Raw genomic sequence first — 56,407 nt, 5'->3', positions numbered from 1 at the left:
TAGGCAATATTTCGAGATTCCAGGGGAAACCGGCTTTGCACCTTCATGTAGTATTGGGTGACCGCGACGGAAAGGCTTTCGGCGGCCATCTTTTGGAAGGCACAGAAGTTTTTGCGGCTGAGTTTTACATAAAAGAGCTTTTAGGCGATTCGTTAGAGAGGAAATATGACGAAATCACAGGGTTAAATCTCTGGAGCTGATATTGGAGGATGGATGGAAATGTTCTTGCTCAAAATAAAACAGATGGTAGTAGAATACGGAGAAAAAATTGTAAAAGAAGGTCTTGTTGTGGCAACTTGGGGGAATATAAGTGCCCGAAACTGTAGTAACGATGTATTTGTAATTACGCCTAGCGGCATGAACTATGCCATGCTTGAGCCTGAGGATATTGTGGAAGTGGACCTTGAGGGTAAGCCCTTAAAATCGGGGAGAAAGCCTTCTGTTGAAACTCCGGTACATGCGGCCATTTACAGGGCAAGGCCGGACATACGGGCAATAATACACACCCACAGCACCAACGCCAGCGCCTGTGCTGCTGCCAGGGTTGAGATACCCTGCGTCATGGAGGATATGGCGGCAATGGTCGGGGGGCCGGTCAAGGTGGCCAAATACGCGCCTTCAGGGTCGCAGGAACTGGCAAAAAATGCGGTAGAAGCTTTAGGGGACCGAAATGCTGTGCTGCTTGCAAACCACGGCGTGGTGGCTGTGGGCAGGGACCTGGCCGAAGCTTTTAAAATATGCCTAGTAGTAGAAAAAAGTGCTGAAATTTTTATAAAATCCAAGATAGCGGGCAATCCAGTACCTCTTACTGAGGGCGAAGTGAAGTTCATAAGAGACTTTTACTTAAATTCGTACGGCCAAAGGTAAAAGCGTTGCACAAAAAGACAGGCTATAATATAATTAATAGGGCTTCACTTTGCCTTTTGGGAAGGAGTGCAAAATGCAAAGAAAAACTCAAAAGAAGACTTCTAAGGTGGACTACAGCCTCCTTAAAAAAAGACAGATTCTCTCTTTTCTGGAGGCTTTAAAAAATAAAGACTATACGGTGGGGCAACTGGACAGATCGATGAAAAAGCTTTTCAGCATGGGCGATATGGTGGTGCCGGTTTGCCTTTCAAAGCTCAGGGAAAGCGATGAAGAACTAGCACCTATAGTGTGCTATGCCCTTGAATATGCCAATGACTACCGTCTGGTTGGACCTCTGATGGATATCCTCGTGATGCCGCAGGTATCGGACAAGGTTAAGGCCAGGATTCTTTCTGTCCTGTCTCACTACGGCGTAGATACCGGGGACCTGCCGCTCAACAGTATAATGAAAGATTTCGAAAAAGTGGTGTCCCAGTCGCTGATAGAGATGATAGAAGACATCAATGAAGATTATTTTTTGATTCCATATATCCTGGATGACCTGCAGGATTTTCCTCCAGAAGTAAAACTTGCTTACATCAGGGACATAGGCGGACACCGCCTGGAAAATGCTGTAGTTTTGCTTGAGATTTTAGCGAAGGTTGATGACATCCCGGTGGCAGAAGAAGCCGCAAGAGCTCTGGGGAAAATAAGAAGCGGGAAAGCCCTTTATGCACTGAACAAGGTTTCCCGCGAAGTGGGGAACGAGCGGTTGAAAAAGACCGTGGAAAGGGAAATTTTAAGGCTTAAGTTTAGCGGTGTGGCGGAAGAACCTTACGAAATGCCGGTGAATTTGAAAAAGCCGGTTAAGGTGATATTGTCTTCTATAGATGGGCTAGGGAGCAGGGCTTTGTGGTTTACCTGGAGAAATCCGATTAAAAAAAGAAGGCTTTGCTCCATGAACCTCCTTGTCAACGTTTCAGAGGGAATAAGGGACTGTTGGAGCATTTCCCAGATGACCAGCAGGGAATTTGAAAATTCTGTGAGGGACCTTTCAAGGAGCACGATAATAGTCGAAGCGGATGCCAATTATGCCGTTGCTTTGATAAAGGATGCCTACTATTGGAATTTAAAGGCAGGCAATCCCATACCTTATCAATTTTTTTTCTGGAAAGGCGTAATAGAAGAGAGTATGTCCTGCCGAATTGTGCCTAAACCTTATAGGCCTGACTTTGGCATGTACGACCTTTCGTCCATAAAGGCTAGTGACGATTACTACAAAAGTACTTTTGACCTTTTCAACTACCGCCTTTTTGAAGACTGGTTTGTGGCAGAACCGAGGGTATACGATTACGCCGAGGAGCATAAGTCGAAAAACGGATATTACATTAAAAAGATGACGCTTTCCAAGGCAGAAAGCCTTTTTTCAAAGTTTACATCAGAGCTAATCGAACCTCGATTAGAAACATTAAAGAGAATGTTGGAGCTGTCGGCTGATTTCCTAAACAAGATGGGCGAAAGGGAACTTGTCAAAGTGGTGCTCTCGGCTATGCTCCACCTTGATACAAAGCCTCTCCACTATCACCCGTTTATCCAGAGGATGATAATAGAAAGCCTGAGGGTTGCCCTTATAAACATGAAAAACGGCTTTGACATGAGGGTAAATCCAGAGGCCTTTGACTAGAGAAAAAGGAGGAATGTAAAATGGCGAGGAAATATCTTTTCACTTCTGAATCGGTGACAGAAGGGCATCCGGATAAAATTTGCGACCAGATTTCCGATGCCATATTGGATGCAATCTTAGAAAAGGACCCCATGGCCAGGGTAGCTTGCGAAACAGCGGTCACCACAGGCCTGGTTCTCGTCATGGGCGAGATAACTTGCGACTGTTATGTGGACATACCTTCAATTGCAAGAGAAACCATACGGGAAATCGGGTATACCAGGGCAAAATACGGCTTTGATTGTGACACCTGTGCAGTCATTACCTCAATAGACGAACAGTCCCCTGATATAGCGATAGGCGTTGATGCTGCCTATGAGGTGAGGGAAGAAGGGCAGGGCGATGAACTTGATCGAATAGGCGCAGGCGACCAGGGAATGATGTTCGGCTTTGCGGTGGACGAGACCCCTGAGCTAATGCCGATGCCTATAATGCTTGCCCACAAGCTGGCAAGAAGGCTTGCTGAAGTAAGAAAGACGAAGATTTTGCCGTATCTCAGGCCCGATGGAAAAACCCAAGTCACGGTGGAGTACGAAGACGGAAAGCCTGTAAGGGTGGACAAGGTAGTAGTGTCGGCACAGCACAAGTCAACGGTCGAACTTGCTACTTTGAGAAGCGATATAATAGAAGCTGTAATAAAAAAAGTGATACCTGAAGAGCTTATAGATAAAAACACAAAATTTTACATCAACCCGACGGGAAGGTTCGTAATCGGAGGCCCTCACGGAGATTCGGGGCTTACCGGGAGAAAAATAATAGTCGACACTTACGGCGGCTATGCCCGCCACGGCGGCGGCGCATTTTCCGGCAAGGACCCGACGAAGGTGGACCGCTCGGCCTCTTACGCAGCGAGGTATGTAGCAAAGAATATAGTGGCAGCAGGGCTTGCCAAAAAGTGTGAAGTGCAGGTAGCTTACGCCATAGGAGTAGCCCATCCGGTTTCGATAATGGTGGATACCTTCGGGACCGGGGTGTTGCCCGATGAGAAGATTGAAAAGCTGGTTATTGAAAACTTCGATCTTCGCCCGGGAGCAATAATAAGGGACCTAGATTTGAGGAGGCCGATTTACCGCCAGGTCGCTGCTTATGGGCACTTCGGCAGAACGGATTTGGACGTGCCCTGGGAAAAGACGGACAAGGCTGAGATTTTAAAAAAGCAGGCATGCAGCCTTTAAAAAAGGCTGCTTTTTTTTGGGTATTAGCAGGAATTTTGGGGAATTTTGTCAAAATATATAAAAAGCCGGGAGGGAGAGCTTTGAAAAGGGTCCACCTGGACGCAAAACACCTTGAAAATGTTATAAGAAACACCATTGAAGCCGTAGAAAAAGGACACGAGGAGACCTTTAAGATAGCCGAACACGCCAAAAAAGAGTGCGAAAGGCTGGAAAAGGACCTGGAGCAGATTAAAAAAAATATAGCGGAAACCATAAAGACGGTGGAAAAATTAGAGAAGATGGAGAAAAATTCGAAATACCAGCTCATGGTCGTGAGCAGGGACTTTGAAAATTACAGCGAAGAAGACATTAAGGCGGCGTACGAGCGCTCCCGGGAAATTCAGATAATGCTGACATTGGAAAGGGAAAGAGAAAAACAGCTCCGGGAAAAAAGAGACGAGATGGAGCGAAATCTCAAAAACATGCAGGATATATTGAAAAAGGCGGAGCGGGTCACACTGCAGATGGGGGTAGCACTCAATTTTCTAAAAGGCAATCTGCAGGACCTTTCAGAAAAGCTTACCGATATAAACCAAAAGCAGCTCTTTGCAGGGAAAATAATAAAGGCACAGGAAGAAGAGAGGAAGGCAATTGCCCGGGAAATCCATGACGGCCCTGCTCAGTCGATGGCTAATTTGCTTGTGCATCTTGAAGTTTTAGAAAAAATTTACGAGGATGACCCTGATGCGGTTAAAAGAGAGCTGAAGGATTTGAAAAAGATTGCAAAAAATACTTTGGCAGAGATAAGAAAGATAATATTTAACCTGCGCCCTTCTGCTCTGGATGACCTTGGGATTGAGGCAGTGGCAAGGAGATATTGCTCTGAATTTCAGGAAGAGACAGGGATATCTGTAGACTTTGTAGTGCTGGGAGAAAGGGTTAAGCTCGATTCTAATGTGGAAATTACGCTATTTCGGGTGATACAGGAAGCGCTTAGCAATGTAAAAAAACACGCTATGGCAAGAAATGTAAGAGTAAAGCTCGAATTTTTATCCGAAGCAGTGAACCTTGGCGTAGAGGACGACGGAGTGGGATTTGACATTGAAAAATTGGACGAAAAAGAAGGCGACCATTTCGGCATTACAAATATAAAAGAGAGGGTGGACCTCTTGAGCGGCACGGTGAGGATCAGGTCTGAAGTAGGCTGCGGGACAAATATTTTTATTAGTATACCTCTTAGATGAGAGGGGGATTTTTGATGCCGAAGATATCCGTAGTCTTGGCAGATGACCATGTCCTTGTGAGAAAAGGGCTTAAAAAGCTCCTGGAGATGGAAAGCGATATTGAGGTGGTGGGCGAGGCCTCCAATGGACTGGAGGCAGTGGAAGAAGTAAGGACAAAAGACCCCGATGTGGTGTTGATGGACATCAACATGCCCAAATTGAACGGAGTTGAAGCAACACGGCTTTTAAAAAAGGAAAAATGCAAAGCTAAAATCATCGCCCTTACGATTTACGATGACCGGGAATACCTTCTTGAGCTTTTAAAAATTGGCGTGTCAGGCTACATTTTAAAAGACATAGAGCCCCATGCATTGGTGGAAGCAGTGAGGGCGGTGAGCAGGGGGGAGACTTACATACAGCCCACCCTCACTCGAGCCTTAGTGGCAGAGTACAAGCGCCTCAGCCAGCCGCTTCAAAAAACTGGCCGCCCGCTGACCGCGAGAGAAAAGGAAGTTATGGCCTATATTGCCGAAGGGATGAGCAACATAGAAATATCGGAAAAACTAGGGATAAGCGAAAAGACAGTGAAAAACCACGTTAGCAGCATCCTGCGCAAACTAAATCTGATGGACAGAACCCAGGTGGCGGTCTACGCCCTTAAAAATAACTTAGTATAAGCACGATCTAAGGTCCTCCCGAATAAATATAACACATGAATATGTGATGAGGGGGGACTTGAATGGAGGTCTTTTTTAAAAAATTCGATATAGGCTTTTTTATATTAGCAGTATTTGCTACTGTGGGCATATACAGGATTTTGGAACTTTTTATTGAAAGAATGCTCTCGAGGGCAAAAAAAGAAGGATTTTTGATAAAACCCCAGATGCTCATCTTTGTCAAGGATTTGGAAGACAAGATAGAAGGGATGATGAGGCTTCTTGCAAGCCGCGGAGTTTTTGAAAAGGCAGACAAAGTCTTTATTTGCGACATGGGTTCCAAAGACAAAACCTTAGATATTCTGGAGAGGCTTTCACAAAAATTCGGATTCGATGTCGAAGATGGATTGAAAAAGCTGCCGGAAGGAGATTTTGTATTAGCGTTCAATATGAAAAATATAGCCCCCGAGAAAATTGCCGCGTACTTTGAAAGATTGCGCGATGTAGAAAAAGTCGAATTGGGTCTAAAATCCCATGAAAATTAGGACAGGTGTTCGAATTGAAAAATCTTGTCGAAACATTTATAATTAAAATTGTAAAGCCCTATTCTTCTAATAGTTACCCCTTAGTTCTTAGTGCCCCCCTTTCTTTCTTGGTAGGCCCCGAAAAAAGGGCCTTTTTTTTTAATGCGCAAAAAAGGAAATACACTATTTGTGTAGAATAATATATACCAAAATTATGATGGGGGCACAGCCATGAAGGCAAAAACTTATGCGAGGGCAGTGGCCTTGGCAGGCTTAGGGATTCTTCTAGTAATGGCGAATTTATATGGGTTTCCTTCTGGATGGTTTGACATTAAATATATCACATTTTTCTTTTTGATGCTAATTTCTGAATTATTTGTTGTTCAACTTGACAATGCGCGCTTTAGCATGGAGTTCGGAACCGTCTATGCGGCCGGATTTATATTCGGATTAATTCCTGCAGCGTTAATGAAAGCACTTAGCGCCTTTTTCAGCCAGCTTTATATGAAATGGGCAGAGGAAAGCCTTCCGAAGGAAGTGGATAAGGTATTTTTCAATGTAGGCCAATACATGCTAAGTTTTTTTGGCGGCACTATTTTTTTCATGGGATTGAAAAAAATAGGATACCCGGAAATTATTTCCCTGTTGTCCGGGATATTTGCTTACTTTTTCATAAACAATATTTTAATAGAAACCTATATTTTCCTCGAAAACGGGCGCCTCGCATTGAGAAAATCGTTCGAAACTATAATGGTCGACTTTGGAACGTACATAATCTCCGTGCCTTCCGGGATCCTGACCGTCTGGCTTTATTCAATACACGGCTTTAATTATTCTATTATGGGATTTATCCCGTATTTTTTGTTAATGTACGTTTTTAAAATGTACATGAGCCTCATTGCTACTAACCGGGAGCTTACTGCGCTCTACGATGTCGCCGCGATTTTGAATTCAGCCTTAAATATTGAAGAAGTGATAAAAAGGGTGTTCGATTCGGCAAAGAGCATTGCGCCGTGGGATACAATCTGCCTTTTCCTTTACAGGAAGGGATGCCTTGAACCCGTAATGTACGAAGGTTTTACCAGCGACCTGATAAGAGATTTCAGGATTAAGCCGGGGGAAGGCATCACCGGCAGGGCTCTGGTTAACAAAAGAGGAGAGATAGTAAGTTACAAGAAAGATTCTAGGTGCCTCAAAGTGCCTGGCTTGCCGGCAGAGACGAAGTCGGTGATGTCGGTTCCGCTAGTCGGCAATAAGGGGATAGTAGGTGCGTTGACGCTAACATCAAATCGAAAAAACGCTTATAGCGCCAAAAATTTAAAGATAATGAGCATACTGGCCAACCAGGCGGCCGTGGCCATTTCCAACGCCCGGTTATTTGATAAAACCAGCCATCTTGCCGCAACCGACGGCCTTACAGGCCTTTATAATCACAGGTATATATATCATCAGTTAGATCAGATGGCCAGCCGTGTAAGAACCTGCGGCGGCACTTTCAGCCTCATACTGATAGATATCGATCATTTCAAGTCCTACAACGACAGTTACGGCCACCTCATGGGCGACAAAGTTTTAAGGAAGCTTGCGCAAATTATAAAGCAAAACGTTCGAAACGGCGATATCGTCGGCCGTTACGGAGGGGAGGAATTTGCGATAATCCTTCCCGATACTCCGGGCTCGGAGGCTTGTGCAATAGCAGAAAGGATAAGAAAGGCTGTCGAAAACACCGAATTTGCGGTGACAGAAGAGGGTAAAAAGATATTTGTGACCGTGAGCGCGGGAGTTGCCTCATGTCCCGACGATGCCCTGACCGTAAAAGAACTGGTGAATAAGGCGGACCAGGCCCTGCTTTTCGGCGCCAAAAAGAAAGGCAGGAACAGGGTGGTGGAATTCAAACGATTGTGATAAATAGCCCCTTTAAGGGGATTTTTTTGTTGCAGAGGACGGGCAAAAATGATATAAACAATTTAAGAAAGCTGCCGAGAGGTGCTCTTATGGTCGAACTTGAAGGAGTGGTGGAAAGGATTACCTTTCGCAATGAGGAAAACTTTTTCACCGTAGCTAAAATAAAGATGAAGGATTCCGATGAAATGGTGACGGCAGTGGGCTTTTTTCCTTCGGTGAGCGAGGGCGAACTTGTGAGGTTGAAAGGCCGCTGGGTAATCCACGAAAAGCACGGTTACCAGCTTAAAATTGAGTCGTATGAGACTCTTGCCCCTGCTACCGTGAGGGAAATTGAAAATTATCTGGCATCAGGTATTATAAAAGGTATAGGCCCTGCTACGGCTAGGAGGATAGTAGAAAAATTTCAAGAAAAGGCCCTTGAAGTTCTCGCCTCAAATCCGGAGATGTTGCTAGAGATACCTGGCATCGGCAGGAAACGCCTTGATATGATAACCGGCTCCTTTAACGAGCAAAAGGAGACAAGGGAAATAATGCTATTTTTGCAGCAGTACGGCATAGGGGCAGGTTTGGCGGTAAAGGTGTACAAAGTATACAGGGAAAAGGCTATAGAAGTGATAAGACAAAATCCTTACAGGCTTGCCGATGAGGTGTACGGCATTGGCTTTAAGACTGCAGATAAAATAGCCCGGCATTTAGGAATGGAAATTGACGCACCGGAGCGAGTGGCAGCAGGAGTGAAATACGTTCTTCAGCAAGCTGCAGACGAAGGCCATGTCTTTTTGCCGAAAAGCGAGCTATTGAAAAAGGCGTCATTGCTGCTGGAAGTCGAACAAAGCCTTGTAGATGAAGTCTTGCCAGCCCTTAAGGAAAAGGGAGATATCGTGATCGATGGGGAAGAAAAAGATAAAAAAATATATCTTTCGGCCTTTTACGTCTCGGAAAAGTCTGTGGCGAGGAAGCTATACCTTCTTGCAGGTTTCGGACAAGTAAAGCCTCTTGAGATAACTGTGGAAGAAATAAACGAAATAGAAAAGCGCAGCAATATAAAGCTTGCTCCAAAGCAAAGGGAAGCCATAGAAAAAGCGGCTTCTTCCGGGGTTTTGGTCATCACCGGCGGGCCCGGCACGGGCAAGACAACCCTCATAAAATGTCTCATCGAATTTTTTAAAAGACACAGACTGAAAGTTGCTCTGGCAGCCCCTACCGGCAGGGCTGCAAAGCGCATGGCAGAGGCAACGGGGATGGAAGCTAAGACCATCCACCGCCTCCTGGAATATAAGGTTTCCGGGGAAGGCGGCATGGTGTTCGGAAAGAACCGGGAAAATCCCATCGATGAAGACGTGGTGATAATCGACGAGACTTCCATGGTGGATATAATTTTGATGCACCACTTGCTTTCGGCCTTGAAGCCTTTTGCAAAATTGATTCTGGTCGGAGACAAGGACCAGCTCCCTTCAGTTGGGCCGGGCAGCGTCTTGAAGGAGATAATAAAAAGCAGCCGCATCCCGGTGGTGATGCTGGACGAAATTTTCCGTCAGGCCAGGGAGAGCATGATAGTGGTAAACGCCCACAGGGTAAACAAAGGACTTTTTCCGTACCTGAACGTAAAGGGCAGGGACTTTTATTTTGAGCAGGCGGCAGAGCCGGAGGAAACCCTGGATAAGGTGGTGGAACTGGTGTGCTCGCGACTGCCGGGTTACGGCGGCTTTAATCCCATGGAAGATATTCAGGTGATAACGCCCATGAAGAAGACCGCCGTCGGTGTCCTTACGCTAAACCTCAGGCTCCAGGAAAGATTAAACCCACCTTCGCCCGAAAAAAGGGAGATTTCTTTTCGCTCCCTTACCTTTCGGGTTGGGGACCGGGTGATGCAGATTAAGAACAATTACGAAAAGGAAGTCTTCAATGGCGACCTTGGGCGGATTATCAAGATAGATGACGACGAAAAGGTGCTGGTTTCCTTCCCCGATGCTCAAGGGGAACGGATAGTGGTTTATGCAGGGGATGAACTGGAAGAGCTTGCGCTTTCCTATGCCCTTTCCGTCCACAAGAGCCAGGGCAGTGAATTCCCCGTCGTGGTCATGCCCCTCGTTATCCAACATTTCGTCATGCTCCAGCGAAATTTGCTTTACACGGCCATTACCAGGGCCAAAAAGCTAATGGTGCTGGTGGGTTCAAAGCAAGCCCTCGCTTTAGCAGTGAGGAACAGCAGGGCTTTGATGAGATATAGCTATCTTTCGGAGAGGATATGCGAGGAATTTGAAAAAAGTCAAATCTTTGACGTGGGGGGTTAAGCGTTGAAAGAAATGGAAAAACTTGAAAAATTAAAAGACATGATAAAAAATCTCGGCAGGGTAATAGTTGCTTTTTCGGGAGGGGTAGACAGCACCTTCCTTTTGAAAGTATGTTTGGACGTGCTCGGAAAAGAGAACGTGCTGGCGGTGACCGCCCGCTCGAGCACCTATCCCGCAAGGGAATTGGAAGAAGCAAAGGAACTCGCAAAAAGTTTCGGGGCAAACCACGAGATTATAGTCTCGGAAGAACTCGAGGTGCCCGGCTTTTCGGAAAATCCGCCGGAGCGGTGCTATTACTGCAAAAAGGAACTTTTCGGTCAGCTCGTCAAAATAGCCAGCGAGAGGGGGTTTAACTTCGTCCTGGACGGCTCTAACGCCGACGATGCCGGAGACTTCAGGCCTGGAATGAAGGCCAAAGACGAACTAGGGGTAAAAAGCCCGCTGAAGGAAGCGGGGCTTACGAAAGCTGAAATCAGAACACTATCCCAAAAAATGGGACTTCCCACGTGGAACAAACCCTCGTTTGCGTGCCTGGCATCCCGCTTTCCATACGGAGAAAGGATAACCGAGGAAAAATTGAACCGGGTTGGGAGGGCAGAAGACCTGCTGAGCGAGCTAGGGTTCGTTCAATACAGGGTGAGGAGCCATGGGGACCTAGCAAGAATTGAAGTCTCCTCGGAAGAGATAGAAAGGTTCTTTGAAAAAAGCTTGAGGGAAAAGGTAGTGGCCGAATTCAAAAAGCTTGGCTTTGTCTACGTTTCCCTGGACCTTACCGGATACAGGACAGGAAGCATGAACGAAGGGCTTAAAGAGGAGGAGAAAGCGCTTTGGAAAAGCTAAAAGAGATTCTTTTAAAACTCCAAAAAGGCGAGCTTTCCGTTGACGAGGTCATGAACCTTTTAAAATATTTACCTTACGAAGACCTGGGATTTGCAAAAGTGGACCACCACAGGGCTTTAAGAAAGGGAGTGCCCGAAGTCATCTTCTGCCAGGGCAAGACCCCGAAGCAGGTGGTGAGAATTGCGGAGCGGATGATGCAAAAGGGCACGAATATAATGGGCACAAGGGCGAGCTTAGAAATTTTTGAAGAAGTGAAAAAAGCGATTCCCGAAGCGGTGTATTACCCCGATGCCCGGATATTTGCGGTGATAAAAGAGCCAGGGCCGAAAAACAAAGGCCTCATCGCCGTGGTATCCGCCGGGACTTCTGACATCCCCGTGGCGGAAGAAGCGGCGGTGACTGCAGAGCTTCTGGGGAACAGAGTGGAAAGGCTCTACGACGTGGGCGTAGCCGGGATACACCGGCTTTTCATGAACATGGAAGTTTTGGAAAAAGCCCGGGTGATCGTGGTGGTGGCTGGGATGGAGGGGGCCCTTGCCAGCGTGGTGGGGGGGCTTGTGGACAAACCCGTTATAGCGGTGCCCACCAGCGTCGGATACGGCGCCAATTTTTCAGGCCTTTCGGCCCTGCTTACAATGCTTAACAGTTGCGCCGGCGGCATCACAGTGGTGAACATCGACAACGGATTTGGTGCGGGTCTTGCCGCCCATCAGATAAACCGGTTAGGGGGAAGGGAAGATGAAACTTCTTTACCTTGATTGCTTTTCCGGGATAAGCGGCGACATGTTTTTAGGGGCCCTTTTGGACCTGGGGATAGATGAAAGGAAGTTTGTTGAAGAATTGAAAAAGCTTCCGCTTTCCGGATACGATATAGAAATTAAAAAAGCATTGAAAAAGGGCATCGCGGGCACCGATGTTTACATAAAGTCCTCCGAACACCACCCGCACAGGGGTTTGAAGGAAATATACGACATTATAGATAAAAGCGCGCTGAAGCCCGAAGTCAAAAAAATGAGCAAGGAGGCCTTCTTTAAACTTGCCCGGGCGGAGGGCAAAATTCACGGCAAAGCTCCGGAGGAAATCCATTTTCACGAAGTCGGCGCTGTTGATTCCATCGTTGACATCGTTGGAAGTTGCATCTTGATGGATATGTTAAAGCCGGACCTGGTGGTTTCATCTCCGGTGAACGTGGGAAGCGGCACTGTCGAGTGCGCCCACGGGGTGCTGCCGGTGCCGGCCCCGGCGACTTTGGAGCTTTTGAAAAGTGTTCCGGTGTACTCCGAAGGCGAAAGGGGAGAGCTCACCACCCCTACCGGTGCCTTGCTTTTGTCCGTTTTTGTGAGCAGGTTCGGGCCTATGCCAGAGGGAATCCCGGAGAAAGTAGGCTACGGCCTCGGGAAAAAAGACCGAAAAAGCCCTAACGTGCTCCGGGCGGTACTCATGGAGGTCGAGGGCGAAAACCTCGAAAAGGACCGGGTGCTGGTAATGGAAGCCAACATAGACGATATGAATCCCGAGCTTTACGATGAGGTCATGGAAAGCCTTTTCAATAAGGGGGCACTCGATGTTTTTATCACTCCGATTATAATGAAAAAAAGCCGGCCGGCGGTGAAACTTTCCTGCATAGTGCCCTTTGACAAAAAGAAACAAATTGCCGACGCACTCCTGATGGAAACCACCACAATAGGCGTAAGGTATTATGAAACTGACAGATACAAACTGGAAAGAACGATTGAGAAAAAAGAAACGCCGTGGGGAGCTGTGAGGGTGAAGGTGCTTAAAAAAGGCGGCAAGCTAGTGCGAATTGCGCCGGAGTTCGAGGATGTGCGTCAAATATCGCGCAATTTCAATATCCCGGTCCTCAAGGTGTATAACGATATGCTTGCATTACTGAACGAAAAAGATGAATAACGCCCGGAAAATATGTTATAATGACTACAAAAAAGGAATTGGGAGTGTTTTAAATGACGAAAAATGTCAGGGTAAGATTTGCGCCTAGTCCTACGGGAAGCCTTCACATAGGAGGCGCAAGGACTGCTCTTTTCAACCTGCTCTTTGCCCGCCACAACGGTGGGACTTTCATCTTGAGGATAGAGGACACCGACACCGAACGCTCCAAGGAAGAGTCGGTGGCCCAGATTATAAGGTCCATGAAGTGGCTGGGCCTCGACTGGGATGAAGGCCCCGACAAGGGCGGAGATTACGGTCCTTATTTTCAGTCCCAGCGCCTTGAGCTTTACAGGAAAGAGGCTGAAAGGCTTCTTGAGGAAGGTAAGGCCTACTACTGTTACTGCACGCCGGAAGAACTTGCATCCCGCAGGGAGGCCATGCTGAAGGCCGGGAAAGCCCCGAGGTACGAGGGGATTTGCAGGGACCTGAGCGAGGAGGAAAGGAAAAAATACGAGGCCGAGGGCAGAAAGCCCGTAATAAGGCTGAAAGTGCCTCAGGAAGGCAAGACCATCGTGGAGGATATCATCCGCGGGACTGTCGTCTTTGAAAATTCGGTGCTGGACGACTTCATCATAATGAAATCCAACGGCATGCCGACATACAATTTCGCCTGCGTAGTGGACGACCATGCCATGGGGATTACCCACGTTATAAGGGCGGAGGAGCACCTTTCCAACACGCCTAAGCAAATACAGGTATATAAAGCGTTAGGATACGACATTCCCGAGTTTGCCCATGTCCCTATGATACTTGCGCCGGACCGGAGCAAGTTGAGCAAGCGCCACGGTGCTACCTCGGTCGAGGAGTTCCGCGACCAGGGTTACCTACCCCAGGCCATCATAAACTACCTCACGCTGCTCGGGTGGTCCCCACCGGACGGCGAAGAAATCCTTAGCGTAGAAAAGGCCATAAAGGAGTTTACCTTGGAGAGGGTAAACAAGACTGCTGCCATATACGACGTAAAAAAGCTAACTTGGCTCAACAGCCACTATTTGCGGGAGCTCGACCTGGATTACATAACCTCCGAGGCGATTCCATTCCTGGTCAAAAAGGGCATTATCTCGGAGGAAGAATCCAGACAGCGTTACGAATACATCAAAAAGGCGGTGGAAATTTCCAGAGACAGGGCGAAAACTTTGGACGAGCTTGCCGACTCCATAGCCTTCTTCCTAAGGGATGTGAATGAATACGAGGAAAAGGGTGTAAGAAAGCATTTTGCAAAAGAAAACGCCGCCGAGCTTCTTTTGAAAGGCGCCGAAGCCCTTGAAGAGCTGGAGCGATTTGACAAACAGCAGGCAGAGATTGCCTTCAGGAGCCTCGCCGATGCGATGGGGGTGAAGGCGGCGGAGCTCATCCACCCGACACGCCTTGCCATAACCGGAAGGACCGTGGGGCCAGGACTATTCGACATAATTGAGCTCCTGGGCCGGGAAGAGACCGCAAGGCGCATGAGAAAGGCGGCAAGGTGGATAAAAGAAAGCAAGAGAGCTTTGCCGCAGGAGTAAACCGGGAGGTCATCGAGGAAGGTGAAAAAATGCTTTACATTTACAACAAAAGCACCAACCCTTATTTTAACCTGGCGGCGGAGGAATATCTTTTGAAAGAGTTTGAGGAAGAAATTTTCATGCTCTGGCGAAACGGGCCTTCGGTCATCATCGGGAAAAATCAAAACGCCCTTGCTGAAATAGACTTGGATTACGTGAAAAAGAACAACATACCGGTAGTGCGGAGGCTTTCCGGGGGAGGTGCAGTTTTTCACGACCTGGGGAATTTGAATTTCACCTTTATCGTCAACGAAGATATATCGAACTTCGCCGACTTTAAAAAGTTCACGGAACCCATCATAGAGGTGCTGAAAAATCTCTCGGTTAATGCGGAGTTTTCAGGAAGGAACGATATAACGATAGACGGCAAGAAAATTTCGGGAAATGCCCAGTACTGCTACAAAAACAGGATTTTGCACCACGGGACGCTGCTGTTTTCTGCAAGCATAAAAGACCTTTCGTCAGCCTTGAAGCCGAAAAGTTTGAAATTTGAGGACAAGGCCGTAAAATCGGTGGAAAAAAGGGTGACCAACATAAGCGAGCACTTGAAAAAGCCCCTTTCAATAGAAGAATTTATAGACCTCATCATGGACCACGTAAAAGGCACCAAAGAAGGAAAGGTGTACGAGTTTACCCCGGAAGACATTAAAAAAATAGAAAAGCTGGTCGAAGAAAAATACGGCACATGGGAGTGGAATTTCGGTGAATCGCCCAAGTACAAGTTCAAGAACGAAAGGAGGTTTTCCGCAGGCACCGTTGAAGTTAACATGAATGTGGAAAAAGGCAGAATAGAAGATATAAAATTTTACGGCGACTTTTTCGGCAGACGCGATGTCTCCGAAGTGGAAATGCTTTTATCCGGTGTAAGGCACGAGGAAGGGGAAATAAAAAAGGCCCTTTCAAAAATTAATATAGGCGATTATTTTGCGGGAATTAGTGTGGAGGAATTGGTGAGCTTACTTTTTTAATTTACTTTATTATTGCAATAAAGCTCGGTTGATATTAAAATAGAAATCATAAAAAATTAACAACAAGGGGTTGGTAGTAAAATGGGAATTATGTAAATGGCAAGAAAATATACATCTACGATTCTACTTTGAGAGATGGAGCTCAGGCTGAAGGAGTTTCTTTTTCCGTAAGTGACAAGCTGAAAATTGCAAAAAAATTAGATGAATTCGGTATAGACTACATTGAGGCAGGAAACCCTGGTTCAAATCCCAAGGATGTTGAATTTTTTGAAAAGGTAAAGGATACAAAGTTTAAGAATGCTAAATTGGTCGCATTCGGAAGCACTCGAAGACCTTGCATAAAGCCAGATGAAGACGCAAACTTAACTGCTCTCTTGAGAAGTGAAACCTCCGTGGTTGCCATCTTTGGCAAAAGTTGGGACTTTCATGTCACTGAAGTAATCAGGACTACGCTGGACGAAAATCTGAGAATGATATACGATTCTATTGCTTATATGAAAAAGCATGGCAAAGAAGTGGTATTTGATGCTGAACACTTTTTTGATGGTTATAAAGCCAACAGAGAATATGCATTAAAGGCCCTTGAGACTGCTTGGCAAGCTGGGGCAGACTGGCTCGTATTATGTGATACCAATGGCGGCTCGTTCCCTTCTGAAATCGCTGAGATAGTCAAGGTTGTGGTGGAAAAATTTTCGGTAATTCCTATAGGTATACACTGCCACAACGATGGTGGTATGGCCGTCGCCAATTCCATCGTTGCAGTAGAACAAGGAGTTGTGCAGGTGCAAGGAACATTTAACGGGTACGGCGAACGGTGTGGAAATGCTAATTTATGCACGATCATTCCCAATTTACAACTAAAACGCAATTATTACTGTGTTCCGCAGCAAAGTATAAGTGAATTGACCCGTGTTTCTCGCTATATAAGCGAAGTGGCTAACCTGGCGCCAAATGAGCGCGCCCCTTATGTTGGCAACTGTGCATTTGCTCACAAAGGCGGAATGCACATTGACGCCATTTTAAAGAATCCCGCTACCTTTGAACATATACCGCCGGAGTCGGTAGGCAATCAAAGGCGAATACTTATGTCCGAGGTCGCGGGCAGGAGCACTGTACTCGGTAAAATTCAAAAAGTTGCACCTTGGGTCACAAAGGATTCGCCCGAGGTGCAGCAGTTGATAGATAATTTAAAACGCCTGGAGCATGAAGGCTATCAGTTCGAAGGTGCCGAAAGCTCTTTTGAGCTTATGGTGAGAAAGGCCTTGGGAAAGGACCACAAATTTTTTGAGGTAAAAAGTTTCCGGGTTCTTTGCGAAGAGCCGTGGCAGGCGGATTACAGCGCATTGGCCGTCATCAAGGTAGAAGTAAATAAAGTAGAAGAAGTAACGGCTGCCGAAGGAGATGGCCCGGTAAATGCCCTTGACAAAGCCTTGAGAAAGGCTTTGGAGGTTTTCTATCCTCAACTCAAAAAGATGCGTCTTACTGATTACAAAGTTCGGGTGCTTGACACTTCAAAGGCCACCGCAGCTAAAGTCAGGGTTCACATTGAATCCACCGATGGAGAAAGGGTGTGGGGTACGGTAGGTGTATCTACAAACATAATTGAGGCAAGCTTTAATGCTCTAATAGACTCCATTGAGTATTTTCTTTTTAACGAGATGGGAATGTAGAAAGGAGCTGAAATGCATGGGATGACTTTGACTCAAAAGATACTGGCTGCTCATGCGGGTTTGGATAAAGTTGAGCCAGGACAGCTAATAATGGCAAATGTGGACTTGGTTCTGGGAAATGATGTAACTGCCCCCGTAGCCATACAGGAATTCAGGCGGATGGGAGCAAGCAAGGTTTTTGATAGAAAAAAGATAGCGCTGGTACCCGACCACTTTACTCCTAACAAAGATATCAAATCGGCCGAGCAGTGCAAAATTGTCCGCGAGTTTGCGTACGAGATGGGTATAGAAAACTATTTTGAAGTTGGTCAGATGGGGATAGAGCACGCGCTTATACCCGAGAAAGGTTTGGTGGTACCCGGCGATTTGGTAATCGGCGCTGATTCGCATACCTGTACCTATGGAGCCTTAGGTGCATTTTCTACCGGCGTAGGTAGCACTGATATGGCTGCTGCCATGGCTACCGGGCAGGCATGGTTTAAGGTGCCTGAAGCCATAAAATTTGTGCTAAAAGGCCAATTGAAAAAGTGGGTAAGCGGAAAAGATGTAATACTTCAGATTATCGGAATGATTGGCGTGGATGGTGCCTTGTATAAGTCCATGGAGTTTACCGGGGAAGGCTTAGCCTCCCTTTCAATGGATGATAGATTCACAATCGCCAATATGGCCATAGAGGCTGGCGCCAAAAACGGAATATTCGATGTTGATGAAAAGACGCTGGAATACGTAAAAGTACATTCTAAAAGAGATTTTAAGATATACAAGGCTGATGAGGATGCGGCATATTCGAAAGTGCTCGAAATAGACCTGTCTAACATCCCACTTACCGTGGCTTTCCCCCATCTTCCGTCCAATATCAGGACATTTGATGAAATAAGCGATATACCCATAGACCAGGTCGTAATAGGGTCATGTACCAACGGAAGGCTTAGCGACCTCAGGGTTGCAGCCCAGATCATGAAAGGGCATAAGGTGCATCCCCGTGTGCGCGCGATAGTTATTCCTGCAACCCAGAAGATATACCTTGAAGCTATGAAAGAAGGACTGTTAGAGATATTCATTGAGGCTGGTGCTGTCGTTAGCACTCCTACCTGTGGCCCATGCTTGGGCGGGCATATGGGTATACTGGCGAAAGGCGAAAGAGCGGTGGCTACAACCAACAGGAATTTTGTAGGCAGAATGGGGCACGTAGAGAGCGAGGTTTATATCGCAAGCCCGGCTGTAGCGGCTGCTTCGGCTATTACAGGAAAGATTTCTTCCCCCGAGGAGGTTATGAAATGATAAAAGGGAGAGCTATTAAATACGGCAATAATGTGGATACCGATGTAATTATCCCGGCCCGTTATTTAAATACGACAGACCCTAAAGAGCTGGCTGTGCACTGCATGGAAGATTTGGACCCGGAGTTTAAAAATAAAGTACGGCCCGGAGATATAATAGTTGCAGGCGTCAATTTTGGGTGTGGTTCATCTAGAGAACATGCTCCTATTGCAATCAAGGCTTCGGGTATAAGCTGTGTCATAGCCGAGACTTTTGCGCGCATTTTTTTCCGCAATGCCATCAACATAGGATTGCCCATAGTAGAGTGCCCTGAAGCTGCCAGGGACATAAAAGACGGCGACCAGGTGGCTGTAGACCTGGCGACTGGTGAGATTACAAATTTAACTACAGGAAAGGTTTATAAAGCCTCCCCATTCCCGCCGTTCATGCAGGAGCTCATAAAGCTGGGCGGCCTGGTTGAATACGTAAGGGAAAGGATGGAGGTATAGAATGAAAATTGCCGTAATACCAGGTGATGGCATAGGACCTGAGGTGGTCGGTCAGGCCATAGTGGTGCTCGAGGCAGTGGCACAAAAATTTGGCCACCGGTTTGAATTTCAGGAAGCACTCCTGGGTGGAGCAGCCCTGGATGTAAAGGGAGTGCCGTTACCTGACGAGACTATGGAGATATGTCTGAAAAGCGATGCGGTGCTTTTGGGAGCGGTAGGGGGTCCCAAATGGGACAACCTGCCGGGGCACCTGAGGCCGGAAGCGGGGCTTTTGGGAATACGCAAAGGACTGAACCTGTTTGCAAACTTGAGGCCTGCTAAGGTGTTTCCCCAGCTTAAATCGAACTCCACTTTAAAGGAAGAAGCGCTAGGAGAAGGCATCGATATACTGGTGGTGCGGGAACTTACGGGCGATATCTACTTTGGAGAAAAAGGAAGGGCTAAAATCCCCGGCGGCGAGAAAGCTTGGGATACGGCCGTCTATACCACTTATGAGGTTGAGCGCGTGGCTCATCTGGCATTTAGAATTGCAAGAGGGCGCCGCCGAAAGGTTACATCGGTAGACAAGGCAAACGTTTTGGAAAGCTCCAGGCTATGGCGGGAGGTAGTATCGAAGGTAGGAGAGCAGTATAATGATGTGGAGCTAAATCTTATGTATGTCGACAATGCCGCCATGCAGCTTATAAAAAACCCACATCAGTTCGACGTAATACTTACCACCAATATGTTCGGTGATATCCTGAGCGATGAGGCGGCCATGCTTACGGGGTCTTTGGGAATGCTCCCTTCTGCAAGTCTGGGAGAAGGAAGGCTGGGGCTTTATGAACCCGTCCATGGGTCTGCACCTGACATTGCGGGTCAGGACAAGGCAAACCCCATTGCTACTATATTAAGCGCCGCAATGATGCTACGCTATAGTTTTTACCTGGAAGAGGAAGCCCAGGCAGTAGAAAACGCGGTAAGCAAAGTATTAGACCAAGGATACAGGACTTCCGACATTGCAACACCTGGCGCCAAGATAGTGGGGACGAAAGAAATGGGAAGCCTTATCGCGCAAAATATGTAATAAAGATAGTAACGAAATAACGAAAATGACGGGGAAATCCCCGTCATTTCGCGTATCTGAGCAAGATTCCTTCGAGCATCCTCGCGTGCCTTGCTTCGTCCTTGGCCGATTCATTGAAGTAATCCCTGGCAGAATCAAGCCCCAGTGCAGCAGCTTTGTCGGCTGCTTGCTTTTTTCCTTCGTTGGCGCTTGTTTCCCCTTCGAGCATCTCCCGTATGTTTTCAAAAAGGTCCTCGTGAATCATGCCATTTAGCTCTGCAAATCTTGCCGCGTGTTCGGCTTCTTCCCAGGCGATGGTTTTTAAAACTTCGGCGATTTCGGGATATCCCTGGCGCTGGGCCAGCCGAGCCATTGCAAGGTAAATGCCCGCTTCTTTTGTCTCTCCCATGAAGTTTTGCCTTACCACACCTTCAAGCTCAGTTCCTTTGGTTTCACCTATGAGATTTTCCACCGTTAAATTTCTCCTTACCACCATTAAACGCCTCCTTGTACAATTTATTTTAAATCATTTATTATCGTTTTTCCTCCGGTGATATGCTTCAAAAATCTTATCTGCTATCTTTTCATTTACCTTTTTTATGTCGTTCAGATAGACAAAGACGCTACCCTTGTATTCCTGAGGTTCCCCTAGCAGTATAATCTCTAATGCGCTTCTTATTATATTGATTATGCAATTTTCGTCGTGGTAAAGGTTGCAGTTCCTGCACTGATTGAGCAAATATCCCACGGCACTTGCTGCCTCTATCTCATCGTAAATCTTTGTATCGTAATAAGGCAAATTTTCAATTCCGCCATCTATAAATTCGGTTCTTTCTTTCAAAGAAGTTGTGAGGATTTTTTTGCAATATGCAATTAAGCAATTATCCCAGTCGCATTTTCCGCATTCAGTCTCTCCCAGACAGCATCTTGAAACTTCATTGATCAAGCCTTCAACATCTATTGCCACACTTTACCCCCTTTCAATAAAAAAAAAGTAATAATTACTATTATTAGTATATAAAAATCACCGATTTTAGTCAAGAGTTTTTGGACCGGTAATTTCAAATTTTTCGATTTTGGAAACGGGAAATGATGTCATTACCCATGACCTCGTGCACCTGGGGTATGAACGGGCTACGCTGGCTCTTTCTCACATCTTCGATGAAATGCTGGATGATTTAAGTGTACGTCCCCAGGTGCGCAGGGTCCTATACCGGCATGCGCTGGGTGAAAATGCCTACGAGGAAGGGATTTATCCCGATAAAGTCAAACGGGCCATTGACCTCCTGCTTGGCAGGGCAGTTATAGAAAAAACAGCTCGGGGGAGTTACGTTTTCGTAGAACCGATGTTCCAGCAGTATATTTTAGAACAATTTCGACATTAGAAATACCTCTGAAGCAAGACAAAAAAATTGCATGAACATTGGGTAGAAATGTTGTACAGCTTATGGTATCATACTGAGGGAAATTATATAATGAAATAATGATCTAGGGAAAGAGGATGGGCAATGTCTGTAGCTTTCTCCGATTTTTTAGGTCATGTGCTTTCGAATAAGGCTTTGATGATAACCGTGCTCCTGATGATGGGGGTCATTTTCGTAAACGGATGGACCGATGCGACAAATGCCATCGCAACCTGTATATCGACCCGTTCGATAAGCCCTAGAGCGGCTATAGTCATGGCTGCCGTGTTCAATTTCATCGGCGGGTTCGTCATGACCATCATGAATCCCATGGTCGCCGAGACCATTTACAACATGGTGGATTTCGGGGCAGATGCCCGCAATGCCCTCGTGGCGCTTTGCGCAGCACTTTTTGCCATTGTGCTCTGGGCCACCGCGGCGTGGTGGTTCGGCATACCGACCAGCGAGAGCCATGCCCTCATAGCCGGAGTAAGCGGGGCTGCCATAGCTCTTCAAGGTGGGATAGGAGGCATTAATCCAGCCGAATGGATAAAGGTCATATACGGCCTTGGACTTTCCCTGTTTTTGGGTTTCTTCACAGGGTGGGCAACGGTAAAAACCACCGAGATTGTACTGAGAGGTTTTAACAGGAGAAAATTGTATACGCCTTTAAGGTTTGCGCAGATAATAAGTGCGGCGGGGATGGCATTTATGCACGGCGCCCAGGACGGACAAAAATTCATGGGCGTTTTCATGCTGGGAATATTTCTTGCCCAAGGACAGGCTTCTGTCACTAAATTCGTCATCCCCTTATGGCTCATTGTCTTGTGCTCTTTGGTAATTGCTCTTGGCACGTCGCTCGGCGGCATGCGGATTATTAAATCCATCGGGTTAGACATGGTGAAGCTGGAAACGTACCAGGGTTTTTCCGCAGATTTGGCAGGCGTTATATGTCTTTTCATAGCCTCAGTGTTCGGACTTCCGGTCAGCACGACCCACACCAAGACGACCGCCATAATGGGCGTGGGGGCCGCAAAGCGCATATCCGCCGTAAACTGGGGGATAGTAAAGGAAATGTTCCTCGCCTGGGTTTTGACGTTTCCCGGCTGCGGACTGATAAGCTTTTTGATGGCTCTTGCGTTTATGAAAGTTTTTTAAAAAATATGGAAAGGGAAAGGTCATGAAGCGCAAGAAAAACGTGAACTATTATTACGAGACTTTTGTAGAAATGATAGATTACTCATTAAAAGCTGCTGAATTACTAAACAGCGTCATGAGCAATTTCAAAAGGCAAAATGTGCGGGCTAAAATCAAGGAAATGCACCTTATCGAACACAGCGCGGACGAATTGAGGCATAAAATGATAAAAAAACTCGCCCGCGAATTCATAACCCCTATCGAGCGAGAAGATATCATGGCCCTTGCAAATGCCATAGATACCCTGACGGACATGATAGAGGATGTTCTGATTAGAATCTATATGTACAACATTCAGGAGATAAAAGAATACGCCATAATGATGGTAAAGGTAGTGGTGAGGGCTTGTCATTTGCTGAAAGAGGCTTTCGAAGAATTCCCCAACTTCAGGAAGTCGGAAAAACTTCACCGGCTCATTGTGGAAGTGAATAAGCTGGAAGAGGAAGGAGATGCCCTTTATACGGAAGCCACCAGGAATATATACGTCCACTGCGATAATTGCAAGGAGCTCTTGGGCTGGGACATGACATACCACTATCTGGAAAAATGCTGCGACGCCTGTGAGGATGTGGCGGATATACTTGAGAATATAATAATGAAGAATACATAAGGGTAAATGCCATAAGCACCGGGTGGATAGAAAACGGGATTACGATAAACTCCGGGAAATCGACCACAGCTTCTCTGAAGCCCCAAACACACCTTTAAAAAAGAGCTGTTTTGAATCGTCATTTCCTACCATATAAAAAAAGAGAAGTCCTGAACGGACTTCTCTTGCTCTCTTTTTTCTCTTTTTAAGGAAGTTACTCGTCACGATTCCGCTAAAGACTACCTAAGCAACTCAACGGGGCTTTTTTATTGGAAGTCAAAGTACTGAAAAGAATAGTATATCGCCCTGCCTATCCATTATCACCATAACTCCTTATCAACATCATTGTGCCAAAAACTATACTGCTCTCGCTGGCAGATAATAAATCCTTGAACACTTGATTATCCTGCCGTATTTTCTTTAATTTCACCTCTGGTGGAGGCGAACCGTGCCTGATTATACCTCTTTCCGTCACAATCAAAAAACTATTGATAAATATGAATTAAAAGAGGTATAATATAAGCGAGGTGCCGATGAGGCAAGTGTGGAAAATGTTAGGACGGATTTAATTTGTTAAGTAGCTTTTTAAGCTACTTTTTCTTTATGCGGATTTTGACCTCGATTTCTAACTCTAACCCTAGTAGCGATAGTATAGCGTTTACTACTCGTATCATATGCATCACCCCCTCCCTTGCGGTGTGAGATTCCACACCGCCAAACACCGGCACCCCCAAGCGAGGCCGTCAGGCTTCGAACCCTTCGGCCTCTCGAACAAGGGAGGGGGTATTTGCCACTTGCCTTAACAATTTTAATTATACCAAAGTTTTTCAGAGCCGGACAACACCGGCTTTTTTGTTTTCACCTCCTTTCATTGCCCGGCACTGTCGATCCCCGTCCCTGCCGGGAGCCACCTCACGGCTTGGCTACCAAAGAAGGTCCCGGCCGGGCGGAGGCAAGGGGCGCGGGGAGGGATAATTGGAGGGGACCCGGACCCGCGAGGGACGGGGCGGAGGCCGTTTATGCTCACCGCGGCGAAGCGCAGCGGAGCCTTGCCCCTTGCCGGAGCCTAGCCGGGATGTTATAATGGCAAAGGCCGTGAGGCGAATTAATACCCGGCCGGAGGCCGGGGTTGTTGTTATTTTTTATACCGCTTTTGTAAGAGGGCACTTCCGCCAGGGCGTAAGCCCGAAAGCGGAGGCGCCCAAGATTTCGGCCCTGCATGGAGCCCGAGAGGTACTCGATGCAGGGTCATTTATGTCAGAACCTCGGACCAATGATCTGCGATTACGTCTATTCCGTCTCTTGCCGATTCTTCAGTTAATCCTTTTTCGAGAATATTTCTTGCGATTAATGACATGGATTCTTTTCTTTTAGAAGATAGATTGTTTAGGATATCGTAGGTATTTTCTGAAAGATAAACTGTTAATTTCTTCAAAAATATACCTCCTTTCTGGTAAACCGCTTAATGGCGTTGCGTACGAATAAAATAACATCAATATATAAACCAACCTTGCACCGCTTTTTTGATGTTTAAATATCTAAAAAACTGCGCAAAGTGCAGCGCTTATAATCACAGAAACCAACAGGCTCTGCCTGTTGTGTGTCCGTGTCGTGTGCCGTGCACCTTATCCTGCATTTGAAAGAAAAACTGTAAATTATCCGTGGAATTGAGAAAAACGAAGAAATTAATTACCTTGAGCAAAAAAGAAAAGATCTGTCATCAAAAATAGAGCGTCTTATTGATGCTATAGAGGAAGGCTTTGGCGATAAAGAATTAATATCCATGTGGATGAAAACCTACAAAGAAGAAATGCTCCAATGTGAAAATAGAGTGGCCGAACTAAAGGCAACTGAATATAGCTGACTGGATAGCGAAAAAATAATAAACTATTTAAAGTACTGTAGAGAAGCCTCTTAAGCGAAGACCCTAAAGCCAAAAGAAAAATAATAGAAACTTTTGTTGATAAAATAATAATCTATCCCGACAGGATAGATTTATCCTTGAAAGTGGATATGAAATTCGAAACGGAAAGGGGTAAGGTTGGTGGAGGCGAGGGGAATCGAACCCCTGTCCGAAGGCGCGTCGATAAAAGCCTCTACAGGCTTATCCCTCGTTTTAAATCTCGCCGGCTTCACTCCCGAGGGCAGGATTGAAAACCGGCCAGCTTTGTTTGTTTCTCTCTCGCTGCCAAAGCTAACAGCGAAAGAAGAGCCCGGAGCTATGACACCCTTTTCCGGCAACCGGGCAAGCCGGGAAGGGCGTGCTGCTGTTTAATTAAGCAGCAAGAGCGAGTTCTTCGTTGGCACTTATTTGTGCTTCCGGATTTACGAGTCGGAAAGCTCGGCCTGCAGCTTTTATCTCCGCTGCCCCCGTCGAGACCAAACGCCCCCGTATTCGCTTTTTCCTATTATGTATTATACACCAAAAAACGTGGAATATCAATAAAGGTCAAAGAATAAAAAAAATCACATTTTAAATGCCCGCTTTATATACTACTAATAGAAAAATATCATTAAATAAATCAAAAGGAGTGAAACAAATGACCGTTGATGAATATATAAGTAAACTCGAGGAATTGGGGGATAAGGTCGAAATTGATGAAGGATTATCTATGTTCGACAAAAAAATTGAACTTGGGGAACTTATCATATTAAAAATGCTTCTAAACAAAAAATTCGGCTTAAAAGAAATAAAGAAAGAGATAAGGGAAATTGAAAAAAAGCTGGATGATCCTGAAGCAGGATTAGAAGAGATAAAAAAAGAGATACGCGAGATAGAGTGTAAGCTAGACAGCCCCAAATTCGGATTGGCCGAGATAAAAGAGGAAATTAAAGATATAGAAGAAAAACTCGACAATCCCGACAGCGGCCTTGCAGAGATAAAAAGAGAAATAAAAGAAATTGAAGAAAAATTGGATAATCCCGATACTGGTTTGGAGGAGATAAAAAAAGAGATTCAGGATATAGAGTGTAAGCTGGACAGCCCGGAATTTGGATTGGCTGAAATAAAAGAAGAAATTAAAGATATAGAAGGAAAACTCGACAGTCCCGAGTTTGGGCTTGAAGAAATAAAAAGAGAGATAAAGGAAATCGAGGAAAAGCTAGACCGTATAATTCCACCTATTACCAATGTATTGACTACTGGCCCGGTAGTTGCCGACAGCGGGGCAAACAGCATAATTGCTAAGGTTTTGAATAATTCAGATGAGACTGTGAATGTAACGGTAAACCTCTACAACATTGGTACGTGTCCTGACCCAAAAGAGCTATTGGAGTCTGTTGAACTTACTATTGAGAGCAAGTGCGCGAAGGCTGTTGTCCTCCAAAAACCGGAGACAGAATGGGAGGTCCAATATGTAGGAATAAAGCCAGAGGTCTTTGTCTTCACCGCAGCCCGAACTAATGGTTCCGAGGCGCCCATTTCTGCCAGCAATTTGCTCCCTGCAAATACCTTCAGACACAGCGAACACGTCCCGACGACCGATCCATAAAGTAACTTTGAACCTATCCGCCGCTGACCCTAACAAGCTTAATGCCCTGTCTATACCAAAAACACTGCTTATCATTTTAATTTAATAATCTTCCTTTATGAAGAAAAATCTATCCCTTAGGGGGATAGATTTTATTATTTTTTATGTGCTTTTAAAGGGAATAAGCGTGAAAATTTTTCGGGAAACTACTTTTTGGAGGTGTTTTGCGTGAGAATAACAGCGAATTAATGGAGCTAAGCGGTGCGGTAAAGATAATAAAAAAATAGCGCTACAGGAAGGTGGAAAGGATGAATTATGAAGCTTTGAAAGAAGTAAATGTATGGCAGGTGGATGTAAGGCCTTTTTTGGCTACCGAAAAAGACCCTGCGAAGTTTTGTTTTGAAAAGGGAATTGTAGCTATAGGCTGGAACGTGCCTGGAAAGCCACTTTCAAAAGAAGAATACTGGGAAATGGGAAAAGGGATTTACGTCAAAGATAACCATTGGGTGCGGGCATCTACCCCGTTCCTTTTTCAGATGAAAGAAGATGACCTGGTGTGGCTAAAGGATTTCGAGGGGTTTTATTACTTGGGAAGGATAGAAGGCGAATGGCACTACCGCGACGAACCTGAATTTTTGCAGGTAGGCTTGCCGAATGCGAGAAAATGCAAATTGTTTAAAGTGGGAAGCGATGCGCCGGGAAGCATCGAGCACGGATTTAGAACGGGAAACATAGTGCAAAAGATAAATGACTTTCCAGCCCACTTATTTTCCCGTATTGCCTACAACAAACTCTCCGGAGAGGAATTTTACGCTGTAGAAGAAGATTTTATGGAGAAAGCGGATGTATTCGGTCTTCTTACTAATTGGGAGCTGGAAGATGTGGTTGCTCTTTTCCTTCAAAAGGAAGGCTATTATATAATCCCCAGCAGCCTAAGCACAGAAGAAAATTATAACTTCCGGGTGGTGCACCGGTCGACGGGTGAAGTGGCTTTCGTCCGAATAAGCCCGAATGGGGTGCTTGATCCAAATATGTTTTCCCGCTTCCCCCATAAGGTATTCCTCTTCAGCCCGGTGGGTTACCGGAGTTTTGAAGTTCCTTTAAGCCATGTGGTCGCTTTGAAAAAAGGAGATATAGAAGAATTTTTTAAGACCCACGAAGATTTGATGCCGTACTCTATCAGGATTTTTTTGGACTGGAAGAAGAGAAAAGAAGCTATGAAAGTCACTTCGTAACTAAGGATGTCAAACAAACGACGATAAAGATAAAATGTAAAAACTAGCCGGTAAAGTCTGAATTTGATATAATAATACCCGAGCGGACTTTGAAAGTGGGAGAGGATGCCGTTGGGAGCAAAGTGCATAATGATTCAGGGGACAGGATCTTCTGTAGGAAAAAGCAGGATAGTCACGGGGCTTTGCCGGATATTGAAACAGGACGGTTTTAAGGTGGCACCGTTTAAAGCCCAGAACATGGCGTTGAATTCTTATATCACAAGAGAAGGTTTGGAGATAGGAAGGGCCCAGGCCACCCAGGCGGAGGCGTGCGGAATCGAACCGTCGGTGCTCATGAACCCGGTGCTTTTAAAGCCCACTTCCGACAAAAACTGCCAGGTGGTCCTGAAAGGCAGGGTATACGGCAATTTGTCGGCGATGGACTATCATGAATTCAAGGCCAAGCTCAAAAAGGTGGTGCGCGAAGCCTACGAGGAATTAAAAAGCCAGTACGAAATAATAGTTATCGAAGGCGCCGGGAGTCCGGCGGAGATAAACTTGCGGGAAAACGACATAGTAAACATGGGCATGGCCGAGATGGCCGACGCTCCCGTCGTAATCGTGGGGGACATCGACAGAGGCGGTGTGTTCGCATCGCTTTACGGAACGGTGATGCTCCTTGACGAAAAGGAAAGGGAAAGGGTAAAGGGTGTCATAATAAATAAATTCCGGGGAGATGTGAAACTGCTAGAGCCGGGGATAAAGCTGCTGGAGGATTTGATTAAAAGGCCCGTGCTCGGAGTCGTGCCCTACGACTATTCATATATCGACGAAGAGGACGACCCGACTTATGAGATGAAGAGGGTAAGATTGAGGAATAATAAGGCGAAAAGCGTGGTAATAAAAATTCTGCTTTTGCCCCACATTTCCAATTTCACCGATTTCGTACCCCTTTCAAATTTTGAAAATACATACATTGAATACGTAAAGCCCGGGAAGAGCATAGGAGATGCTGATGCGGTTATAATACCCGGCACCAAAAACACCATCGGCGACTTTATAAGAGTTAAGGAATGGGGCTGGGATGAGGAGATAAAAAGCCTTGCCCAAAAAGGGGCGGTAATTGTGGGCATCTGCGGAGGCTTCCAGATGCTCGGGAAAATCATCAGGGACCCATACGGGGTCGAAAGCGAGATAAAGGAGGTCGAAGGAATAGGCCTTTTGGACGTGGAAACCGAAATTACGAAAAATAAGGTTACGCGAAAGGCGAAAGGCCGCGTGCTGGGACATAAAAAAGGGCTGGCAGCCCATCTATCAAACTTGGAAGTGGAAGGCTATGAAATACATATGGGATACACGACCGTAAAGGAAGGCTCTGAAACTTTTGCCGCAATCCGGCGAAAAGAAGACGGGGAAGAAGTACTGGATGGTGCCGTTGATAAAACGGGCAACATTTGGGGCACTTACCTGCACGGCATTTTCGACCGGGGCGAGTTTACCAAAAAATTTATAGAATTCCTGTCGGAAAGAAAGGGGCTAAAAACTTCGGAATCAAAACCGGATTTTGTAAACTTCAAGGAAGAACAGTTCGATAGATGGGCAGAGATTTTGCGAAACTCCCTGGACATGGATGCGATTTACAGGATAATGGACCTTGAGCCTAAGCGATGATGCCGGTTAATCCTTGGCGCCGCCGGGAGGTACAGGCCGCGGCATACGAAGCAGCACAAGGGCGTCAAGGCCCGATAAGACAGACATTAGGGCGCCGGTGAAAAATACCGGTGACCATCCGCTGAATTGGGCTATCAGCAAGCTTTTTTTATAAAAAAGACCCCGCCCATGGATGTTTGCGGCCAAGGTGACAAAACTGGATGATGCCGTCGGGCTTTATTTTTTCCACAAGCTCTCTTATCATAGAAACTCTTTTTCAGCCTGTGTCGTGATAAGCAATACCAAAAATAAAAGCCGTGCCCTCTGGGCACGGCTTGTTCTTAGAAGTTGTCGCCTAAAAGGAGCAGTATTAAAATTAGGAACACAAGGAAAGCTTTTCGGTCAAAGAAGTAGCCGCCGCCATAGCCTCCGCCGCTGACTTCTGTCATTTTTCAAACCCTCCTTATTGTGGTGTCTACTACAATATATGCAGGCCGTTTTTTGGTGGTTACATTGGGGGATTCAAATGTTTAACCATTCTCGCGAACAGGGCGCTGGAAATGGCGATGCTCACGAAATTCACAAGGTCGTTGTTGATGAATTTGTTGATTTTGCCCGCGGCAGGCATTATAATATTAATGCAAACATACGTTCGAGAAGGTGGTTTTATGCTCACCATCCTCCACGTGGACATGAATGCCTTTTACGCTTCATGCCACCAGGCGCAAGACCCCTCGCTCAGGGGAAGGCCCGTGATAGTCGCCGGGGACCCCAAAAAGCGAAACGGCATAGTGCTCACCGCCTCCTATGAGGCGAGGAAGTTCGGGGTAAGGACCGCCATGCCCCTCTGGGAGGCAAAGAGGCTGTGCCCTAAAGCGGTTTTTCTAAAGCCCGACTACCGGCTCTACGTAGAATTCAGCCACTGGGCGATGGAAATCCTAAAAAAGTTTACCCCTCTTGTGGAAGTCTTCAGCATAGACGAGGCCTGGCTGGACGTGGAAGGATGCGATGGGCTTTTCGGGGATGCCCTGACTATAGCGGAAAAAATCCAAAAATCAATGATGGAAGAACTTTCACTGCCCTGCTCCGTGGGGGTCTCCTGCAATAAGCTTCTTTCAAAGATGGCCTCGGACATGAAAAAACCTATGGGCATTACAGTCATAACCCCCGACGACGTGCAAAAGATGCTCTGGCCCCTGCCGGTGGAGGAACTATACGGCGTGGGTCCCAGAATGGCGAAACACCTAAAAAAAATGAACATAAACACTATCGGGGACCTGGCGAGGATTCCCGCAGAATTCCTGCAGGCGGCCTTCGGAGTGGTGGGGCTTCGCCTTCACCGGTGGGCCAACGGCATCGACGATTCTCCGGTGGACCCCCATTCCGCAGATGAGGCCAAGTCCATGGGCCATTCGGTGACCTTGCCGCAGGACATCACTACCCGCGAGGAAGCGGAGGCCGTGCTGCTTTCCCTTTCCGAACAGGTGGGAAGGAGGGTGAGGTGTGGCGGATACGTGGGGAAGGTGGTGACCGTTACCCTCCGGGACTCTTCCTTCGTCACCGTGACCCGCTCCGCCACGGTTCCCTACACCAACCTTACCGAAGACATTTATAGGACCGCAAAAAAACTCTTACACTCCAACTGGGACGGGAAAACGCCCCTTAGGCTCTTAGGGGTGAGCCTTTCCGGGCTCATAAAGGAATTCGACCAGATTTCCCTGTTCGCGGAGGACGAAAAGAAAAAGAGGCTCGACCGGGCCGTGGACGAAATAAGGGAAAGATTCGGGGATGATGCCATCTTCCGGGCTTCCCTTTCGTCCCGGGACCTTTTGGGACAAAAGGGAAGCGTGGCTTTAGGACCTTTCTTGAAGCGAAATTGAGACCTCCGCCTCATGGAATTTTATTTAAAAAGATTTATCATAAAAGCAAAATAGAAAGAAATGTAAAAATGTTCGATGAGGGGGTAAAAAGATGGCTCTTATCAAAAACCTGTGGGCGGATGAAAGAGGACAGGCTATGGCCGAATACGGACTCATTCTAGCTCTGGTTGCCGTGGTGGTCATCGGCGCGCTGACGCTACTCGGGAACAATATCAGTGCAAGATTTAACGAAGTAGCTGGTGAGATAGGCCCTAATACTTCGACCCCATAAGCCCAACTATCTTTTTCCAAAAGGCCCTACTTAATTTTCAAGTAGGGCCGATTTGTAACTTTAGTTTTTTTGCAAAGAGGGATGAAGGTGGTTCTTGATGCACTGCTTTTTGCCTTGCTCGGCATAAGCGTTTATACCGACTTAAAGCACAAAAAAATATACAACATCGTTCTTTTGCCTGCGGTGGTGGTCGCGATTTTTTTGAACTTCTACTTTTTAGGGATTAGAGGAGGTCTAGAGAGCCTCAAGGGGATGCTTTTGGGGGCACTGCTTTTGATTTTGCCTTTCGCATTGGGAGGAATGGGAGGCGGAGACGTCAAGCTGATGGCGGTGGTGGGGGCTTTTAAAGGACCCGCTTTCGTGTGGAATGCCTTCATTTTTTCTGCGGTTGCCGGGGGAATTTTGGCCCTGGCGGCGATGGTTGCGGAAGGGAAAGTCCTTTGCCGGTTAAGGGCGGTCTTTTTAACCCTTTTTTCCCTTTTGGGCTTCATCCCCCGGGGGCTCGACTTGCTCGATAGCGGGAAAAAAAGCTCGCCCTCCCTTCCTTATGGTATAGCCATTGCCGCGGGCACCCTGATGGCTTATCTATGGGGGAGGTGAAGCCGGGATGGACGTAATGAAACTTTTTCGTTCCCAGCGCGGCCAAGCGGTGGTGGAATTCGCACTGGTGCTGCCCCTTCTTGTGCTCATCCTTTTCGGTGTCATGGAATTCGGAAGGATTTTTCACACTTATATTGTGATAACCAACGCTGCTCGGGAAGGGGCAAGGCTGGGGGCGGTCGGCAAATCGGATTCCGAAATAAAGGCCGGGATTTACGAGGCAGCAATGCTTCCCGAATCCGACGGGAGGCTTCAGATAACGAAACTTGAGCCGGAAGAGAGTTTACGGGTACCCGGAATCCCATTTGAGGTGGAAGTGACCTACTATCTCACTCCGGTTACGCCTCTTTTTTCCAGTTTTTTACCCAATCCAGTGGTGCTTAAAGCCGCCACTGTAATGAGGGTGGAGTAAAATGAAGAAGATTATCGGTATGATGCTTAAGGATGAAAGGGGAACCGTGGCGCTCCTCGCAGCCGTCATGATGGCGGGCATGCTCGGCATGGCGGCAATGACCGTGGATGTGGGGAAAATAGCCCTCGAAAAGGCAAGGCTCAAGGCCGCCTGTGATGCTGCGGCCCTTGCAGCAGCGCGAGAGCTGCCTTCCGGGGACTCGGCCGTGGCAAAAGCCCGGGAATACCTGGAGTACAACGGCGTTTCGCCCGAAGAGGCATCGATTGCCGTGGACATCGGACAGGGCCGGGTGACAGTGGAAGCAAGAAGGCTCGTGAACTACAGTTTCGCGAAGGTGCTGGGCCTTGAGTCGACGTGGGTCAGCGCCAGGTCTTCCGCCGTGTTCGGCGCCGTTTCTGCCATGAGCGGCATTGTGCCTTTCGGTATTCCCGACCAGGTGCTGGAGTTCGGGCGTGAATACCGGCTGAAATCTGCTCCGGCTGAAGAGTATTCCCCGGGGAATTACGGCGCCCTGGCCCTGGAGTTTAGGGGAGCTTCCAGCTACGAAAATAACTTAAAATACGGCTACAAGGGGTTTATAAGGGTCGGCGACTGGGTGTACACAGAAACGGGCAATATGTCGGGGCCTACTGAAGAAGGCGTCAGTTACCGGTTAAACGCATGTCCCCACTATCCGAAATGCACTGTGGACCATTATGACCCGAACTGCCCCATGATAATGATGGTGCCGGTTTTTGACCCCGAGTCCCTGGCAGGAGGCAGAACCCAGGTTAGGATAGTGGGATTTGCGGCTTTCCTCCTCAAGGGAGTCGAAGGCTCCGGGGGAGAAAACGTGGTTACGGGGTATTTTCTAAGGACAATACCTCAGGATGGACTGAAGTTTAACATAGATCCAAGCCAACCCAATTATGGACTGGCAGCAGCAAGGCTTATCGAATAAATTGGGCGTGGAAACGGAGGATTAAGATGAGGAATAAGTGGATTTTCGTCTTGTCGCTGATTTTTGCACTGGCTGCGGGTTACGGGGTTTACGAGTATCTAGGAGAAATGAAGGCTTCCTATACCTCCACGGAAAATTTAAGACAGGTGGTGGTTGCGAAAAAGAAAATCCCTCCAAGGGTCATAATTACAGAAGATATGGTAGAAGTCAGGGAAGTACCAGCAGCATATTTGATTGAAGGGACAGTCACCGAAAAAAAGAGTGCGGTAGGGAAACTCAGCCGCAGTGAGATATATCCGGGGGAGATGCTGCTTTCTGCTAAACTGCTGGACAGAGCCTCAACTGGAGCAGGGCTCTCTGCCAAAGTGGAGCCGGGGAAAAGGGCGATTTCAATTCCGGTAGACAATGTCGTGGGACTTCACGGGCTTATCAATACCGGGGACCGCGTCGATGTCATAGTCACTTACGCGCTGCCGGAACAAAAAATCACCGTAACGGCAAGCGTGGTTCAGAACGTGCCTGTCCTCGCGGTGAACGCCAGCCTGGATACCCCCGCCCAGCTCAAGGAAGAACCGAAAACCATAACGTTGATGGTAGAACCGAGGGATGCAGAAAAGATTGCGCTCGCCATCCAGCAGGGGAGCATCCAGTTGGTTCTGCGCTCGCCTCAGGATAATAAAATAAACCCGCTTTCCCCAGTCAGCCTTCAAAAAATGCTAGAATAATGGGGTGTTAAAAATGCCCATAAGGGTTTTGATTGCCGACGATATACCTACAACGCGAGAGGATATAAAGCGCCTTTTGTACTTCGAAGAAGATATCGAAGTGGTGGGTGAGGCCATAGATGGGCAGGATGCAGTGAGTATGGCAGTAGAGTTGAAACCTGATGTGGTGTTGATGGACATCAACATGCCGAATTTAGACGGCATCGCGGCTACCGAACAGATTGCGATAGTGGCTCCCCAGACGGCTATAATAATAATTTCGATTCAGGGAGAATACGAATATCTGAGGAAGGCCATGGCAGCAGGGGCCAGAGAATACCTGGTCAAGCCCTTTTCCGCAGAAGAACTTGCCAATGCCATCCGGCGAGTGCATGAGGCTCAAAAAAGGAGAAACGCACTTATCGCAAACTCTTCTGCGGTAAATTTGTCGAATTTTCCTGTTAAGAAAAAGGGGAAGATTATTACCTTCTTTTCAACAAAAGGAGGAGTAGGCAGGACTACTCTTTCGTGCAACCTGGCTGTGATGTTGGCACAAGAGACCAAGAAGGATGTGGCGCTTTTAGATTTTGACCTGGAATCCGGAGATGTCACCATAATGCTTAACATTTCTGCAAAGATGAGCCTGGCTGACCTGGCAAAAGAAGAAGAGAACATCGATATAAAGGCAGTGGAAGGATTTTTAATACCTCATATTTCTGGAGTAAAAGTGCTGCCGGCACCGCTCTCGCCGGAGCAGGCGGAGCTCATCACCCCCACTCATGTGGAGCAGCTTTTAAAGGTCATGAAAGAAAACTTCGATTTTTTGATAATCGATGCCTCGCCGCTTTACAGCGAAATTAACCTCATGGTGCTGGAAAGAAGCGATATTGTGGTGTTGGTTTTGACCCAGGAACTCACGTCCATAAAACATGTGAAAACAGACGCTGAAATATTGAAGAAATTGAACTGCGACTTTAAGATAAGGTTCGTTTTGAACTGCCACGATAACGAAGGAATCAAGGTTAAAGATGTGGAGCGGGCTTTGGGTAAGCCGATTTTGGCTGTTATACCAGCCGATTCGAAGACTGTGAAAAATGCCGTAAACCAAGGTATTCCTTTTGTGATGGCACAACCTAACGCTAGGGTGGCAGAGGGTATAAAAGAGCTCTTTGAAAAGCTTGAACTCAAAAATGAGGAAATTCAGAAAGACAAAAAAAGACCGCTCATCATGCGCATGTTCAGTTTGTGAGGGTGATGAAAGATGTCGCTGTTAAAAAGGCTAGAAGTAGCCAAAAATGTTGTCGAAAAAAAGAATCCCCGTTTGGAATTGGAATTTAAGGCAAAACTCCATAGAAAAATTGTGGATGAGCTTAAAGAGTTTCCAACTGAAGAAAAGCAAGATGGAGCGAAAATGAAGAGAAAGATAGAAGAGCTGGTGGAAAAATATCTGGCTGAAGAAGAAAATAATACATTTTTCAAGGTAGACAAGATTAAAATTTCAAGTGAAATGATCGACGAAATACTAGCTTATGGGCCAATAACCCCTTTTATCAATGACCCTGAAGTAAACGAAATAATGGTTAACGGTCCATACAAAGTATACGTGGAAAAAAACGGAGTTTTGGAGCTCACTGAGGTGACTTTTAGGGATGAAGAACACGTTATGAACATAATTGAGCGGATAGTGGCCCCTATAGGTCGCAGAATAGATGAGAGCATGCCCATGGTGGATGCCAGGCTTCCCGATGGCTCCAGGGTGAATGCCGTGATTCCGCCTATATCTCTGATAGGTCCGGTAATAACGATTCGTAAATTCTCTCAAAGGCCGTTGACTGTAGAGGATTTGATAAGATTCGGAACGTTGACGCCTGAAATGGCTGCTTTTTTAGAAGCTTGTGTAAAGGCAAGGCTCAACATCTTGGTCTCCGGCGGGACGAGCAGTGGGAAGACGACGACTTTGAACGTGCTTTCCTCCTTCATTCCTCCAACCGAGAGAATAGTAACAATAGAGGATGCGGCTGAACTTCGACTGCAGCAGCCCCACGTGATAACCTTGGAGAGCAGGCCACCTAACATTGAGGGGAGGGGCGAGATAACAATAAGGGATCTGGTTAGAAACGCCCTGAGGATGAGACCGGATAGAATTATAGTCGGTGAAGTGAGAGGCGGTGAGGCATTAGATATGCTCCAGGCCATGAATACGGGTCATGATGGGTCGCTTGCTACGGGCCATGCCAACTCGCCCAGGGACATGCTCTCGCGGCTGGAGACCATGGTGCTGATGGCTGGTGTCGACCTGCCGGTGAGGGCTATACGAGAGCAGATTGCGTCGGCAATTGACCTCATAATACACCAGAGCAGGTTGAAGGACGGCTCGAGGCGCATCACCAGCATTGTGGAAGTGCAGGGCATGGAAGGCGACGTTATAGTTCTGCAGGACCTTTTTACCTTCCGCCAGACCGGCGTGGGGGAGGACGGAAAGGTGAAAGGCGTTTTCGAAGCCACCGGGGTCCTTCCGAAGTTCATGGATAGATTTGAGGCATACGGATTAAATCTTCCGAGAGAGGTATTCTTTACCTCGACTGTAGAGGAGGGCTCGGATGTCTGCACAAAAAATAGCAATTTTAACCTTTACCGCCGTATTTCTGGCTTTAATAGGGTTAAGTGAAATAATATTCCCCGACAGGAAACGGATGAACGAACGTTTGCGGCAGATCGGAGAGACTGGAGTAAGGAAAAAGCAAAAGGTTACCGCAAGGCAGGATTTGAGAAGTCTTTGGAGAGATTTTCTGAGATGGGCCGGAAACCTTTCGCCCACGAGGACTTTAGGCAGAGTCCTGGATAGGAAGCTGACCGAGGCCGATATTCCTTTAAAAGGTGGCGAATTTATCGTAATGGTTGCTCTTTTGGCAATGGGCAGCGGAGCTTTTGTCTTTGCCGTTGCCTTTGACCTGAAGCTTTCGCTGGTGGCTGGAGCTTTTTCCGGAGTGATCCCGCTTATTATGGTGAACGGAAAAAGACAGCGTTGGCTCGCACTCTTCAACCATCAGATGTGCGACGCCCTCACGCTCCTTTCAACTTCTCTTAGGTCCGGCTTCAGCCTAATGCAGGGCATGGACCTGGTAGAAAAAGAACTTCAGGGGCCTGTGGGCAAGGAATTTGGGAGGACCTTAAGCGAAATAGGGCTTGGTACGTCTACTGAAGAGGCATTAAAGAACATGGCGGCAAGAGTGAACAGCCGGGATCTGGACCTTGTAGTAACAGCAGTGCTTATCCAAAGGCAGGTGGGTGGGAATCTGGCAGAAGTTTTGGACAATATTGCTTCTGTAATTCGCGAGCGGGTGAATATGAAGCGGGAGATAAGGGCCCTTACCGCGCAGGGACGGATGTCAGGGCTTTTAATTGGTATACTTCCATTGCTCCTTTGCCTTTACATAATGCTTACAAATCCTCCGTATCTGCTGGAGCTGTTCACAGAGCCACTGGGCCGCATTATGCTGGTAATAGCAATAGTCGGTGAAGTGCTCGGATATTTGACGATTAGAAAAATTGTGGACATCGATGTATAAAGAGGTGAGAAAATGGAGCGCATATTTTTGCCAGCCGGTATCTCCGGCTTAGCTTTTATAGCGATGTATATCACGTTGAAATTTATTTTGGAAAGACGGGTTCGGGAGAAAAAGAGATTAGAAGAAATAGTGGGGACTTCTCCGGTTCCGATACGAGAAGTGGAACTTTCTGTCCCCATTTTTCGCCGCGTTTTCAAACCCATATTAAAAAATACTGCAAGATTTGCTGTAAGACTCTTACCCCTTTTTGACGAAGAAGTCCTAACAAAAAAGTTAGTCGAAGCGGGAAGGCCTTATAACCTTTCGCCGAGGGAATTTGTGGCGTTAAAATTCCTCTTAAGTGGGTTCCTGGGAGTTGCTATATACTTGGGACTTGAGATAACCGCCTTTCCCGTTATTCAGCACCTTGCCTTATCGGCACTTGGAGGACTCGGAGGGTGGTTGTTGCCCGACGCATTTCTCAATTCGTTGATTAAAAAAAGGAAGGAGAATGTTGAAAAAGAACTACCGGAAGTGTTAGATCTCATTACCGTCTGCATCGAAGCAGGGCTGGGCTTTGATGGGGCGATGACAAAGGTGGTAGAAAAATACAGCGGAATACTTTCAGAAGAGATGTCTCAGGTTTTGTCTGAGGTCAGGATGGGAAAACCGCGCAGAGAAGCTCTTAGAAAGATGGCTGAAAGACTGGATGTGGACGACCTGTCTTCTTTTGTAAGCTCTGTGATAATGGCTGAGCAGCTTGGCATAAGTATGGGTAATGTCATGCGGGTCCAGTCTCGGGAAGTCAGGAACAAAAGGCGACAGCGCATTCAGGAAGCAGTCATGAAGGCACCTATTAAAATGCTCATCCCCATCGCGGTTTTTATTTTCCCTTCCTTATTCATAATCCTTTTGGGCCCGGCGGTCATCCAGCTCATGCGGGTTTTTGGCCGGTAGGTGATTTTTTTGAAGGCGGTAAATAGGACAAAACAAGTGATTCTGGCCGAAAAGGTTGATTCGGTCACAGGCATAAGAAGATTCATTGGCCTAATAGGCAGGAAACATCTGGCAAGCGGCGATGGACTTCTTCTTATGCCCTGCCAGGGCGTTCATACGTATTTCATGAGATTTTACATCGACGCGGTGTATCTCGATGAAAACGGCAGGGTGGTGAGGGTGGTGAATGATATGCCCCCTTATACTCTGGGGCCTGTGTTAAAGAGGGCAAGGGCGGTGTTGGAATTAGCTGCGGGAACATGCCGCAAAACCGGCACGGAAGAAGGCGACCTGGTGGAATTCTTGCAGGAGGGGGATGAAAAGTGAAGAGGATTGGATTTAGAAAGATAAATTTTTCTTTGGGCTTTCGCCTGAGCATGGGGTTTACCTTAATTTTAACCCTGCTTTTAGGGGTTATGGGGACAACAATTTACCTTCGGGACAGGGAAGCCTTTATAGAAGAATTCAAAAGCCGCGGATGGGGTATAGCGAAGGCTGTAAACGGTTATGCATACCAGACTATAAAGACTCAAGATAGCAAACTCCTTTCCGGAATAGTAAACAGCTTGGTGAATGAAAAATACGTGATGCAAGCGGCTTTGCTCGAAAAGGACGGCAAGGTCCTGGCGTCGGCAGGCTTAAAAGCCCCGATTCCCTCAAATATTAAACTGTCCGCCCAAGGATGGTCGAAAATTATGAAGGATGAAAAGGGGAATGTAAAAGCGGTGGTATTTTTGTCGCCTGTGACCGCGGAGGATGGCACAGTGGGAGGTTACCTATACCTTCTTTGTAATTTTTCTCCCATTGCCGAGTACCTTCAAGAAACGATGCACTATATAATAATCAACTACGCTGCGGTATGCCTTATCGGACTTTTGATGGTAAGACGAGTTATACGCAATTTCGTGGAAAAGCCCGTCAAAGCCTTGATGGTAGCAACAGAGAGGGTTTCTATCGGCGACTTTTCCCAAAAATTGCAAATTATAAACAACGACGAACTAGGGCGGCTCGCTTGTGCTTTTAACGCTATGATGGACCAGCTTGGGCTGCTTTTCGGCAACATAAAAAACATTACGAAAGATATGATCCATAACTCGGATTTAATAAGCCAGCGCTCGGCTTATGTGGAAAGATATGACTCGAGTGACCCTGATGCCGGGAAAAAATCGGAATTGATGAGAGAGATAGCAACGGCCGCAAGGCGCATTGCGCGCATTGGCAACCAATTGGATTCTCTGGTTCAGCAATTTAAGACAACTTCTTGAGTTTTTATAAAGGGAAACGGACATTTTATAGCGAATATAAATTATGAAGCAATATTCTGGTGGCGGTGACGGGTGCGAAATGGTGGACATTACAAAACTTGAAAAAATAGTGAACAAGACGAGAAAGATAGTAGAAAAGAGCAAGGAAGAGCTTTACCAGTTGGGGGAGTCTGCCAGGCGGGAGTACGAACGCACTAAATACGAACTGGATTCTGTAAAAAAGCAAATATCGGAGATTATAAGAGAAGTGGAAAAACTGGAAGAAGAATACATGAAAGCGCGGCTTTACTTGATGGAGGTAAGCAGGGAATTTAAAAAGTACAGCGAAGAAGAGATAAAAAGTGCCTACGAAAAGGCCCACGAAAAGCAACTGGAGCTTCTGAGCAAGAGGGAAAAAGAAAAAATGCTGAGGCTTACGCGGGATCACCTGGAGCGAAATTTAAAAAATTTGGAAGCTACCATAAAGCGGGCGGAAGAGCTGATCGTCAACATAGGCATGGTGCTGAAGATTCTAGGCAACGACCTGGAGTTGATAAGTGTCGAAATAGGTGAAATCCAGCAAAGGCAGGCCCTTGGATTTTCCATAATCATGGCCCAAGAGGAGGAAAGGAAGAGGGTGGCCAGAGAAATTCACGATGGTCCCGCCCAGAGCCTTGCCAACATAGTGATGAGAGCGGAGTACTGTTTGAAGCTCATGGAGTTGGACCCTTGCAGAGTGAGAGAGGAACTTATGGCTTTGATGGAGATGGTGAGAAAAAGCCTTCAGGATGTGCGAAAGATAATTTTTGACTTGAGGCCGATGTCGCTGGATGACCTTGGACTTGTGCCGGCACTTAAAAAATATGTGGAAATATTTCAGAACGATTGCGGGATTTTCGTGGAACTCACTGTTTTAGGGGTAGAGTATCCGCTAGAAAGCGGTCAGGCAGTGGCCATATTCAGGGTTATACACGAGGCCATGACGAATGTAAAAAAATATGCAAGAGCTTCTCAGGTTGTAATTAAAGTAGAATTTCTCAAAAACAAAGTCAATGTGCTCGTAAGGGACAATGGTGTCGGTTTTGATGTGGAAAAGGTTTTTTCAGAAAAGCAGGGGAAAGCTTTCGGTATAATAGGTATGAGAGAAAGGATTCAGCTTTTAAATGGGAGGTTTGAGATAAAGTCCTCTCCTAACCGCGGAACGGAAGTGTTTCTAAGCGTTCCTGTAGCGGCGAGATAAGCAAATTGGGGGCGGAGGGATCTGAAACTATGGAAAAAGAAAAAATAAGGGTTATTGTAGCGGATGACCATGCTCTGGTAAGGGAAGGTATCGTAAAGATCATCTCTCTTGAGCCGGATATTTTAGTCGTGGGTGAAGCGTCCGATGGAGAAGAGGCTGTACAGCTTGCTGTTTCTCAAGAAGTCGATGTGGTTTTGATGGACATTAATATGCCGAAGATAAATGGCATCGAAGCTACAAGAATCATAAAAAGCAAAAAGCCTGAAGTAAATGTGATCGCCCTTACAATACACGAGCAGGAGGATTATCTTTTCGAAATGATAAAAAATGGAGTTTCGGGATATGCGTTAAAAGATATACGGCCAGACGAACTGATAGTTACTATTAGAAATGTCGCGAAAGGGCAGGCCTTTATTCCGCCTTCACTTATTCAAAAGGTATTTGAGGAATTTAAGAGGCTTTCAAGGACTCGCGAAAGTGTGGTTAATGCTTTTGACCTGACGGAGCGGGAAATAGAAATCCTCCAGCACCTGGCCCGAGGTCTTTCCAACAGGGATATAGCAGAAAAGCTCTTCATAAGCGAAAAAACTGTGAAAAACCACCTGACCAATATTTTTCAAAAAATGGGTGTAACGGATAGAACGCAGGCCTTGCTTTTGGCGATAAAACACGATATCGTTAAAATAGAAGTATAATTTTAGGAGGAGTAACTCTTGATACTCGTCGCTACTTCGGGCTATTCTTATCGGGACTGGAAGGGGAAATACTACCCCGAAGACATGAAGGAAAGCGACATGCTTTCCTTTTACAGCAGGGAGTTTCCTTTTACCGAGGTCAACTCCAGTTACTACAGCCTGCCGTCCCCATACATGTTTTACCAGATGATGAAAAAAACCCCGGAAAACTTCATTTTCGTGGTAAAAGCTTACGGTGGCATGACCCACCAGGGAGACCTGAGTGAGGCAACAGTGAGCAGGTTCAAAGATGCCTTAAAGCCGCTTGCCGAAGCAGGAAGGCTTGGGTGCGTGCTGGCCCAGTTTCCTTACAGCTTCCACAACACGGAAAAAAACAGGGACTACCTCAAAAAGCTGAGGGAAAGGCTAGGGGAACTCCCCTTTGCCGTGGAGTTTCGGTCAGACGACTGGCTGAGGCTTGAGGTTTTAAAGCTTCTTCGGGAAAACGGCATGGCCTTCGTTTGTGTGGACGAACCGCCGATAAAAGGCCTTCTACCCCCCGCAGTGATAGCGACCAGCTCCATAGGTTACGTGCGGTTTCACGGCAGGAATGCAGAAAAGTGGTATAACCACCAGAAGTCCTACGAGCGGTACGACTATCTATATACCGAAAAGGAACTGGCCGAGTGGGTACCCAGGATAAGGGAACTTTCCCGCAAGACCGAAGTAATCTTTATAGCCATGAACAACCACTTCAATGCTTCGGCGGTGTTAAACGCAAGGCAGCTCCTCGGGCTCTTAAAGGAGGCAGGATTATGAGCAGCACACCTTACAAAATGATAGCCTTAGATGTGGACGGGACCTTGATTTCCAGCGGATATACCGTATCCAGCCGCACCCGGCAGGCTCTGAGAAAGGCCATAGAGATGGGGCTTATAGTGACCCTCGCAACGGGCCGCTTTTGGGGAAGCGCGGTGCGCATTGCGAAGAGCATCCCCGTAAACGCGCCGGTAGTTTCAAACGACGGTGCTTTGATAAAGGACGTGCATTCGGGGAAGGAGCTTTTTTACCGGCCTCTTTCCCTCGAAGTGGCAAAGCACGTATTAAAGGGGGCGGGGCGGTACCCGAGCTTCGAAGTGCAAATTTTTCTGAAAGAAAGAAAGATCTTTTCGGGCACGGCCTATTGGAAGATGCAGCTTAGACGCTATTTTCGCTCCGCAAAAAGATTTTCGTTTCTGGGTTTTTACAATTACATGAAGGACTTTGTGCTGTTGCCGGTAGAGAATGCCGGGAGCTTGGAAGGGGCCTTAAAGCTTTTAAAAGAAGCGCCTACGAAGATAGTGATTTCTGGAAATCCGGAGGAGATAAGGGAATTTTCCAAAGAACTTACAAAAGACCTGGAGGACGGGATTTACATAACCTCCGCTATAAAAGACAGCATTGACATTTTGGAAGGCAGCGTGTCAAAAGCAAAGGGCCTTGAGGTGCTGTCGGGAATTTTAGGCATAAAAAGGGAAGAAATAATCGCTGTGGGAGATAATTTTAACGACCTTGAGATGCTTAGATTCGCAGGACTCGGGGTGGCAATGGGAAACGCGCCGGAGACGGTAAAGCAAAAGGCGGATTTTGTTACGGCAAAAAACGACGAAGATGGGGTCGCGTTTCTAGTGGAAAGCGTTTTGTTTCCCGATAGGCGTACAAAAATTTACACCGGGGCTACGCCAACCGGCTGAGGGCGAACATAATTTTATTTCAAAGGGTATCCGACAGGATACCCTCTCAATTTAATCCATATCTTTCTAAAGCGCTTTTTACAATGGCTCCGATGAATTCGGCTCTGTTCATGCCAAGGGTTTTCGCCATATAACCCATGTACCCGTGGTGGGTGCCGTCCTTCGACATGGTGAGCCCGGCGAAGGTGTTTATCTCAAGGAAGTACGGCACTCCATCATCGCCGAGGATCATGTCTATTCTCGCGTAATCCCTGGCGTTCAGAACTTTGTAAATCGCAAGGGCGGCTTCTTTTACCCGCTTTTCTTCTTCCTGCGAAAGCCTGGCGGGACAGTGGATTATCTCATTGTCATACATCTTGTGCTCAAAAGTATTGGTTTTTACGGAATTGTACTCGATTTCCACCAGGGGCAGCACCCTAGGATCTTTATAGCCGATGATTCCGACGGTTATCTCCCTTCCTCTGATGAATTCCTCTACGAGTGCCGCCTGGCCAAGTTTTCCCGTTATCTTGGCCACCACCTGCGGTAGGTCTTCGGCTCTTTCCACAATGTTTTCCTCGCTTATTCCGGCACTGCCGCGGCCCCGGACAGGCTTTACAAAGAGGGGAAATTTGAGGTCGTGGTTTGGAATTTTTTCTGGGTCCTCCACCACGATGAATCGGGGAGTGGGGAGGTTGTGAAAAGCCACTATCTTTTTTCTTGCGGCTTTATCAAGCGCTACCAGGTCGATGCCGGATCCGGCGAAGGGGATGCCGAAGGCTTCAAGAAAGGCCACCTCCTGAAGCGACGAGGCGTTGAAAACCAGGTCTACCTTTTCTTCCAGCACTTTTTGCAGAGTTTCCATCGGGTTTTCGCTTTTCCACTCTATTAAGACAGCGTCGTAACCCGCCTCTTTTATCGCCGAGTAGTGCTGGGAGGCCTCTTCGTAGGCGTCGTCGTATATGTTTTCTCCCGAGACTTTCATCTGAAGTTCCACGTTGCGGAATTTGCGCCAGAATACTCCTACCTTCATCACATGAACCCCCTTCTTTTTAAGATGTTAGAAGTTATAGGTTAAACAAAAAAAGCTATGGAGGACCATAGCTTCGAGGCAAAATTTCCCGGCAATCTACCCCCCCTCTTTAACGCTTGCGAGGTTAGCTGACGGGTTCGGGTCAAGAGGATAACCCTACCCCTTCTTGATACAGGAACTTCTCCCATAAAAGAAGGAGATTCACCCCAAAAAAGTGGGTCCCCCGCTTCCTTCCTCTCAAAGGGAAGGAATTCAGCGATTTTAGAAAATTCACTTGTATACATTATTCTACCATGGTATAGGGGACAAGTCAATTATAAAAATTTAATTTTCACTTATCGAATTTGGACAAAATTTGCTATAATTTGATATAATATCCATAAAGCAATACCATCAAATTATCCGGGAGGTCGTAAGATGTTTCAAAAGCCATTGATAACGCTCGCCCTTTTTCTTTCCCTTCCGCCTTCATTGGTGCTTCTTGTCGGGAATTTGCTGACGGGTGCCGCCACTGGGTCCTTGTTAACCGTATTTTTTGTTTTTTTGGCAACATTTTTGGCTGGATATCTGGTGTTAAGGTCTTTGTTTTCCCGGCTTTTTGTGATAGCCGAGGTCATAGAGCAGTTTTCGAAAGGAGAGCTCCCTTCTATAAATCGACTAAAGGGAATGCGGGGGTATTTGTCTTTTCTTGTAAAACCCGTGCTCAATTCTTTTGAGCAGGTCTTTGGGCTCATGGGAAAGCTCCAGAGAGCCTCTGAAGAAATAAATTACTTTTTCGGCCGGTTCAGCGAGAGCATGGGACACATAAATGAAGCCGCAGGGCAGATAGCTACTTCAATCGAAGAAATTGCCCAGGGAGCAGGAGAGCAGGCCGAATCTGCCCAGGAGACATCGAACAACGTGAGCTTCCTTTCTTCGCTGGCGGGGAAGATTGCCCAGCAGACAAAAGAAAGGGAAATGGGGATAAAAACCATAATAGAAAAGATTAGGGCAACCAGGGGAGTGTTAAAAGACCTTCTGGAGCAGCTTGCCCTTTCTTCGAAGACCAGCTCCCTTTCGGCGGCTAAGATGAAGGAACTGGAAGGCCTTACTGCAAGTATCAACAATTTTGTCCAGACTATCACGGAAATAGCTGACCAGACAAATCTCCTTGCGCTCAATGCTGCTATAGAGGCGGCCAGGGCAGGAGAGCAGGGGCGTGGATTTGCGGTGGTTGCCGAGGAAGTGAGAAAACTGGCGGAACAGTCCGGAAAAGCGGCAGAAGAAATTAAAGAACTTGCCGAGAAAATCCAGAAGGAAGCAAAAGACACGGCAGCTCAAGTAGAAAAAAATCAGCAGGTGGTGAATGAAAACATAAAAAAGGGGAATGAATCAATGGCCGCTTTTGACGAGATTGTGGAAGAAATTTCGGGCTTTAAGATTTCCATGGATAAAATAGGCAATTTAGTCAGCGAACAGGAGGAAAAGGTGCAAAAAGTGCTTCAGACGTCGGAAAAAATGGCCGCGGTTTCCCAAGAGACGGCAGCGGGAGTGGAGGAGATAGCCGCTTCCAGCCAGGAACAAAAGAACATGGTGAGGGCTATAACCGATGAGGCATCAAAACTCAGCCGCATGGCGGGCGAATTCATGGAGATTTCCGAAATGTACAGCAGAAATTTCAGGCTTTCGGATGAAGTGATGCAAAAAGTAGAATTTGTGAAGGAAAAATTAATAAAACTCGCTGGAGAAAGCTTTGTAGTTAATGGAGAGGAAAAGGTTTGGCCTGAGAATTTTGAAAAAATAAGACGGGAAAATCCCGCCGTGCTGGAAATCGTGCTCTTGGACGAAGAAGGAAATGTGAAGTTTTCTACCGGCGAACTTCCGATTAAAAACCTGGCTTTCAGGCCCTGGTTCCAAAAGGCGGTTAAGGGTCAGGTGTACATCTCAAAACCGTATATAGACATCGCCTCAAATCGCATGACGGTGACTGTTTCTGCGCCTATTATAGGAGACGGAGGTCGGATAATGGGAGTGCTCGCGATTGACGTGGATATTAGTTGAGCTTTAGGAGATGAGCTGCCTCATTTCCTCCGGAGAAAGTACTTTCTCTATCACCACGGAGAGCTCTCTTTCTAAATCGCATATTTCCCCTGAAGGCAACACCTTGACTTTAGGCCTGAAGGGGAGGGAGTCGTTTTGGGATACCACGCAGGCGACTTTGCCGTTGCTTAGCTTTACCATTGTGCCCACGGGGTAGGGCTTTATGCAGGACAAAAGAGCGTTTACCGCCTCTTTGTCAAATTTTGAATTGCACGAGGCAAGGAGCATCTCGTAAACTTCGTGAGCCGGGAAGGCCTTCCGGTAGACTCTGTCTGTGGTCATGGCGTTATACACATCGGATACTGCGCAGATGGCAGAGAAGAGGTCTATTTCCCCAGCCTTGAGCTTCCTCGGGTAGCCGCTGCCGTCATACCTTTCGTGGTGGTTTAAGATAATTTTTTTTGAGCGGGGGTGAATGGCATCCCCTTCCCTTTCTTCTACAAGCTTCCAGCCCTTCAGAGGATGGGTCATCACGGCCTCGAATTCCTGCTGCGTCAGTTTACCGGGTTTATTTAAAATCTCCGGCTTGATGAGAGTTTTTCCCAGGTCGTGCAAAATGGCCCCTACCCCTAATGCGAGGAGCTTTTCCCTTTTAAAGCCGAGTTTTATGCCTGCAAGAAGCGAGAGCACGCACACATCAACCGAGTGGGCGAAAGTATACATGTCGAGAGAGCATAGGTCCACCAACTGGTCTATGACCTCCCTGCCCGACAGGATTTCTTCAAGAAGTACCTCTACGGACTCTTTTATGCTGATGATGGACATGTCTTTCCTATTTACGAAGGAATAAAGCTGCTGCATTGCACCTGCCCTTATTGCCGCGGAGAGCTCTTCTTTGACTTCCACTTCCTTTAAAGGCACAGGCCCTTCTACCTCGACTACGAGTACGTTGTTCTTCTTTAAAGCTTCTATGTAGCGCTTTGTTAGGACTATGTTGCGGTTTAAAAGAAGTTCGCCACAGCTTCCGTACACCGGCTTTTCCAGTTTCATCCCTGGTTTTAGATATGTCGTGGGAAGCTTCAATTTTACAAGATCCTCCTTTAATTGAGGATGCCCCCTTATCCCCCTTCAGGGGATGGGGGCATCGAGCTTATATTATATAATAAATCTTTCGCTTTCCTTTTTCAGGTCCTCCGCAAGGGCAACTAACCTGCTCGCACTTGAGCTTATCGTCTGGGCTGCCGAGCTCATCTCCTGGGCCGATGCGGCGATTTCTTCGGAAGATGCCGCGTTTTCCTCGGAAATGGCGGCAGCATTGGCCACTTCCTCGCTTATTTTCCTGCTGTTTTCGCCTACTGCTTTGGCCTTTTCTTCTATTTCCTTCAGAAGTTCCGACACCTTCCGTGCTCCGTCGGCAATTTTCCTAAACTGAGACATAGCCTCGCCGCCGATGGAAGCCTGCTCCACTATCAAGCCTACCACTTCCTCTGTTACTTTGTTGGAATTCTCGATGTTTTCCACGACCTTTTTCACTATTCTGTTTATCTCGCCGGCCTGCTGGCTCGACTGCTCAGCCAATTTCCTTATCTCCTCGGCGACTACCGCAAAGCCCCTTCCGGCTTCGCCCGCTCTTGCCGCTTCTATGGCTGCGTTGAGGGCAAGGAGGTTAGTCTGTTCGGCGATTCCGGTTATTATGTCGGTTATGCCGGAGATTTCCTTGGCGTGTCCGAACAAGCCTGCCATTGCGGACTTTATGTCTTCTGCTTTGGATGATACGAGGTCCATCTTGCTTATGAGCTCCTGCATGGTTTTGTCCCCTTCTTCGGTGTTATGCGCAGTTTCGGTGGTGTTCTGGCGTATTAACCCGATATTTTCCACCAAAGTTTCGATTCCTTTTGTCGAATTTTCAACTGCGGCCGAAATGTTTTCCGCATTTTGAGCCATGTCCTGGGCACCTTGAGAAATCTGGTTTATAGTCTCTGCTACCTGCTCGGCTGCCTGGGCGGTGTCCTGAGCCCCCTGGGATATGTCTCTGGCAGCAACCTCGAGATTTTCTATCGATGTCTTCAACGCCTCTATTACACTTTTCGTGTTTTCAACCATTCTCTTCAGCGACACGGCCAGAGCCCCGAATTCGCCAAAAAAGTTAGTGGGCACATCAACTCTCATGTCGCCCATCGCTATGGTGTCTGCCACCTTGCTGAGCCTTGCAAGAGGCGTGGATATCTGTCGGCTGAAGGCAAGGGATGCCAGGATTATTATCGCTGCCGCTGCCGCCATTACTAAAAGAGTGTTGAAAATGAAACCTTCAAGGCCTTTATATATTTCCGAAGTAGGTGCGGTCACGCACACCGACCAGCCAGTAAAAGCGACAGGAGAAATGGCTGCGAGCTTTTCCACATTGTCAAATTCGTAATGCACTGCGGCCTCTTCTCCCCTTATCATGCGCTGACCCACCTTATTCAATGACTCGGACCCGGAATTGGTGATATTTAGGGTCATGACCTTGCTCTGGTCGGGGTGGGCGATGACGAGGCCGGTTTTGTCCGCTATGAAGGCGTAGCCTGTATCGGCGTATTTTACCGAGTTCACAAGCTGGCTTAAAATATCGACGCTTATATCGGCGCCTACTATGCCGCTTATACCGTTAGAACCCTTTACTGGAGAAGCTATGACTACAATTTTGTTGCCAGTGAATTTGTCCACCAAGACCTCAGAGACTACCGTCCTCCCTGTCGCAAGCAGGTCCTTAAAGTACTTTCGGTCGTTTATATCTCCTGCCGGGGAAGTAACGTCCTCGTTCACGTAAGAGTAGACCTTTCCATCAGGCGTGGCGTACCATAATGTCTGGACGTCCGAAACCATGGGCTGAATAGTCTTAAGCAACTCTACCAAGCTCTTTATATCCCCGCTTTTTACCACAGGGTTTTCTGCAATGGCCTCGACCATCTTTATCTTTTCTCCTATCCACCACTCCAAAGTGTCGGCTGTATGGGAGGCTTTACTCAACAGCTCCCGGTCCACCGTCCGCATTAAGGTATTGCGCGAAACGGTAAAGTTAAATATGCTCAAGGCAACAAGGGGTAAAAGAGATATTGTGAGAAAAAGGGTAACGAGCCTTGCCCTTATCGAACCTTTCCTCGTGCCTTCAAAGCCTGCACTCTTTCTTTTAAATAGCTTCATCCTTGCATCCCCTCTTTCGCTAAATTTTCCAGCTCTTGTTTTTCCTTTAGGCTCAATATTTCATCGGCTTTAAGGAGGACTACAATCCTTTCTCCCATCTTTGCAAGGCCTTTTATGAACCGGCCTTCGATTTCGAGCACGGCAGGGGGTGGCTCTATATCCTTATCCTCAACATCTGCTACTTCGTGAACATAGTCCACTACGAGCCCTGCAGTCTGTCCACCTACATCGGTCACCAGTATCCTTTTCTCTTCCGGATTTTCATTTCCATATATTCCCAGCTTCTTTTTCAAGTCGATGACCGGGATTATTTTTCCGCGCAAGTTTATGACCCCTTCTATGAAGGAAGGTGCCTTAGGTATGCGGGTTATTTCAGCCATCCTTATAATCTCTTTCAGCTCAAAAATGTCCATTCCGTACAGTTCTTTCCCCAGACCAAAAATGACCATCTTTTCCAATCCTAAAACCCCCTTTCGAAAGAATAAAAGAGTTGAATTAAAAAATGCAGCCTGTGGTAAAAAGGCTGCTAGCTTTATCGAGCCGGCAGCCTGGCGACCGTAGCCCTTTTAAAGAGCCGTAGGCCCATGGCTTTGCGCCCCTGCCTTTCGACAGGTTTGCCTTTTTCGGCGATATTTTGTCGAATATTGCGTCAAAATGCTAGTACTATTCTATAATTTGCCACCAAGAGCTGTCAAGAAAATTTTGCCACAGGTATATTTATGAAGCTCTAGCATAAACCGGAAGGAAAAGGTGATTTTTTTGGCGAATATTATCGTAAAGGAGGGATATTGATGGCGATAAAGTGGACGGAAGACCTTTCGACGGGAATTGAAACGATAGACGAACAGCACAAGGAACTTTTCAAGCGGGTGAATGACCTTATGGAAGCCTGCACAAAAGGAAAAGGTAAACAGGAGGTTGAGAAGGTCATCGGTTTTCTCGGGGATTACGTGGTAATGCATTTCGGCGAAGAAGAGAAAATAATGAAGGCGGAAAGCTACCCGGGTTATGATGGGCATAAAAACCAGCATGAAATTTTCATAAAGAAATTCGAAGAATTTAAAGGAAAGCTCGAACAAACCGGCCCGACGGTTGACCTCGTCGTGAAGATGAACGGCTTCCTGGTTGATTGGCTCATAAACCATATAAAAAAGACCGACAGGGCTTTGGGGGATTACTTGAAAAAATAACATCGAAATTGACGGACTTTTGAGGTGAAAAGCATGATAAAAGTGCTCGTGGTAGACGACTCCGCCTTGATGAGGCTTATTATAAAGGACGTGCTCGAAAAAGACCCGTATATAAAGGTGGTCGATACGGCAAAAAACGGGAGCGAAGCATTGGAAAAAGCAGAGAAGCTTCGCCCGGATGTCATAACGATGGACGTAAACATGCCGGGGATGGACGGACTCTCGGCCCTGGAAAAGATTAAGGAGAAAAAGCTTGGGAATGTGTTGATGCTCTCTTCCGAGACGAAAAAAGGGGCTGATGTGACTTTGAAGGCCCTGGAACTTGGCGCCTTCGATTTTGTGGCAAAGCCTCAAGGGGTGAGACCAGGATTAAAGGATTTCGAAGAGGAGCTAATCGCCAAGGTAAAAGCGGGGGCAAGGACGATAGGGTCTTTTAATGAAAGTCCGGTGAAGATGCCCGAAGAATACATTTTGTCCGACGGCGATATGAAGGCTGTGGTCATAGGAATATCAACAGGAGGCCCAAAATCCATTATGAAAGTGCTCCCCTATCTGCCCGCACGCCTTAACGCGGCGGTGTTTCTCGTGCAGCACATGCCTCCGGCCTTTACGGGCCCTTTTGCAAAAAGGCTAGACGAGCAATGTGCGATTAAGGTAATCGAGGCAGAAGACGGCATGGAGATAAAGCCCGGCGTATGTTATGTCGGCAAAGGCGGTTACAACCTCCTGGTGACAGAAGAAGGAAAGAAAAAGAAGATAGTGCTCACCGACAGTCCTAAGCACCGTTTCATGCCGTCGGCGGATGTCACCATGGAGTCAGTCCTTTCGATCTTCGACAAAGACACTATAGGAGTCCTTATGACGGGCATGGGCGACGACGGAGCCGATGCCATGGTAAAGATAAGGAAATCCGGCGGCAGGACCATAGCCGAATCGCCCGAAACCGCTGTGATTTTTGGGATGCCAAAAGCGGCCATAGACCGAAAAGGTGCGGAATTCGTGCTCCCGAACTACGAAATAGCATCAAAAATAATTGAGCTTGTCGGTGTGAGGAAAGAATGACGAAAAACATAAGCGGCGGTCAAAACCCGCCGCCTTTTGCTAGAATTTGAAGGAGGAGTTTTACGAGTTCCTCCCTGAGATGCTCTTTTTCTCCGTAAGCCAATTTATCTTCGCTGATGCGATGATTGCCTGTTTTATGCCTTTCTTCATAGAGTCCCGCGATGAGCTTTGCGTCTTTAATGTATTCCATGAAGGTCGCTTTGGCGAGCAATATTTTGAGTTCTTTTCCGCTTGAAAGCGTGACCCGGCTGCTCGCACCTTCTTCCGAGATATCGCGTATCTCGTAGTAAGAAAGGTATCCTACTGTTCCGTCGTTTTCGCTCAAAGGCCTTTCCCGGAACTTTACAGGGATAAGGATTAAAGAGGAAGAAAGGGGAATAGGCACGTAATTTTTCCGGTTTACAGCCTTTCCGTAATTCTTCCGAAGGGCGGAAAGGTCGGCCCCGTAAGTCCTGGCTACCCTTTTTAAGACTGTCTTTACCGTTTTCGGTATGAGGTGTTCTCCTCCGTCGGAAGTAATGAGCTGGGTGACGTTTCCCTGGCCATTTTCGTAAACGGGCACTAAAGCCGCGATGCCCGAATGTAAAAAAGTCTCCATGTTCAATTACAACACCTCCAGATTTTGGCGAAGGCGGAACTTTAAGACAATTATAACCAAACAAACGTTCGCTGTCAAGACCAAAAAGAAAAGGAAAACCTGTCACCTGGACATTCGGTTTTCGCCCCTATGACTTCCGAGTGCTTCTGCACCGACTGCGGGGGTATGAAGTAGACGTCCATCAAAAAGAATATAAGCTCCTTCAAGGCTTTGATTTGGGCTGGCGTAGGTGTGGTATGGCCTTTTTTGCCTTCAGGGTTGTCTTTGGAAGAAAAGTTACCCGTGAGGGCTATGCCTATAGCCCTTGAGTTCATCCCCGCAGCGGCGCAGTGGGCCCCAGGGGCAAAGTCAGGCCTGCCCCTTTCCACGGTGCCGTCGGCCCTTATAAGGTAGTGGTAGCCGATGCTCACTACGGCAGCTTCGCCTTCGCAGGGGAAACCCCGTTTTCGGTATTCTTCTACCAGGGAATGGGGCTCCGATATCTTTATGCCGTAACCCCTTGCGGCGTGCATCCTGTTTATCTCTAAGGCCGAAACGTCATGCCCTGCGGTATGGTGAACCACTATAAAGCGAGGGTATTGCCTTTCCATGTCCTTTATCCTCTTGCCCAAACCGTAACTTGCTGTTTGGGCAGCTGGGCTATTTTTGTCCGCCTTTTTAAAGAGCGCCCTTCCCAGCAGGCGGTATTAGGCGCTCCAAAGCTTATTTTGGGATTTTCAGTCCTTCTATAACCTTTGAAAGCTCGTGGATGCTGACCGTGAGGCTCTCCATCTTGGATTCTATGCGCACGAGGAGATATATAGAAACCACGATGGGAAAGCCCACGTTGGCAACCTGAGCTATCAGTTCTTCCATTGTCGCACCTCCTTCAGGTTAAATTAAAGCCCCGGGCGAAAGCCCGGGGGAGAATTATCCGGCGGATATTATTTCCACGGCGTCTCTTATGATTATCCTGGCCCCGAGGGCTTTTACGATGTCACCGCCGCTCGTTGAGAAGATGTTCTTTGCGACCACCAGGTCCATTACCGGCTGCACTTCCTCGGGAGTCAAGTTTTCCTTCGGGTCGGCGATTTGAATCCTCGAGGTTTTACCAGCCTCGTTTTGGAAGCTGAGCTCTAAGGTCTTTGCCATCCGTTTCACCTCCTTCCTTACGAATTACCGGCTTTCGTTACTCCTCGGTCAGGGCGATTTCCACCACCTTTACGATGGAGTCCACCGGGTGGGACTGAAGGTCGGCGAAGGCCTTTGCCACCGCCATCACGTCGTCGTCCACGGCGGAAGGCTTCAGGTTCCTGAAGGACCTGGTCCTTGTTACGGGCCTTCCGCCTTCGTCGGTCCCGGTCTGGACCACAACCTGCAATGTGGCGTCCACGGGAGTTGCGATAACCGCCATCTGTTTCACCTCCTTTCGCTTGCAATTTCACTTTCATTATATCCGGCAGCGGAAAAAAACAAAAAAACCGGCCGGGAGCGAGAAAGCTCTCCGACCGGCTTCGGGAAGGTGGTATTTTTGCATTTTTAGGCTGTGCGGCAGGGCCTATGGAGCTTAACCGGCTTTATCATGAATTTGCCTGGGGTGAGTCATTTAATTTCTTATCTCTTATTCTTATTCTTATGTCCGGAGGCAGAATCAAACACCAATATCAATGGTTACCGAAGTTTCTTTACGCCCGACTTCTTTGGAAAGTGCATATAGTATTAGTTGATTCAAACTAACACCTTGCTCCTGCGCAATTTCAACCAATTCTTTATGAAGCTTTTTTGGGATTCTTACTGTTAATCTGCCGCTATAATCCTCTTCATCTTTATAAAAAGTAGGTTCAGGGATAGGTCTGCCTTCGGCCTTTGCTGCTTCGATCCATGATTCTATAGCCTCTTTTGCATTTTTTATAGCTTCTTCAAGAGTATCACCGTCAGCCATGCAGCCTGGAAGGTCGGGAACTTCTACAAAAAATCCTCCACCATCTTCTTCAGTCAATACACTTATCTTCAGGCCATATTTGTAATTTTCACTCATTATTCTTTACCTCCTTGAAATGCGGGTTCACTTCATCAAAATATTTCATACATTTTTTAACATAAATAGGTTTTAAAGGCTTACGCCCACCTCTCGTATCTATAACAATTCTTATATCTGGAAAATCTGGATGTGTAAAAATCCAGTGATCGCCTTTCCCGGGTCTATCATTAAAACCTCCAACTTTTGTCATGAGAGTCCGAAGCTCATCGAACATTACATCTTTGGGATTATTTTTAATCTTAAAATAAAGTTTTTCATAATAACTCATATAATACCTCCAGAGGATAAGAGAAATAATGACACTATATATGATATCATATTTAGATAAAAAGTCAACTAAAACAAAAAAGTCGGGCGGGTGCGGGCGAGCTCTCCGACCGGCTTCCGGAAGATGGCATTTATGAATTTTTAGTGTGCATGGTCAGACTTTTTGCATTCTTCATCGCCATTCACTCCAACTATCAATTCTAGAGCCTTTTTATACCTCGGGTATACGTCGGCGTATTTACGGCTGACCTTCTCTATGAGGTCTGAAACCACATCATCGTCTTTTATGAATATCGGTATTCCATGCCGCAGAATTTCGAAAGCAAGGATTACGTTAGCGTGTGCTACTGAAACAAGGTCAAAGGGATGCCCTTCGAAATTCCTCAAGGCAAGGTGCAGCCTTTCCAAAAAAAGTTCGAGTTCCTTTTCAGAGCTTGCTGCCCCGGGAATCGTTATTATCCCTAAATCTATGTCGCTTTCAGGCCTCATTTTGTCGACGGCGGAGCCGAAAAGATATACTCCGGCGATTTCGTCGAAACGGTAAAGTTTTTCTGTCACATAGGCCTTCAGCTTTTCGCGGTCGATTTCGATAAGTTCTCTGGGCATTTTCGATTCCCCCTTTGATATAAAGCCCTTAACAAAATTCTATTCCAGAAAATGAGAAAGTCAAGAAAATTGATGACATTGCCGTATAGGTCGGCTATAATATGGTATAATATATTCGAAAGTCAGCAATTTCCAGCGCCAGAGGTGGCGATTATGAATTTTGCGGATCTAAAAGAAAAAATAGTGCCTTTGCTTAAAAAGAACGATGTTGTGAATGCAGCCGTATTTGGTTCATACGCGCGGGGAGAAGAAAAACCAAGTAGTAGACCCCCATGCCGCAACAAATGCGGCACCAGCAGAAGATGAAAATGCCCTTATGATATAATCAGTACGCGGCTGGTGAAGGCAGGTCGCTACTACCTTGGTGCCTCGAGCCCGACAAGTAGACAGACCACAACGACCAGGTGCACCATAGATTGTTGCTCCCTTTTAGGGAAGCACGCAGGATAGAATAACCCCTTATGGTTGTTGCACCAGCCCTTCAAAACTAAAGCCGCTAAGGAGTTGTTTTTTATGGATGTGGTTTATTCTCACGTTTGTGGCCTGGACGTTCATAAAAAGAGCGTCGTGGCTT

Annotated in this window: 60 protein-coding genes, 1 other RNA gene and 2 riboswitches (1 of these 63 cut by a window edge); of the genes, 44 read left to right on the top strand and 17 right to left on the bottom strand. The window is 46.9% G+C overall.

The features are described from left to right. The 18 genes from BUB66_RS05060 to leuB form a co-directional block, all read left to right on the top strand. Positions 1-200, top strand: the final stretch of a protein-coding gene (locus tag BUB66_RS05060; RefSeq protein WP_073255647.1) for a PPC domain-containing DNA-binding protein. Its footprint begins 226 nt before the window's first position; only the last 200 of its 426 coding nucleotides appear in the window; its start codon lies off the left edge, out of view; the stop codon is at positions 198-200. Between the two features lie 19 nt (positions 201-219). Further along, positions 220-867, top strand: a complete 648-nt coding sequence (locus BUB66_RS05055; RefSeq protein WP_084098803.1) for a class II aldolase/adducin family protein — start codon at positions 220-222, stop codon at positions 865-867. A 73-nt stretch (positions 868-940) separates the two neighbouring features. After that, positions 941-2,530, top strand: a complete 1,590-nt coding sequence (locus BUB66_RS05050) for a HEAT repeat domain-containing protein (RefSeq protein ID WP_073255641.1) — start codon at positions 941-943, stop codon at positions 2,528-2,530. 20 nt (positions 2,531-2,550) lie between these two features. Beyond that, positions 2,551-3,744, top strand: a complete 1,194-nt coding sequence (metK, locus tag BUB66_RS05045; RefSeq protein WP_073255638.1) for a methionine adenosyltransferase — start codon at positions 2,551-2,553, stop codon at positions 3,742-3,744. Positions 3,745-3,824: 80 nt separating this feature from the next. Continuing rightward, positions 3,825-4,967, top strand: a complete 1,143-nt coding sequence (locus tag BUB66_RS05040; protein ID WP_073255956.1) for a sensor histidine kinase — start codon at positions 3,825-3,827, stop codon at positions 4,965-4,967. A gap of 14 nt (positions 4,968-4,981) precedes the next feature. After that, entirely contained in the window at positions 4,982-5,623 is a 642-nt protein-coding gene (locus BUB66_RS05035; protein WP_073255635.1) for a response regulator, read from the top strand. A gap of 62 nt (positions 5,624-5,685) precedes the next feature. Beyond that, positions 5,686-6,147 carry a glycosyltransferase family protein gene (locus tag BUB66_RS05030; RefSeq protein WP_073255632.1) on the top strand — a complete coding sequence of 154 codons (462 nt, stop codon included), beginning with the start codon at positions 5,686-5,688 and terminating at the stop codon, positions 6,145-6,147. Positions 6,148-6,357: 210 nt separating this feature from the next. Beyond that, a complete protein-coding gene (locus tag BUB66_RS05025; protein WP_073255629.1) occupies positions 6,358-8,031 on the top strand; it encodes a sensor domain-containing diguanylate cyclase in 1,674 nt (557 codons plus the stop codon). 26 nt (positions 8,032-8,057) lie between these two features. Beyond that, complete coding sequence (gene recD2, locus BUB66_RS05020; protein ID WP_244269753.1) at positions 8,058-10,325, top strand: SF1B family DNA helicase RecD2; 2,268 nt, start codon at positions 8,058-8,060, stop codon at positions 10,323-10,325. A gap of 3 nt (positions 10,326-10,328) precedes the next feature. Beyond that, entirely contained in the window at positions 10,329-11,165 is an 837-nt protein-coding gene (gene larE, locus BUB66_RS05015; RefSeq protein WP_198409365.1) for an ATP-dependent sacrificial sulfur transferase LarE, read from the top strand. Then, positions 11,153-11,923 carry a nickel pincer cofactor biosynthesis protein LarB gene (gene larB / locus BUB66_RS05010; RefSeq protein ID WP_073255626.1) on the top strand — a complete coding sequence of 257 codons (771 nt, stop codon included), beginning with the start codon at positions 11,153-11,155 and terminating at the stop codon, positions 11,921-11,923. Before larE ends, larB begins: the two co-directional genes overlap by 13 nt. Continuing rightward, on the top strand, positions 11,904-13,076 hold the full coding sequence (larC, locus tag BUB66_RS05005; RefSeq protein ID WP_073255624.1) for a nickel pincer cofactor biosynthesis protein LarC: 1,173 nt from the start codon (positions 11,904-11,906) through the stop codon (positions 13,074-13,076). Before larB ends, larC begins: the two co-directional genes overlap by 20 nt. A 53-nt stretch (positions 13,077-13,129) precedes the next feature. Continuing rightward, positions 13,130-14,620, top strand: coding sequence for a glutamate--tRNA ligase (gene gltX, locus BUB66_RS05000; RefSeq protein WP_073255621.1), 1,491 nt, complete (start codon positions 13,130-13,132; stop codon positions 14,618-14,620). Positions 14,621-14,649: 29 nt separating this feature from the next. Beyond that, the gene (gene lplA, locus BUB66_RS04995; protein ID WP_073255947.1) at positions 14,650-15,627 is read left to right on the top strand and encodes a lipoate--protein ligase; all 978 of its coding nucleotides are present in this window, start codon (positions 14,650-14,652) and stop codon (positions 15,625-15,627) included. A gap of 107 nt (positions 15,628-15,734) precedes the next feature. Then, positions 15,735-17,297: a citramalate synthase gene (gene cimA, locus BUB66_RS04990; protein WP_073255617.1), complete on the top strand. Its 1,563-nt coding sequence runs from the start codon at positions 15,735-15,737 to the stop codon at positions 17,295-17,297. A 12-nt stretch (positions 17,298-17,309) separates the two neighbouring features. Further along, the gene (gene leuC, locus BUB66_RS04985) at positions 17,310-18,578 is read left to right on the top strand and encodes a 3-isopropylmalate dehydratase large subunit (RefSeq protein ID WP_188092874.1); all 1,269 of its coding nucleotides are present in this window, start codon (positions 17,310-17,312) and stop codon (positions 18,576-18,578) included. Then, entirely contained in the window at positions 18,575-19,066 is a 492-nt protein-coding gene (gene leuD, locus BUB66_RS04980; RefSeq protein ID WP_073255614.1) for a 3-isopropylmalate dehydratase small subunit, read from the top strand. The genes leuC and leuD overlap by 4 nt, the downstream gene beginning before the upstream one ends. 1 nt (position 19,067) lies before the next feature. Further along, a complete protein-coding gene (gene leuB, locus BUB66_RS04975) occupies positions 19,068-20,132 on the top strand; it encodes a 3-isopropylmalate dehydrogenase (RefSeq protein ID WP_073255611.1) in 1,065 nt (354 codons plus the stop codon). Between the two features lie 43 nt (positions 20,133-20,175). On the opposite strand, the gene BUB66_RS04970 is transcribed toward leuB, so the two are convergent. Beyond that, entirely contained in the window at positions 20,176-20,607 is a 432-nt protein-coding gene (locus BUB66_RS04970; protein WP_073255609.1) for a ferritin-like domain-containing protein, read from the bottom strand. A gap of 30 nt (positions 20,608-20,637) precedes the next feature. Then, on the bottom strand, positions 20,638-21,078 hold the full coding sequence (locus BUB66_RS04965; RefSeq protein ID WP_073255606.1) for a hypothetical protein: 441 nt from the start codon (positions 21,076-21,078) through the stop codon (positions 20,638-20,640). A 109-nt stretch (positions 21,079-21,187) separates the two neighbouring features. On the opposite strand from BUB66_RS04965, the gene BUB66_RS04960 reads away from it, so the two are divergent. The 3 genes from BUB66_RS04960 to BUB66_RS04950 all read left to right on the top strand — a co-directional run bounded on the left by BUB66_RS04960 (position 21,188) and on the right by BUB66_RS04950 (position 23,321). Next, positions 21,188-21,496, top strand: coding sequence for a hypothetical protein (locus tag BUB66_RS04960; protein WP_188092873.1), 309 nt, complete (start codon positions 21,188-21,190; stop codon positions 21,494-21,496). Positions 21,497-21,619: 123 nt separating this feature from the next. Continuing rightward, entirely contained in the window at positions 21,620-22,672 is a 1,053-nt protein-coding gene (locus tag BUB66_RS04955; RefSeq protein ID WP_073255603.1) for an inorganic phosphate transporter, read from the top strand. Between the two features lie 22 nt (positions 22,673-22,694). After that, on the top strand, positions 22,695-23,321 hold the full coding sequence (locus BUB66_RS04950) for a DUF47 domain-containing protein (RefSeq protein WP_073255600.1): 627 nt from the start codon (positions 22,695-22,697) through the stop codon (positions 23,319-23,321). Positions 23,322-24,552: 1,231 nt separating this feature from the next. Here the strand turns inward: BUB66_RS04950 and BUB66_RS04940 are convergent. Beyond that, positions 24,553-24,735, bottom strand: a complete 183-nt coding sequence (locus BUB66_RS04940; RefSeq protein ID WP_073255594.1) for a hypothetical protein — start codon at positions 24,733-24,735, stop codon at positions 24,553-24,555. Positions 24,736-25,342: 607 nt separating this feature from the next. Continuing rightward, positions 25,343-25,691, bottom strand: a transfer-messenger RNA (tmRNA) gene (gene ssrA / locus BUB66_RS04935). 149 nt (positions 25,692-25,840) lie between these two features. Between ssrA and BUB66_RS04930 the strand changes: the two genes are divergently transcribed. The 3 genes from BUB66_RS04930 to BUB66_RS04920 all read left to right on the top strand — a co-directional run bounded on the left by BUB66_RS04930 (position 25,841) and on the right by BUB66_RS04920 (position 29,655). Beyond that, a complete protein-coding gene (locus BUB66_RS04930; RefSeq protein ID WP_073255591.1) occupies positions 25,841-26,791 on the top strand; it encodes a hypothetical protein in 951 nt (316 codons plus the stop codon). A 287-nt stretch (positions 26,792-27,078) separates the two neighbouring features. After that, on the top strand, positions 27,079-28,005 hold the full coding sequence (locus tag BUB66_RS04925; RefSeq protein ID WP_073255588.1) for a hypothetical protein: 927 nt from the start codon (positions 27,079-27,081) through the stop codon (positions 28,003-28,005). A 129-nt stretch (positions 28,006-28,134) separates the two neighbouring features. After that, positions 28,135-29,655, top strand: a complete 1,521-nt coding sequence (locus tag BUB66_RS04920; RefSeq protein WP_084098817.1) for a cobyric acid synthase — start codon at positions 28,135-28,137, stop codon at positions 29,653-29,655. Between the two features lie 6 nt (positions 29,656-29,661). Here BUB66_RS04920 and BUB66_RS12625 read toward each other — a convergent pair whose 3' ends face one another. Beyond that, entirely contained in the window at positions 29,662-29,796 is a 135-nt protein-coding gene (locus BUB66_RS12625; protein WP_280144539.1) for a hypothetical protein, read from the bottom strand. 476 nt (positions 29,797-30,272) lie between these two features. Between BUB66_RS12625 and BUB66_RS04915 the strand changes: the two genes are divergently transcribed. From BUB66_RS04915 to BUB66_RS04840, 16 genes are all read left to right on the top strand, one after another. Next, positions 30,273-31,514 carry a DNA polymerase IV gene (locus BUB66_RS04915; protein WP_244269752.1) on the top strand — a complete coding sequence of 414 codons (1,242 nt, stop codon included), beginning with the start codon at positions 30,273-30,275 and terminating at the stop codon, positions 31,512-31,514. 91 nt (positions 31,515-31,605) lie between these two features. Beyond that, positions 31,606-31,785: a Flp family type IVb pilin gene (locus BUB66_RS04910; RefSeq protein WP_073255579.1), complete on the top strand. Its 180-nt coding sequence runs from the start codon at positions 31,606-31,608 to the stop codon at positions 31,783-31,785. 81 nt (positions 31,786-31,866) lie between these two features. After that, positions 31,867-32,385: an A24 family peptidase gene (locus tag BUB66_RS04905; RefSeq protein ID WP_073255576.1), complete on the top strand. Its 519-nt coding sequence runs from the start codon at positions 31,867-31,869 to the stop codon at positions 32,383-32,385. A gap of 7 nt (positions 32,386-32,392) precedes the next feature. Further along, positions 32,393-32,797, top strand: a complete 405-nt coding sequence (locus tag BUB66_RS04900) for a TadE/TadG family type IV pilus assembly protein (RefSeq protein ID WP_073255573.1) — start codon at positions 32,393-32,395, stop codon at positions 32,795-32,797. Position 32,798: 1 nt separating this feature from the next. After that, entirely contained in the window at positions 32,799-33,737 is a 939-nt protein-coding gene (locus BUB66_RS04895; protein ID WP_073255570.1) for a pilus assembly protein TadG-related protein, read from the top strand. 26 nt (positions 33,738-33,763) lie between these two features. After that, the gene (gene cpaB / locus BUB66_RS04890) at positions 33,764-34,462 is read left to right on the top strand and encodes a Flp pilus assembly protein CpaB (protein WP_073255567.1); all 699 of its coding nucleotides are present in this window, start codon (positions 33,764-33,766) and stop codon (positions 34,460-34,462) included. 13 nt (positions 34,463-34,475) lie between these two features. Beyond that, positions 34,476-35,690: a CpaE/TadZ family protein gene (locus BUB66_RS04885; protein WP_073255564.1), complete on the top strand. Its 1,215-nt coding sequence runs from the start codon at positions 34,476-34,478 to the stop codon at positions 35,688-35,690. Positions 35,691-35,702: 12 nt separating this feature from the next. Continuing rightward, positions 35,703-37,109 carry a TadA family conjugal transfer-associated ATPase gene (locus BUB66_RS04880; protein WP_073255561.1) on the top strand — a complete coding sequence of 469 codons (1,407 nt, stop codon included), beginning with the start codon at positions 35,703-35,705 and terminating at the stop codon, positions 37,107-37,109. Next, positions 37,042-38,010, top strand: a complete 969-nt coding sequence (locus BUB66_RS04875) for a type II secretion system F family protein (protein ID WP_073255558.1) — start codon at positions 37,042-37,044, stop codon at positions 38,008-38,010. Before BUB66_RS04880 ends, BUB66_RS04875 begins: the two co-directional genes overlap by 68 nt. A gap of 12 nt (positions 38,011-38,022) precedes the next feature. Then, on the top strand, positions 38,023-38,946 hold the full coding sequence (locus BUB66_RS04870) for a type II secretion system F family protein (RefSeq protein ID WP_073255555.1): 924 nt from the start codon (positions 38,023-38,025) through the stop codon (positions 38,944-38,946). A 9-nt stretch (positions 38,947-38,955) separates the two neighbouring features. Next, complete coding sequence (locus BUB66_RS04865; protein ID WP_073255941.1) at positions 38,956-39,312, top strand: DUF192 domain-containing protein; 357 nt, start codon at positions 38,956-38,958, stop codon at positions 39,310-39,312. Next, complete coding sequence (locus BUB66_RS04860; RefSeq protein WP_073255551.1) at positions 39,309-40,250, top strand: HAMP domain-containing protein; 942 nt, start codon at positions 39,309-39,311, stop codon at positions 40,248-40,250. Before BUB66_RS04865 ends, BUB66_RS04860 begins: the two co-directional genes overlap by 4 nt. 43 nt (positions 40,251-40,293) lie before the next feature. Beyond that, positions 40,294-41,469 (top strand): sensor histidine kinase, encoded by a 1,176-nt coding sequence (locus BUB66_RS04855; RefSeq protein WP_198409362.1) that lies wholly within the window; start codon positions 40,294-40,296, stop codon positions 41,467-41,469. Positions 41,470-41,498: 29 nt separating this feature from the next. Continuing rightward, positions 41,499-42,164, top strand: coding sequence for a response regulator (locus BUB66_RS04850; protein WP_073255548.1), 666 nt, complete (start codon positions 41,499-41,501; stop codon positions 42,162-42,164). A gap of 18 nt (positions 42,165-42,182) precedes the next feature. Then, positions 42,183-42,962 carry a DUF72 domain-containing protein gene (locus tag BUB66_RS04845; RefSeq protein WP_073255546.1) on the top strand — a complete coding sequence of 260 codons (780 nt, stop codon included), beginning with the start codon at positions 42,183-42,185 and terminating at the stop codon, positions 42,960-42,962. After that, positions 42,959-43,876, top strand: a complete 918-nt coding sequence (locus BUB66_RS04840) for a Cof-type HAD-IIB family hydrolase (RefSeq protein WP_073255543.1) — start codon at positions 42,959-42,961, stop codon at positions 43,874-43,876. Before BUB66_RS04845 ends, BUB66_RS04840 begins: the two co-directional genes overlap by 4 nt. A gap of 46 nt (positions 43,877-43,922) precedes the next feature. On the opposite strand, the gene BUB66_RS04835 is transcribed toward BUB66_RS04840, so the two are convergent. Beyond that, the gene (locus BUB66_RS04835) at positions 43,923-44,888 is read right to left on the bottom strand and encodes a D-alanine--D-alanine ligase family protein (RefSeq protein WP_073255540.1); all 966 of its coding nucleotides are present in this window, start codon (positions 44,886-44,888) and stop codon (positions 43,923-43,925) included. A gap of 98 nt (positions 44,889-44,986) precedes the next feature. Further along, positions 44,987-45,156: riboswitch (cyclic di-AMP (ydaO/yuaA leader) on the bottom strand. Positions 45,157-45,305: 149 nt separating this feature from the next. Between BUB66_RS04835 and BUB66_RS12830 the strand changes: the two genes are divergently transcribed. Beyond that, a complete protein-coding gene (locus tag BUB66_RS12830) occupies positions 45,306-46,928 on the top strand; it encodes a methyl-accepting chemotaxis protein (protein WP_073255537.1) in 1,623 nt (540 codons plus the stop codon). 3 nt (positions 46,929-46,931) lie between these two features. Here the strand turns inward: BUB66_RS12830 and BUB66_RS04825 are convergent, their stop codons facing one another. The 3 genes from BUB66_RS04825 to BUB66_RS04815 form a co-directional block, all read right to left on the bottom strand. Next, the gene (locus BUB66_RS04825) at positions 46,932-47,990 is read right to left on the bottom strand and encodes an HD-GYP domain-containing protein (RefSeq protein WP_084098798.1); all 1,059 of its coding nucleotides are present in this window, start codon (positions 47,988-47,990) and stop codon (positions 46,932-46,934) included. A gap of 72 nt (positions 47,991-48,062) precedes the next feature. Continuing rightward, positions 48,063-50,090 carry a methyl-accepting chemotaxis protein gene (locus BUB66_RS04820; protein ID WP_073255535.1) on the bottom strand — a complete coding sequence of 676 codons (2,028 nt, stop codon included), beginning with the start codon at positions 50,088-50,090 and terminating at the stop codon, positions 48,063-48,065. Further along, a complete protein-coding gene (locus BUB66_RS04815) occupies positions 50,087-50,539 on the bottom strand; it encodes a chemotaxis protein CheW (protein WP_073255932.1) in 453 nt (150 codons plus the stop codon). The genes BUB66_RS04820 and BUB66_RS04815 overlap by 4 nt, the downstream gene beginning before the upstream one ends. A 90-nt stretch (positions 50,540-50,629) precedes the next feature. Further along, positions 50,630-50,719: riboswitch (cyclic di-GMP riboswitch) on the bottom strand. A 162-nt stretch (positions 50,720-50,881) separates the two neighbouring features. On the opposite strand from BUB66_RS04815, the gene BUB66_RS04810 reads away from it, so the two are divergent. Further along, positions 50,882-51,280 (top strand): bacteriohemerythrin, encoded by a 399-nt coding sequence (locus tag BUB66_RS04810; protein ID WP_073255532.1) that lies wholly within the window; start codon positions 50,882-50,884, stop codon positions 51,278-51,280. Between the two features lie 33 nt (positions 51,281-51,313). Beyond that, positions 51,314-52,342 carry a protein-glutamate methylesterase/protein-glutamine glutaminase gene (locus tag BUB66_RS04805; protein WP_073255529.1) on the top strand — a complete coding sequence of 343 codons (1,029 nt, stop codon included), beginning with the start codon at positions 51,314-51,316 and terminating at the stop codon, positions 52,340-52,342. 19 nt (positions 52,343-52,361) lie between these two features. Here BUB66_RS04805 and BUB66_RS04800 read toward each other — a convergent pair whose 3' ends face one another. The 8 genes from BUB66_RS04800 to BUB66_RS04765 all read right to left on the bottom strand — a co-directional run bounded on the left by BUB66_RS04800 (position 52,362) and on the right by BUB66_RS04765 (position 55,833). Continuing rightward, positions 52,362-52,946 carry a competence protein ComK gene (locus BUB66_RS04800; protein ID WP_073255526.1) on the bottom strand — a complete coding sequence of 195 codons (585 nt, stop codon included), beginning with the start codon at positions 52,944-52,946 and terminating at the stop codon, positions 52,362-52,364. A gap of 68 nt (positions 52,947-53,014) precedes the next feature. Continuing rightward, on the bottom strand, positions 53,015-53,530 hold the full coding sequence (locus BUB66_RS04795; RefSeq protein WP_073255523.1) for a peptidoglycan recognition protein family protein: 516 nt from the start codon (positions 53,528-53,530) through the stop codon (positions 53,015-53,017). 112 nt (positions 53,531-53,642) lie between these two features. After that, a complete protein-coding gene (locus BUB66_RS04790) occupies positions 53,643-53,795 on the bottom strand; it encodes a YvrJ family protein (RefSeq protein WP_073255520.1) in 153 nt (50 codons plus the stop codon). 54 nt (positions 53,796-53,849) lie between these two features. Beyond that, on the bottom strand, positions 53,850-54,071 hold the full coding sequence (locus BUB66_RS04785) for a DUF2922 domain-containing protein (RefSeq protein WP_073255517.1): 222 nt from the start codon (positions 54,069-54,071) through the stop codon (positions 53,850-53,852). Positions 54,072-54,108: 37 nt separating this feature from the next. Beyond that, positions 54,109-54,333, bottom strand: coding sequence for a DUF1659 domain-containing protein (locus tag BUB66_RS04780; RefSeq protein ID WP_073255514.1), 225 nt, complete (start codon positions 54,331-54,333; stop codon positions 54,109-54,111). 237 nt (positions 54,334-54,570) lie between these two features. Next, the gene (locus tag BUB66_RS04775; RefSeq protein ID WP_073255511.1) at positions 54,571-54,957 is read right to left on the bottom strand and encodes a type II toxin-antitoxin system HicB family antitoxin; all 387 of its coding nucleotides are present in this window, start codon (positions 54,955-54,957) and stop codon (positions 54,571-54,573) included. Next, positions 54,950-55,228 (bottom strand): hypothetical protein, encoded by a 279-nt coding sequence (locus BUB66_RS04770; RefSeq protein WP_073255508.1) that lies wholly within the window; start codon positions 55,226-55,228, stop codon positions 54,950-54,952. Before BUB66_RS04770 ends, BUB66_RS04775 begins: the two co-directional genes overlap by 8 nt. Positions 55,229-55,368: 140 nt before the next feature. Next, positions 55,369-55,833 carry a nucleotidyltransferase domain-containing protein gene (locus BUB66_RS04765; protein ID WP_073255505.1) on the bottom strand — a complete coding sequence of 155 codons (465 nt, stop codon included), beginning with the start codon at positions 55,831-55,833 and terminating at the stop codon, positions 55,369-55,371. 51 nt (positions 55,834-55,884) lie between these two features. On the opposite strand from BUB66_RS04765, the gene BUB66_RS12010 reads away from it, so the two are divergent. After that, entirely contained in the window at positions 55,885-56,139 is a 255-nt protein-coding gene (locus tag BUB66_RS12010; protein ID WP_143156216.1) for a hypothetical protein, read from the top strand. The last annotated feature ends 268 nt before the right edge of the window (positions 56,140-56,407 follow it).

The sequence above is a fragment of the Caldanaerovirga acetigignens genome, assembly GCF_900142995.1.
In the GTDB taxonomy this organism is placed as follows: domain Bacteria; phylum Bacillota; class Thermosediminibacteria; order Thermosediminibacterales; family Thermosediminibacteraceae; genus Fervidicola; species Fervidicola acetigignens.
This window is presented reverse-complemented; position numbering and strand designations above follow the sequence as displayed.

Excerpts from the sequence above, each read along its gene's own strand:
- BUB66_RS04880 (WP_073255561.1), top strand. The coding sequence starts at position 35,703 with ATGTCGCTGTTAAAAAGGCTAGAAGTAGCCAAAAATGTTGTCGAAAAA.
- BUB66_RS04820 (WP_073255535.1), bottom strand. The coding sequence starts at position 50,090 with ATGAAGCTATTTAAAAGAAAGAGTGCAGGCTTTGAAGGCACGAGGAAA.
- BUB66_RS04875 (WP_073255558.1), top strand. The coding sequence starts at position 37,042 with ATGTCTGCACAAAAAATAGCAATTTTAACCTTTACCGCCGTATTTCTG.
- BUB66_RS04950 (WP_073255600.1), top strand. The coding sequence starts at position 22,695 with ATGAAGCGCAAGAAAAACGTGAACTATTATTACGAGACTTTTGTAGAA.
- gltX (WP_073255621.1), top strand. The coding sequence starts at position 13,130 with ATGACGAAAAATGTCAGGGTAAGATTTGCGCCTAGTCCTACGGGAAGC.
- cpaB (WP_073255567.1), top strand. The coding sequence starts at position 33,764 with ATGAGGAATAAGTGGATTTTCGTCTTGTCGCTGATTTTTGCACTGGCT.
- BUB66_RS04765 (WP_073255505.1), bottom strand. The coding sequence starts at position 55,833 with ATGCCCAGAGAACTTATCGAAATCGACCGCGAAAAGCTGAAGGCCTAT.
- BUB66_RS04895 (WP_073255570.1), top strand. The coding sequence starts at position 32,799 with ATGAAGAAGATTATCGGTATGATGCTTAAGGATGAAAGGGGAACCGTG.
- lplA (WP_073255947.1), top strand. The coding sequence starts at position 14,650 with ATGCTTTACATTTACAACAAAAGCACCAACCCTTATTTTAACCTGGCG.
- BUB66_RS04925 (WP_073255588.1), top strand. The coding sequence starts at position 27,079 with ATGAATTATGAAGCTTTGAAAGAAGTAAATGTATGGCAGGTGGATGTA.
- BUB66_RS05050 (WP_073255641.1), top strand. The coding sequence starts at position 941 with ATGCAAAGAAAAACTCAAAAGAAGACTTCTAAGGTGGACTACAGCCTC.
- BUB66_RS04870 (WP_073255555.1), top strand. The coding sequence starts at position 38,023 with ATGGAGCGCATATTTTTGCCAGCCGGTATCTCCGGCTTAGCTTTTATA.
- BUB66_RS04790 (WP_073255520.1), bottom strand. The coding sequence starts at position 53,795 with ATGGAAGAACTGATAGCTCAGGTTGCCAACGTGGGCTTTCCCATCGTG.
- BUB66_RS04815 (WP_073255932.1), bottom strand. The coding sequence starts at position 50,539 with ATGGTCATTTTTGGTCTGGGGAAAGAACTGTACGGAATGGACATTTTT.
- BUB66_RS04835 (WP_073255540.1), bottom strand. The coding sequence starts at position 44,888 with ATGAAGGTAGGAGTATTCTGGCGCAAATTCCGCAACGTGGAACTTCAG.
- BUB66_RS04855 (WP_198409362.1), top strand. The coding sequence starts at position 40,294 with ATGAAGCAATATTCTGGTGGCGGTGACGGGTGCGAAATGGTGGACATT.
- BUB66_RS04970 (WP_073255609.1), bottom strand. The coding sequence starts at position 20,607 with ATGGTGGTAAGGAGAAATTTAACGGTGGAAAATCTCATAGGTGAAACC.
- BUB66_RS05055 (WP_084098803.1), top strand. The coding sequence starts at position 220 with ATGTTCTTGCTCAAAATAAAACAGATGGTAGTAGAATACGGAGAAAAA.
- BUB66_RS05030 (WP_073255632.1), top strand. The coding sequence starts at position 5,686 with ATGGAGGTCTTTTTTAAAAAATTCGATATAGGCTTTTTTATATTAGCA.
- BUB66_RS04785 (WP_073255517.1), bottom strand. The coding sequence starts at position 54,071 with ATGGCAAAGACCTTAGAGCTCAGCTTCCAAAACGAGGCTGGTAAAACC.
- BUB66_RS04840 (WP_073255543.1), top strand. The coding sequence starts at position 42,959 with ATGAGCAGCACACCTTACAAAATGATAGCCTTAGATGTGGACGGGACC.
- leuD (WP_073255614.1), top strand. The coding sequence starts at position 18,575 with ATGATAAAAGGGAGAGCTATTAAATACGGCAATAATGTGGATACCGAT.
- leuB (WP_073255611.1), top strand. The coding sequence starts at position 19,068 with ATGAAAATTGCCGTAATACCAGGTGATGGCATAGGACCTGAGGTGGTC.
- BUB66_RS04955 (WP_073255603.1), top strand. The coding sequence starts at position 21,620 with ATGTCTGTAGCTTTCTCCGATTTTTTAGGTCATGTGCTTTCGAATAAG.
- BUB66_RS04885 (WP_073255564.1), top strand. The coding sequence starts at position 34,476 with ATGCCCATAAGGGTTTTGATTGCCGACGATATACCTACAACGCGAGAG.
- BUB66_RS04775 (WP_073255511.1), bottom strand. The coding sequence starts at position 54,957 with ATGAGTGAAAATTACAAATATGGCCTGAAGATAAGTGTATTGACTGAA.
- BUB66_RS04915 (WP_244269752.1), top strand. The coding sequence starts at position 30,273 with ATGCAAACATACGTTCGAGAAGGTGGTTTTATGCTCACCATCCTCCAC.
- BUB66_RS05035 (WP_073255635.1), top strand. The coding sequence starts at position 4,982 with ATGCCGAAGATATCCGTAGTCTTGGCAGATGACCATGTCCTTGTGAGA.
- BUB66_RS04910 (WP_073255579.1), top strand. The coding sequence starts at position 31,606 with ATGGCTCTTATCAAAAACCTGTGGGCGGATGAAAGAGGACAGGCTATG.
- BUB66_RS04770 (WP_073255508.1), bottom strand. The coding sequence starts at position 55,228 with ATGAGTTATTATGAAAAACTTTATTTTAAGATTAAAAATAATCCCAAA.
- BUB66_RS12830 (WP_073255537.1), top strand. The coding sequence starts at position 45,306 with ATGTTTCAAAAGCCATTGATAACGCTCGCCCTTTTTCTTTCCCTTCCG.
- BUB66_RS04920 (WP_084098817.1), top strand. The coding sequence starts at position 28,135 with ATGATTCAGGGGACAGGATCTTCTGTAGGAAAAAGCAGGATAGTCACG.
- metK (WP_073255638.1), top strand. The coding sequence starts at position 2,551 with ATGGCGAGGAAATATCTTTTCACTTCTGAATCGGTGACAGAAGGGCAT.
- BUB66_RS12010 (WP_143156216.1), top strand. The coding sequence starts at position 55,885 with ATGAGAAAGTCAAGAAAATTGATGACATTGCCGTATAGGTCGGCTATA.
- BUB66_RS04850 (WP_073255548.1), top strand. The coding sequence starts at position 41,499 with ATGGAAAAAGAAAAAATAAGGGTTATTGTAGCGGATGACCATGCTCTG.
- BUB66_RS04780 (WP_073255514.1), bottom strand. The coding sequence starts at position 54,333 with ATGGCGGTTATCGCAACTCCCGTGGACGCCACATTGCAGGTTGTGGTC.
- BUB66_RS04810 (WP_073255532.1), top strand. The coding sequence starts at position 50,882 with ATGGCGATAAAGTGGACGGAAGACCTTTCGACGGGAATTGAAACGATA.
- BUB66_RS04795 (WP_073255523.1), bottom strand. The coding sequence starts at position 53,530 with ATGGAAAGGCAATACCCTCGCTTTATAGTGGTTCACCATACCGCAGGG.
- BUB66_RS04905 (WP_073255576.1), top strand. The coding sequence starts at position 31,867 with ATGAAGGTGGTTCTTGATGCACTGCTTTTTGCCTTGCTCGGCATAAGC.
- BUB66_RS04930 (WP_073255591.1), top strand. The coding sequence starts at position 25,841 with ATGACCGTTGATGAATATATAAGTAAACTCGAGGAATTGGGGGATAAG.
- BUB66_RS05025 (WP_073255629.1), top strand. The coding sequence starts at position 6,358 with ATGAAGGCAAAAACTTATGCGAGGGCAGTGGCCTTGGCAGGCTTAGGG.
- BUB66_RS04805 (WP_073255529.1), top strand. The coding sequence starts at position 51,314 with ATGATAAAAGTGCTCGTGGTAGACGACTCCGCCTTGATGAGGCTTATT.
- BUB66_RS04900 (WP_073255573.1), top strand. The coding sequence starts at position 32,393 with ATGGACGTAATGAAACTTTTTCGTTCCCAGCGCGGCCAAGCGGTGGTG.
- larC (WP_073255624.1), top strand. The coding sequence starts at position 11,904 with ATGAAACTTCTTTACCTTGATTGCTTTTCCGGGATAAGCGGCGACATG.
- leuC (WP_188092874.1), top strand. The coding sequence starts at position 17,310 with ATGCATGGGATGACTTTGACTCAAAAGATACTGGCTGCTCATGCGGGT.